Annotated in this window: 42 protein-coding genes, 1 tRNA gene and 6 pseudogenes (1 of these 49 cut by a window edge); 30 read left to right on the top strand and 19 right to left on the bottom strand. The window is 36.5% G+C overall.

What is annotated here, in order from left to right; all coding sequences use genetic code 11:
* The coding region (locus F960_RS22830; protein WP_004863524.1) for a hypothetical protein at nucleotides 1-605 on the top strand (605 nt) is incomplete at its 5' end.
* Nucleotides 596-2,287, top strand: a complete 1,692-nt coding sequence (locus F960_RS10035; protein WP_004863525.1) for a UvrD-helicase domain-containing protein — start codon at nucleotides 596-598, stop codon at nucleotides 2,285-2,287. The genes F960_RS22830 and F960_RS10035, both read left to right, overlap by 10 nt.
* A 41-nt stretch (nucleotides 2,288-2,328) precedes the next feature.
* On the opposite strand, the gene greB is transcribed toward F960_RS10035, so the two are convergent.
* Genes greB through gmtY form a run of 4 tightly spaced genes read right to left on the bottom strand, consistent with a single transcriptional unit; the run spans nucleotide 2,329 to nucleotide 7,475 of the window.
* Nucleotides 2,329-2,802: a transcription elongation factor GreB gene (gene greB, locus F960_RS10040; RefSeq protein WP_004863526.1), complete on the bottom strand. Its 474-nt coding sequence runs from the start codon at nucleotides 2,800-2,802 to the stop codon at nucleotides 2,329-2,331.
* On the bottom strand, nucleotides 2,799-3,410 hold the full coding sequence (gmtX, locus tag F960_RS10045) for a gamma-mobile-trio protein GmtX (RefSeq protein WP_004863528.1): 612 nt from the start codon (nucleotides 3,408-3,410) through the stop codon (nucleotides 2,799-2,801). Before gmtX ends, greB begins: the two co-directional genes overlap by 4 nt.
* Nucleotides 3,400-6,168 carry a gamma-mobile-trio integrase GmtZ gene (gene gmtZ / locus F960_RS10050; protein WP_004863530.1) on the bottom strand — a complete coding sequence of 923 codons (2,769 nt, stop codon included), beginning with the start codon at nucleotides 6,166-6,168 and terminating at the stop codon, nucleotides 3,400-3,402. The genes gmtX and gmtZ overlap by 11 nt, the downstream gene beginning before the upstream one ends.
* Entirely contained in the window at nucleotides 6,165-7,475 is a 1,311-nt protein-coding gene (gene gmtY, locus F960_RS10055) for a gamma-mobile-trio recombinase GmtY (RefSeq protein ID WP_004863533.1), read from the bottom strand. The genes gmtZ and gmtY overlap by 4 nt, the downstream gene beginning before the upstream one ends.
* A gap of 108 nt (nucleotides 7,476-7,583) precedes the next feature.
* Between gmtY and F960_RS10060 the strand changes: the two are divergent.
* The 3 genes and pseudogenes from F960_RS10060 to F960_RS21820 form a co-directional block, all read left to right on the top strand.
* A pseudogene (locus F960_RS10060) lies at nucleotides 7,584-7,937 on the top strand (GreA/GreB family elongation factor); the annotation flags it as partial.
* 90 nt (nucleotides 7,938-8,027) lie between these two features.
* Nucleotides 8,028-8,117, top strand: a tRNA-Ser gene (locus tag F960_RS10065).
* A 301-nt stretch (nucleotides 8,118-8,418) separates the two neighbouring features.
* A pseudogene (locus tag F960_RS21820) lies at nucleotides 8,419-9,586 on the top strand (IS3 family transposase).
* Nucleotides 9,587-9,892: 306 nt separating this feature from the next.
* Here F960_RS21820 and F960_RS10080 read toward each other — a convergent pair.
* Nucleotides 9,893-10,552, bottom strand: coding sequence for a hypothetical protein (locus tag F960_RS10080; RefSeq protein ID WP_004863540.1), 660 nt, complete (start codon nucleotides 10,550-10,552; stop codon nucleotides 9,893-9,895).
* Nucleotides 10,553-10,719: 167 nt separating this feature from the next.
* On the opposite strand from F960_RS10080, the gene F960_RS10085 reads away from it, so the two are divergent.
* From F960_RS10085 to F960_RS10105, 5 genes are all read left to right on the top strand, one after another.
* Nucleotides 10,720-12,288: a hypothetical protein gene (locus F960_RS10085; protein WP_154650750.1), complete on the top strand. Its 1,569-nt coding sequence runs from the start codon at nucleotides 10,720-10,722 to the stop codon at nucleotides 12,286-12,288.
* 312 nt (nucleotides 12,289-12,600) lie between these two features.
* On the top strand, nucleotides 12,601-13,584 hold the full coding sequence (locus tag F960_RS10090; RefSeq protein WP_004863547.1) for a YagK/YfjJ domain-containing protein: 984 nt from the start codon (nucleotides 12,601-12,603) through the stop codon (nucleotides 13,582-13,584).
* 70 nt (nucleotides 13,585-13,654) lie between these two features.
* Nucleotides 13,655-14,614, top strand: a complete 960-nt coding sequence (locus tag F960_RS10095) for a hypothetical protein (protein ID WP_004863549.1) — start codon at nucleotides 13,655-13,657, stop codon at nucleotides 14,612-14,614.
* A 148-nt stretch (nucleotides 14,615-14,762) separates the two neighbouring features.
* On the top strand, nucleotides 14,763-14,993 hold the full coding sequence (locus F960_RS10100) for a helix-turn-helix transcriptional regulator (protein ID WP_004863552.1): 231 nt from the start codon (nucleotides 14,763-14,765) through the stop codon (nucleotides 14,991-14,993).
* Nucleotides 14,994-15,477: 484 nt separating this feature from the next.
* Nucleotides 15,478-16,359 carry a YagK/YfjJ domain-containing protein gene (locus F960_RS10105; protein WP_004863556.1) on the top strand — a complete coding sequence of 294 codons (882 nt, stop codon included), beginning with the start codon at nucleotides 15,478-15,480 and terminating at the stop codon, nucleotides 16,357-16,359.
* Between the two features lie 77 nt (nucleotides 16,360-16,436).
* Here F960_RS10105 and F960_RS22970 read toward each other — a convergent pair.
* The 3 genes and pseudogenes from F960_RS22970 to F960_RS10115 all read right to left on the bottom strand — a co-directional run bounded on the left by F960_RS22970 (nucleotide 16,437) and on the right by F960_RS10115 (nucleotide 18,034).
* Nucleotides 16,437-16,636: pseudogene (locus tag F960_RS22970) on the bottom strand (hypothetical protein).
* Between the two features lie 172 nt (nucleotides 16,637-16,808).
* Nucleotides 16,809-17,654 carry a hypothetical protein gene (locus tag F960_RS10110; protein WP_004863559.1) on the bottom strand — a complete coding sequence of 282 codons (846 nt, stop codon included), beginning with the start codon at nucleotides 17,652-17,654 and terminating at the stop codon, nucleotides 16,809-16,811.
* Nucleotides 17,655-17,779: 125 nt separating this feature from the next.
* Nucleotides 17,780-18,034: a hypothetical protein gene (locus tag F960_RS10115; RefSeq protein WP_004863562.1), complete on the bottom strand. Its 255-nt coding sequence runs from the start codon at nucleotides 18,032-18,034 to the stop codon at nucleotides 17,780-17,782.
* Between the two features lie 286 nt (nucleotides 18,035-18,320).
* Here F960_RS10115 and F960_RS10120 point away from each other — a divergent pair, with 286 nt between their 5' ends.
* From F960_RS10120 to F960_RS10135, 4 genes are all read left to right on the top strand, one after another.
* The gene (locus tag F960_RS10120) at nucleotides 18,321-19,220 is read left to right on the top strand and encodes a helix-turn-helix transcriptional regulator (RefSeq protein WP_004863565.1); all 900 of its coding nucleotides are present in this window, start codon (nucleotides 18,321-18,323) and stop codon (nucleotides 19,218-19,220) included.
* A gap of 65 nt (nucleotides 19,221-19,285) precedes the next feature.
* Nucleotides 19,286-20,428 carry a GTPase gene (locus tag F960_RS10125; protein ID WP_004863567.1) on the top strand — a complete coding sequence of 381 codons (1,143 nt, stop codon included), beginning with the start codon at nucleotides 19,286-19,288 and terminating at the stop codon, nucleotides 20,426-20,428.
* Between the two features lie 221 nt (nucleotides 20,429-20,649).
* Complete coding sequence (locus tag F960_RS10130; protein WP_004863569.1) at nucleotides 20,650-23,025, top strand: GTPase; 2,376 nt, start codon at nucleotides 20,650-20,652, stop codon at nucleotides 23,023-23,025.
* A complete protein-coding gene (locus tag F960_RS10135) occupies nucleotides 23,026-24,729 on the top strand; it encodes a LeoA/HP0731 family dynamin-like GTPase (protein WP_004863573.1) in 1,704 nt (567 codons plus the stop codon). It abuts the gene before it with no gap.
* 420 nt (nucleotides 24,730-25,149) lie between these two features.
* Here the strand turns inward: F960_RS10135 and F960_RS10140 are convergent, their stop codons facing one another.
* Nucleotides 25,150-25,743, bottom strand: a complete 594-nt coding sequence (locus tag F960_RS10140; protein ID WP_004863577.1) for a DUF805 domain-containing protein — start codon at nucleotides 25,741-25,743, stop codon at nucleotides 25,150-25,152.
* A 249-nt stretch (nucleotides 25,744-25,992) separates the two neighbouring features.
* On the opposite strand from F960_RS10140, the gene F960_RS10145 reads away from it, so the two are divergent.
* The 4 genes from F960_RS10145 (at nucleotide 25,993) to F960_RS10160 (ending at nucleotide 29,666) form a co-directional block, all read left to right on the top strand.
* Entirely contained in the window at nucleotides 25,993-26,394 is a 402-nt protein-coding gene (locus tag F960_RS10145) for a hypothetical protein (RefSeq protein WP_004863582.1), read from the top strand.
* Nucleotides 26,395-26,409: 15 nt separating this feature from the next.
* On the top strand, nucleotides 26,410-27,456 hold the full coding sequence (locus F960_RS10150) for a DUF932 domain-containing protein (RefSeq protein ID WP_004863585.1): 1,047 nt from the start codon (nucleotides 26,410-26,412) through the stop codon (nucleotides 27,454-27,456).
* A gap of 141 nt (nucleotides 27,457-27,597) precedes the next feature.
* Nucleotides 27,598-28,641: a YqaJ viral recombinase family nuclease gene (locus F960_RS10155; RefSeq protein WP_004863587.1), complete on the top strand. Its 1,044-nt coding sequence runs from the start codon at nucleotides 27,598-27,600 to the stop codon at nucleotides 28,639-28,641.
* A 128-nt stretch (nucleotides 28,642-28,769) separates the two neighbouring features.
* Entirely contained in the window at nucleotides 28,770-29,666 is an 897-nt protein-coding gene (locus tag F960_RS10160; RefSeq protein ID WP_004863589.1) for a recombination directionality factor, read from the top strand.
* A gap of 99 nt (nucleotides 29,667-29,765) precedes the next feature.
* On the opposite strand, the gene F960_RS10165 is transcribed toward F960_RS10160, so the two are convergent.
* Together F960_RS10165 and F960_RS21830 are read right to left on the bottom strand one after the other, a co-directional pair.
* Entirely contained in the window at nucleotides 29,766-30,362 is a 597-nt protein-coding gene (locus tag F960_RS10165; protein WP_004863592.1) for a putative adenosine monophosphate-protein transferase Fic, read from the bottom strand.
* A gap of 12 nt (nucleotides 30,363-30,374) precedes the next feature.
* Nucleotides 30,375-30,542 carry a YhfG family protein gene (locus F960_RS21830; protein ID WP_004863595.1) on the bottom strand — a complete coding sequence of 56 codons (168 nt, stop codon included), beginning with the start codon at nucleotides 30,540-30,542 and terminating at the stop codon, nucleotides 30,375-30,377.
* A gap of 352 nt (nucleotides 30,543-30,894) precedes the next feature.
* On the opposite strand from F960_RS21830, the gene F960_RS10170 reads away from it, so the two are divergent.
* From F960_RS10170 to F960_RS10185, 4 genes are read left to right on the top strand one after another with little or no spacing between them, the layout of a single operon-like run.
* Complete coding sequence (locus F960_RS10170) at nucleotides 30,895-32,448, top strand: type I restriction-modification system subunit M (protein ID WP_004863599.1); 1,554 nt, start codon at nucleotides 30,895-30,897, stop codon at nucleotides 32,446-32,448.
* Nucleotides 32,445-33,785 carry a restriction endonuclease subunit S gene (locus F960_RS10175; protein ID WP_004863600.1) on the top strand — a complete coding sequence of 447 codons (1,341 nt, stop codon included), beginning with the start codon at nucleotides 32,445-32,447 and terminating at the stop codon, nucleotides 33,783-33,785. Before F960_RS10170 ends, F960_RS10175 begins: the two co-directional genes overlap by 4 nt.
* Nucleotides 33,786-33,811: 26 nt before the next feature.
* Nucleotides 33,812-34,372, top strand: a complete 561-nt coding sequence (locus F960_RS10180; protein ID WP_004863605.1) for a RelA/SpoT-related domain-containing protein — start codon at nucleotides 33,812-33,814, stop codon at nucleotides 34,370-34,372.
* Between the two features lie 57 nt (nucleotides 34,373-34,429).
* Entirely contained in the window at nucleotides 34,430-37,528 is a 3,099-nt protein-coding gene (locus F960_RS10185; protein ID WP_004863608.1) for an HsdR family type I site-specific deoxyribonuclease, read from the top strand.
* Between the two features lie 117 nt (nucleotides 37,529-37,645).
* Here F960_RS10185 and F960_RS10190 read toward each other — a convergent pair whose 3' ends face one another.
* Nucleotides 37,646-37,864 carry a hypothetical protein gene (locus tag F960_RS10190; protein WP_004863610.1) on the bottom strand — a complete coding sequence of 73 codons (219 nt, stop codon included), beginning with the start codon at nucleotides 37,862-37,864 and terminating at the stop codon, nucleotides 37,646-37,648.
* A 114-nt stretch (nucleotides 37,865-37,978) separates the two neighbouring features.
* On the opposite strand from F960_RS10190, the gene tnpA reads away from it, so the two are divergent.
* From tnpA to F960_RS10215, 5 genes and pseudogenes are all read left to right on the top strand, one after another.
* Nucleotides 37,979-38,362 carry an IS66-like element accessory protein TnpA gene (gene tnpA, locus F960_RS10195; RefSeq protein WP_004863613.1) on the top strand — a complete coding sequence of 128 codons (384 nt, stop codon included), beginning with the start codon at nucleotides 37,979-37,981 and terminating at the stop codon, nucleotides 38,360-38,362.
* Complete coding sequence (gene tnpB, locus F960_RS22360; protein ID WP_004863617.1) at nucleotides 38,359-38,694, top strand: IS66 family insertion sequence element accessory protein TnpB; 336 nt, start codon at nucleotides 38,359-38,361, stop codon at nucleotides 38,692-38,694. The genes tnpA and tnpB overlap by 4 nt, the downstream gene beginning before the upstream one ends.
* A 74-nt stretch (nucleotides 38,695-38,768) precedes the next feature.
* Nucleotides 38,769-38,951 (top strand): annotated as a pseudogene (locus F960_RS22365) (IS66 family transposase); the annotation flags it as partial.
* Nucleotides 38,952-38,985: 34 nt separating this feature from the next.
* The gene (locus F960_RS10210; protein ID WP_004863622.1) at nucleotides 38,986-39,918 is read left to right on the top strand and encodes an IS5 family transposase; all 933 of its coding nucleotides are present in this window, start codon (nucleotides 38,986-38,988) and stop codon (nucleotides 39,916-39,918) included.
* Nucleotides 39,919-40,165: 247 nt separating this feature from the next.
* Nucleotides 40,166-42,400: a TonB-dependent receptor gene (locus tag F960_RS10215; protein ID WP_004863624.1), complete on the top strand. Its 2,235-nt coding sequence runs from the start codon at nucleotides 40,166-40,168 to the stop codon at nucleotides 42,398-42,400.
* A 553-nt stretch (nucleotides 42,401-42,953) separates the two neighbouring features.
* Here the strand turns inward: F960_RS10215 and F960_RS10220 are convergent.
* The 3 genes and pseudogenes from F960_RS10220 to F960_RS21845 all read right to left on the bottom strand — a co-directional run bounded on the left by F960_RS10220 (nucleotide 42,954) and on the right by F960_RS21845 (nucleotide 47,178).
* A complete protein-coding gene (locus F960_RS10220) occupies nucleotides 42,954-44,573 on the bottom strand; it encodes an oleate hydratase (protein WP_004863627.1) in 1,620 nt (539 codons plus the stop codon).
* Nucleotides 44,574-45,464: 891 nt separating this feature from the next.
* Nucleotides 45,465-45,670 (bottom strand): annotated as a pseudogene (locus tag F960_RS23215) (transposase); the annotation flags it as partial.
* A gap of 299 nt (nucleotides 45,671-45,969) precedes the next feature.
* A pseudogene (locus F960_RS21845) lies at nucleotides 45,970-47,178 on the bottom strand (IS256 family transposase).
* Nucleotides 47,179-47,992: 814 nt separating this feature from the next.
* On the opposite strand from F960_RS21845, the gene F960_RS10235 reads away from it, so the two are divergent.
* On the top strand, nucleotides 47,993-48,211 hold the full coding sequence (locus tag F960_RS10235) for a hypothetical protein (protein ID WP_004863638.1): 219 nt from the start codon (nucleotides 47,993-47,995) through the stop codon (nucleotides 48,209-48,211).
* 1,329 nt (nucleotides 48,212-49,540) lie between these two features.
* On the opposite strand, the gene F960_RS10250 is transcribed toward F960_RS10235, so the two are convergent.
* Complete coding sequence (locus F960_RS10250) at nucleotides 49,541-50,833, bottom strand: tyrosine-type recombinase/integrase (protein WP_020846422.1); 1,293 nt, start codon at nucleotides 50,831-50,833, stop codon at nucleotides 49,541-49,543.
* A 696-nt stretch (nucleotides 50,834-51,529) separates the two neighbouring features.
* Here F960_RS10250 and F960_RS10255 point away from each other — a divergent pair.
* Both F960_RS10255 and F960_RS10260 read left to right on the top strand, forming a co-directional pair.
* Entirely contained in the window at nucleotides 51,530-52,447 is a 918-nt protein-coding gene (locus F960_RS10255) for an amidohydrolase family protein (protein WP_004863645.1), read from the top strand.
* A gap of 11 nt (nucleotides 52,448-52,458) precedes the next feature.
* Entirely contained in the window at nucleotides 52,459-53,691 is a 1,233-nt protein-coding gene (locus F960_RS10260; protein ID WP_004863647.1) for an MFS transporter, read from the top strand.
* A 157-nt stretch (nucleotides 53,692-53,848) separates the two neighbouring features.
* Here F960_RS10260 and F960_RS10265 read toward each other — a convergent pair whose 3' ends face one another.
* The 3 genes from F960_RS10265 to epsC form a co-directional block, all read right to left on the bottom strand.
* Nucleotides 53,849-55,789: a family 2A encapsulin nanocompartment cargo protein cysteine desulfurase gene (locus F960_RS10265; RefSeq protein WP_004863649.1), complete on the bottom strand. Its 1,941-nt coding sequence runs from the start codon at nucleotides 55,787-55,789 to the stop codon at nucleotides 53,849-53,851.
* On the bottom strand, nucleotides 55,764-56,696 hold the full coding sequence (locus F960_RS10270; RefSeq protein ID WP_004863651.1) for a family 2A encapsulin nanocompartment shell protein: 933 nt from the start codon (nucleotides 56,694-56,696) through the stop codon (nucleotides 55,764-55,766). The genes F960_RS10265 and F960_RS10270 overlap by 26 nt, the downstream gene beginning before the upstream one ends.
* 168 nt (nucleotides 56,697-56,864) lie before the next feature.
* Nucleotides 56,865-57,671: the 3' portion of a serine O-acetyltransferase EpsC gene (epsC, locus tag F960_RS10275; protein WP_004863654.1), read on the bottom strand. The gene runs 141 nt beyond the window's last position; 807 of the gene's 948 nt are visible here — the last part of the coding sequence; its start codon lies off the right edge, out of view; its stop codon occupies nucleotides 56,865-56,867.

Consider the following 57,671-nt stretch of genomic DNA (forward strand, 5'->3'; position numbering starts at 1 on the left):
ACACTGCTGACACTGCTGACACTGCTGACACTGCTGACACTGCTGACACTGCTGACACTGCTGACACTGCTGACACTGCTGAAAAATCTAGCTTTAAAGTATGCTATCCATTTGAATACGGATCTGATAATGATGAGTACGAATACGCTCAAAATACCTATCCAGATTATGAAGGTCATCCAAATATTTCATTTTTCAGCCCAGATAAAATATTTGGTAAAACATTAGAATATGAATTACTAAGAGTGAATCCTACTGCTGATTTTTTAATAACTGACTTTATGAAAAATCAAAAGCAAATTAAAAAATTAATGACCGCATATAGTGCAGATAAAAGTACTGAACAAATGCTGGCAATATTGAGTACCAGTAGGGAAAATGAAAGAATATCTAAGAGTATTCGTTCGAATACAACTTGGAATGAGAAAAGTAAAAATGAAGCTTTAATTGCTTCACGTTATCTGAATTCCGTAGGAAAAGGTGAGAATGCTTTAGAATTAGCACGAATATTAGAAGAAAATTTGGAAAAAAAAGGCACAGCAGATTTTAAAGATTTTATTGTCCCTACTTACATTAAGGAGGCGATTGAATTTTTATGTCAATAATACAGATAGATTCAAATACAAAGTTTCAGGATATTGAACATCACTTTAAAGTTAGTGCTGGTCCTGGAGCAGGTAAGACCCATTGGTTAGTTGAGCACATAAGAAATGTACTCCATTGCTCAAAACGACTTGGTAAAATACGAAAAATTGCCTGTATCACTTATACGAATATAGCGGTTGAAACTATTTTGACGAGGTTGGGTACTTCAGCAACACAAGTAGATGTTTCAACAATTCATAGTTTTCTTTATCGTCATATTGTTAAACCATACGTTTTTTTGATAGCAGATGAGTATGGGCTGAATTATTCTAAACTTGATGGGCATGATGAGTTAAATCACTCGTACAGTAAAATAAATAATTGGTTAGAATTAACTGGTCAAAAATATTTTATTAGTGAGCAAAATAAATTAATACAGGCTTTAGATTCTGTTCAATGGCAATTACAGAGTGATGGCGAAATATATTTGCAACTTCCTGCTACTAAAGCTTACTTAGGTAAAATTACTCACTTATATATTAAAAAAGCTAGTTATATTGATTATAGAAGACAGCATTGGTCATCAGGGAAAATTCATCATGATGATGTTTTATTTTTTAGTTATCAATTGATTATAAAATTCCCTTATATTTTAGAGGTGATTAGAGCTAAGTTTCCATACTTTTTCATTGATGAGTTTCAAGACTGTAATCCTATTCAGCTTGCTATAATAAAAAAAATTGCAGAGTCTGAGACTATAGTCGGAGTTATAGGTGACCCTGCACAATCTATTTATGAGTTTCAAGGGGCGGTATATGCCCAATTTAATTCTTTTAGATTGCCACAGATTGGTTTTTATGAAATGAATCAAAATAATAGAAGCACTTCTAAAATTATAAACTTATTAAATAGAGTTAGAGCGGATATTACCCAAATACCAGTGAGACAAATAGAATGTGATCTACCATATTTGATTGTCGGTAATCAAAATCAAACAATATATGCTATAAAAAACAATTACGGTATTGATGATTTCTGTAGCCTTTCTCGTTTGAATATCGATTCTAATGCACTTAAAATCGAACTAGATAAAACTTCATTAGTAAATAATCTATTTGACAGATTGGCAGAAGATAATAATCCAATAAGAAGAAAAATTTTAATATGCAGTGTTAAAGCAATTGAATTAGCCAGAGAGAAAAAATTTAAAGATTCTATTAAGGAGTTGTCAAAAGTTTTTCCTTTAAAAGAGTTTTCATTAAATATTTCTTTAGCTTATTTAGTGAATATTTTAAATGAATATAATGACTTTAAAGACAAAAGTTTAAGTGACTTTATTGAAATTTTAAGGAAGTACTCAGGATTAGAAATTCCCAAACTACGTAAAGGAAAAGCAAAAGATTTATATGATGCTCACCTGTATAATCAACTTAGTATATGCATAAATATTCCTGATGATATGAGTTTAAATAAAACAATTCATAAGTCAAAAGGAGATGAATTTGATAATGTAGTTTTGTTCCTAAAAAGCGAAAATGATCTTGAATTTATAAAAAATCCAAATTTAATGATAAATGAAGAGCATCGTATAAATTACGTTGCTATTAGTCGTGCTAAGAACAGGCTCTTTATTTCAGTACCGTCATTAGAAGTTACAAATGAGCCTAAATTTAGTGAGCACTTTGAGATTCTTAGATGTTAAAAATATTTTTTAATTAAACAGCTCTCATTAACTATAACCATTTATTGGTTATAGTTAATTTGGCAGATATACCAAGTTTTCTTTCCAGTAGGTGTATTTACTTGAATTTCATCGTCTACAGACTTACCTAAACAAGCCTTTGCTATAGGTGACTGGAGAGAAATATAGTCTTTGCGACCATAAATTTCTTCATCACCAACTATACGAAATTTGATGATTTCACCTACATCATTTTCTAATTCAACCCAAGCACCAAAATAGGCTTTACCATCTTGCTCAGGGCTATATTCAACTTTATGAGCAACTTCAAAAAGCTTAGTTAAGTATCTAATTCTACGATCAATTTCACGCAACTTTCTTTTATTATAGATGTAATCAGCGTTTTCCGACCGATCGCCGAGACTGGCTGCCCAAGACACAATTTTAGTAATTTCAGGGCGTTCTTTACGAACTAAATCATTTAACTCATCTTGTAAGCGTTGATAACCTTCAGCCGTTAATAATTTACGATTCAAGACAAATACTCCAAAGCCTTGCGTAAGGCATCCAATGTTGACACTTTAAAAACTGGCTTATTCGACTCATCTACAAGCTCACCATAATGTGTGGGCTTTAAATTCCATTTTTTTTGGAAATCTGTAGACAATAAATACTGTAATGCCCTTACTTCTTGATCAGAAAGCTTAAAAGATTCATTAGGTATCATATTCTTATGATCATAAATATCAATCCTTTGTTTCGGGGGGATGATTTCACGGATCATTTGTTGAGCTTCTTTTAACTCAGATGCCATAATACGTACAAGCAACTGATGTTTGGGGTTTTGAATTTCCTCAATCCACGCATTATCTGTTTGAGATGGTTTTGCAAATTTAGCCGTCTGCGATGAAGTATCTGCAAAGCATTGAATCAATGCTCTATATTTTTCACCTGTCTTATTTCTGATGCTTTGTGCTTTAGGAACTCCTCGATTAAATCCTAAATTAGCAATCGTACTGACAGAAAAATCCAGAATTCCACGTTCCTGTTGCTCAATACATACTTCATAGATTGCATCGAGTGACTGTTGGATTTTAAGTGATGATCCATGTTTTAATTTATTTAATAACTCTTCAGGATTCATGACTTGCCTCAATCAAAGTTGGTGAATTATGTAGAATGAGTTCAATCTCTGATTTTGAAATTTGTTCAGTTTCAGAAAGTTCTATTAGTTTAAGCTTTCCATCCATAACACTTTGCACTTTATCCCAAGATTTGAGGCGACTCATCAATAATTTAAAAATTTGGTTACCTGCTGAAAGTTGCTGTTCTTTAGATAACATGAACAAAGCAGGCATAATTTCATTAAACATTGCCATTTTATCAATGAGCTGAGTCCTAGGATAAATAGCTTGATCGGCATTACAAGATTTATAAATGACGGCATTTTCACAAACTTCTTGTAATTGCTGAAAGTGGCTAACTTCTTCCATTTCTAAAACTAACTCTGCATTTGAAGTCGTAATTAGCGATAATGTATCTGTATTTTCTAATAATACATTGTTATTAATGAGCTTATGGCATTTCGTAATATGACTATAAGCCGATTGGATATCGCATAAAAGCATATCCAATTTTTTAGCGGCTGTTTCATATTCTGATTCGAAATTTCTAAGTTCAGTCTCAAGCTTGGATCTGCTTGCTGCGCCTTCAAATTTTTCTTTTTTCAAATTGGCTATGTATTCTTCTTTTTCAATATTCTCTATATCTTGATTAATCTGATTGATTTTAAGTTGTAGTTTGGAACATATTTCAGATTGATCATTGGATTGGAGTAATATCTCATTGGTAATTGCCAATAAGCCTCCGATAAAGGCTGGTCCAGTAATAAAATGTCTACAACGTATACAATTCTGAGTTCCTAAATAACCTTGAGGTGTAGGAGTATAGAACGAACTGCTTTTTATTGACTCCCCACCATCCTCACACCTTGAAGCTGCAAAAGGGCAAATACCATAATCTCTAAAAATAAAATTACCTGCAGGAACCTCATTAGATAAAGCTTGCAGTAATTCTAAATTATTGCCAACCAATTGATTTTTAACACTTTCAATTTTATTTTGCTCAATTGTTCTTTGAATAGATTCTACTTCAGATTTTAAGGCTATTTTTTCACCTTCTTCTAGTCGTGTTCTAATGTCATGGTTAGTAACTTTGCAATAATAGATCGACATGATCACAGAACTATGTCCGACAATCTTCATCACGATTTCAATAGGCATACCCATTTCAAGTACATAAGCCGTAATGAGGCTTACACGCATGCTATGGGGCGTATATTTAGACTTATATGCACCTAGGACTGCTTTATTTCCTTCAAGTGTAGTTAAGCAAAGATTTGAGGGCTGTATATTATAAAGAGCAGCTGCTAATCTCGGGGTTAATGCATTTCCGACATTCGCCGCCTCAAAATCATTAAAGCGTCTAAAAAGAAAACAATTCAATCCTTTGGCTTTTCTTTGTACCTCATTTAAATTTGTTCTTTGACAATCAATCCAAGCACTCGGATATGAGATAGGATTATATTTTTGTTGCCATTTTCGTAGCTTAATTATCCAATATGCTAAGTCTTCGGGTATCCACGGAATTGTGTAGCCTTGTCCATTGTTATTTGTTTTATTTGTAGTGGTAAACATACCTGTTTGACCATCAGGCATTCTTTTTATGAATGATTGTTCTTTAGTCAACCCAGAAAGTGGGGAAATATTTTTTTTCCAAATAATTTTATTTTGTTGATCTAAATCAGCAATATACTCGTCAGCTTCGCCAGAATCATTATAGGCGATTTGCCGTCCTCTTAAAGGAACTTTGGTAAGTGCATAAGTATGAATCCAATCTGTTGGACACCATAAATATGGTTGATTATCAATGACACGGTAAACACAATCTAAATCATGTAAATCTAATTGATCAAAGCTTACTTTTACCCAATCTGCATCGAATTTATGAAGATGATCTAAATCTTGAAAGTTTTTTGCACTGGGTGGAATAACCCATTCCTGAGCTTTTTTGACAAAATGATATTGTAAGCATGGCTTTGTCGTTTCAGAACGAATTGAACTAGATGATATATTTTGCTGATTTAGTAAAAGGGAAAATGGATTACGAGCATTATCAACACGTACAATTTCACCCGTCTCCTCATCTTCAATCGTTAAATCATTGTCAATGATGTAATCTAAGAATTCATTAACATAAACAACTAGCTTTCTCCTCATGGGTTCAGATTCTATATTTTCGAGTAAATCACGAAATGGTTTTACATCGAATTTTTCTTGAATGAGAAAGGCGTGTGGAGATTTGCTTTTATCAAATTGTTCGATATAAAGACGGACGAAACGACATAACTGAGATTCTTTAGTCCCACCACCACGAGCTTTAGTCATGAACTCTTTGATTTTAATTGCCCAAGTTATATAACTTGGTGAAATAAAATCAGGTTTAAACGGTTCGGTTTTACCTAAAAATTTGTACCAATTTTCCCATTCATGTGGATAGACTCCTTGCGGATCAAGTGGAAAGCTAGGATCATTTAATTTTAAAATAAGACTTTTGTATTCTTTAGCATTTTTAAGATTTTTATCTTCTACTAAACTTTTTAATTCTGAATATGAAATAAAATCAATGATATCAAAAAAATCTTTATAGCTAATCCACTCATCATAAATTCTTTCAGGATGTGCAGGCAGTCCATATTCCTTGTAATTTTGTTTATATGACACAGAATTAAAAATACCAGCATTTTTACAAAATTGCTTTAATGAGTTCAAATCGGGAAAAGTCGAAAATTCTTTATTAAATCTCTTACTTTCGATTTGCCGAATTGCTTGAGGTTTTATCATTGAATCTCTCTCAATTTTTCTCGTACTTCTTCTAGTGTTGGCTTGATGTAAACAAGACATGATGTTGGACTTTTATGATGCATTGCTTTTTGAATTTCGACTTGATTTAAGCCAGCCTGTCGTGCTCGAAAACCATAAGCATGTCGATGTCCGTGCTCAGTTGTTCCATGATCTTTCTTACAAATGAGTCCAATACGTTCTACTGCACGTTTATGCAGTCGTTGGAAGTTTTTTATAGTTTCAGGTTCACCTAAACTATTTGTGAATGCAAAAGGATGAGGGTTACTTCTTAGTGGCTCTACACGTTGATATTTGAGATAGTTTGCCCAAATTAATAAGAATTCTTTAGCTTTTTCTGGTGGATTAAATACAACCTCAAAATAACCTTGTTTAGACGTAAGTAATGGGTTTTTCCATCCAGCATATAAACGTTCGGTAAATGAATAGTTATTTCTAGGTTTGAATGATGTTTTGGATAAAAGAAATTCGCGTCTATTTTTGAAATGAGGATCTGGAGCGATACCTAATTCAGGATGATAAACACGAACAAGAGCCTCTTGAGGGCGATTTGGATTTAATGTGATATCCGAAGTGTATATATGAAAAATTTCACTTTTCCTGAGCCCTCCATAATTCATCAACATCGTAATCGCTTGTGATTTGTAGTCGTATTGTCCATTTTTTTCAAACCCTAAGTAAATCAGCCTTTTGATTTGATCTTCAGGAAAACGGACTGCATATTCAAAATCAATCAGCTCTTCATTGAATGAGCCAACCAAACGAACTTGTTGTTGTGATAAATCTTTTTTAGTTAAATGATTCAGAAAGACATTTGCTTGTTTATGATAATAAGCACACCAATTTAAGCGTTCTTCATAACTGGTCGCTTTACGAAATGGATTTACTCGAATTGTTGGGTGTTCATCCTGCAACATCAGAAAATCAGTGTAATGCGTAATATGAAATAATAGATTATTGGTATCTCTGACTGTACGTGGTCGCCAATAAAGATAAAGAGCATCAGTACGAGTAGTTGGATCAATTGTGCCTGTAATTAGCGCTTCAGTGAAAGCTTTAAGTAATTTTGTTGCATTCTCAATTTGTGGAACAGCATTTATATACTTCAATAAAAGTTTGAGTGCATAACAAGATCTTTCTTTCCACGATTCGCTTTTTGAATTAAACCAAGCCAAATAACGTAAATGAGAAATAATGACTCCTTTCTCAGTCAAGATACAAGGTAAGACCAAGGTAGTTTGAGTAGAACAATCTTTGTAATTTACATAAATTTTCTTAATGTAAGCCATATACTATTTAGTATGAAGTATGAGGTGTTTTATAATTTAAACTATCATTATTTAATCAATTGTCAATATAGAATATTAGGAATAGTATGTTTTATAGTAGGGTTATAATACCAATATAACAAGCAACTTTTACGTAAAATTGATCGAAGAGTGCGCTATCTAGGTAAGCGTTTAGAAGAACTACGAATTGTGGATTTTTCACCTGAACAAGAAGGTAAAATTTATTTTGGTGCTTGGGTAGAAATCGAAAATGATGAGGGCGAACAAAAAACATTACGCATCGTCGGGGTGGATGAAATCTATGATCATCATCCGCAAAATATCTCGATAGATTCGCCTATGGCACGCGCTTTACTCTCAAAACAAGTCGATGATGAGGTAGAGGTGATCACGCCTTTAGGCAAAAAACTTTGGTACATAAACACTATTCGCTATGAAAAGCCTGAAAATTCAGCAAATTAATCAAATTTGATTTTATTTTGAACATTTGAAGCAAAAAAGTCATAAAAGTATTTGCCAAGACTCAATTTTATTTATATGATAGCCGCCATTGGAAGCGTGGCAGAGTGGTTTAATGCACCGGTCTTGAAAACCGACGAGGGTTCACGCCCTCCGTGAGTTCGAATCTCACCGCTTCCGCCAAATTTTGATTTAAGCCCTTGTATTTACAAGGGCTTTTTTCTTGCTTGTTCTTTTGTCCCACATTGTAACCCACATAAAATTTTGGATTGGAATATATCGGAATAGACTTTATTGGATAAAGATTGTAGGGAGTCTAATAAGTTTCTAACTAGAAAAGCTGAAAATAAACTGACAGACACAATAAAAAAATAGCTTGATCTGAAAAGCTCCCGTTTTTGTAGACACCTTTTAGTTAGATAATGGACTGCCACCACTTTCCTAGACAAATTTCGTCTATTCTTTTTGCATAGGAGAGAACATTATGAGTGGACAACGTTATGCCCCAGAATTTAAAGATGAAGCTGTTAAATTGATTATCGAACGTGGATATTCTGTCACAGATGTTGCAGAACGTTTAGGCGTATCACAGCACAGCATTTATAAATGGCTAAAAGCCATACAGCCTTTACGCCCACCCCTGGTGAACATGAATTGCTCGAGGCAAAGAAAGAGAACCTTCGCCTTAAAAGTCAGCTCAAACAAACTGATTAAAAGTCAGCTCAAACAAACTGAAGAGGAACGGGATATATTAAAATGAAAGCATTGCTTTCACGCCGCTTTGCAAGCCTGACTGAGTGAAGTATCAGTTTATCGTGGAATACAGCCATCAATTTAAGATTAAAACGATGTGTCGGGTTCTTAGGATTACTCGTGCTAGCTATTATGCTTGGCTACATGAACCCAAATCAGGCAGAACAATTGAAAATAAACTGTTTTTTCAACTAGTCCTCTCTTCTTATGATGCCAGTTATGGCATCTATGGTTATCGTCGTATTATGCTGGATCTAAAAGAGTTGGGTGAAAGCTGCGGGCCTAATTGTGTGCTGACGATCACGAAGAACAATGGTATTGCTGCTGTTCGAGGATATAAGAAGCATAAAAGCTATGGACGTGGTCGTCCTCAGATTGTGCGACCTAACCATTTAAATCGAGAGTTTGTTGTAAACACGCCTAATACTTCTTGGGTGACTGATATAACTTACATTCGTACATGGCAAGGCTGGTTATATCTGGCTGTAGTTCTTGATTTATATTCAAGGAAAGTTATTGGCTGGTCAATGAAACCTACGCTTGCCAAGGATATCTTTTGGATGCACTTCTCATGGCATTGTGGTGACGTAGGCCAAATGAGCCTGGATCATACATTCAGATCAAGGCTCACAATACAGCAGCGGAGATTGGCAAAGATTCTGTCAGAGGCATAACTTAATACCCAGCATGAGTCGTAGAGGAAACTGTTGGGATAATGCCGTTGCTTAATCCTTTCTTAGCAGCTTAAAGAAGGAAGAATTAAAAAGAGGATCTATAAAACACGAGAAATGGCGCGTGCAGATGTGTTTGATTATATCGAGATGTTTTACAATAGAATCAGGCGTCATTCGCATCTCGGCGGAATGAGTCCAGAAGCCTTTGAGGTAGCTTCAAAATGAGGTTGTTCTATGTCTAGGATACTGGGAGCAGTCCATACTCTAGACTATCTCATGTCTCTGAAACTAACATAAAACATCTTATGTGAAATGCATTTTGTTAATTTAATATGAAAGAAACAGCCTGTCTATGACAGGTTGTTTCTTATGCTGTTTTAATCTTTTTCAGTTCAAGGTATTCGATGATTTGGGTCTCAATGCTCAAAATACGGATATTTTACACAAACAATTTGCCTTCAATCCAAATGTTTATTAACCATTTAGGAAACTCCCAGATTTACTCACAGAGATCATTAACAAAGAAATTAGTTAAGATGGAGAGGTTTCTGTGAGTTGAGAATTTTCCCCATCAATACCATGTTCTTTGCACAGATTTTCATAATGTTCTTTTGCAGAGGTCTCTTTTGAAAGCTTTTGTTTTAATTCAAAAACTTCAGTTTTGAGTTGTTGGATTTCTAAAAGATTTTTATTGATTTCTTCATTAAGAACTTGAAGTTTGATTGTTTTTGTATCTACTTCTGCTTTGGATTTTTTATAAGTATTTAGATTGATATATGAATTAATCACATGTTCAATGACTGTTTCTTCTTTTGCCCAACCATTCTTTTTTTTTATATATTGAATTCGGTTTGATAGTTCTTTCTCGAAGTGATATTGCTTTTTGACTAAATGCCTTTTTGTCTTTTCCTTTTTATATTTTATAAATTGTTTTTTCAGCTGGTTAAAACATTCAAGTGAAACTTGAATACAAAGGCCATTTGCTAAGATTGCTTGTTGATAAGTGAACGTTACATCTTGGGGAGTTTTGGGGTTGAAAAATTTTAATTCACTAATAAGTGTTAACCCTTGCGGATTGTTTAAATATTTTATAAGACCATCTGGTTTTTTACATTCTTGATCTAAAAACTCAAATTTAAAGTCTATATCTGTATTACACCATTTGTTTAAATCTTGCTTAGGACGACCCATTTTCACTTTTCTCTACAAACCTATTGATTGGTTTTATTTAACTAATTGTTAAAATCAAATTTAACAAAATGAGGTTTAATTAAATAAAATTAGTTATTATTATATATAATTGACAATTAAAATAAATTAAACTTTTATTAGTGCGAATTATGATTTTAATGCGGTTAATGAACAAATATCAATTTTTATCATGCATATCTATGCTTTATCTCCAGCGACTCGAATTTACACTGTCTCCATTCGAGCGGATCGTTTTTTTTCGTCTATTTTTAACTTTTGGATATAAGCAATTTCGAAAAAAAGACATCAAGATAATCGCTCTAAAAATTGATATTCATCATTTAAAGTTAGAAGAAGCGTTCAGTGGACTAGTAAAAAAATTTATACTGGTTGCTGATGATAATGATCACATTGGAGTGAATAGGGGGTATTTGAAACAACTCAATCAGCAAAGAAAAATAAAGAGTAGAATTCAACGTCTTCGTGAGCATCCCAAAAGCGATTTTTTACTTCAATTGTTCGAAAAGCTATTTCAGATCAAAATCAGTCATAAACAAAAGAAGAGTCAACAATTATTGGCGATGGACTATAAGCAATGGCTGGTACTGGTTAACCTTGTTTTTCTGAGTGATCGAGATGGTGTTGTTTTGGGCGCCGGAACGCATGAATTAACTTACTTTACAGGTTTGAGCAGATTTGCACTATTGCGATGTATGACCTATTTGTTTAAAGAGGGAATCTTACGCTCAAAAATTAATGGAACGTTGAACAATGGCTATTTAAATTTTGTTTCCTCAATCTATTTCCTCAATCTTTCTCATCCGATTTGGGAAGAGAAGAGAATTTATGGAAGATACTTAATTTTCAATCATCCTCAACAGATACCAATGTTAAACAGGCTTCTAGAAGCTTTAAATACATGGAATCCCGATGAATCAACTATCAATTTTGAACAATTGGAGTTTATTCTCAATTTTTATAAAGAGTCAGATCTAGCAGCAAATGTTGGTTTTTTTCAGTCAGATGAATGTTCTATTCCACATTTGTTACAAGCTGCGCGTCACTGGAATACCGGATTTCACCAAGAATTTCATCTATCACGTGGATATGTTGCAAATAAAAAAAAGCTATCCCTTAATACAAATGAACTAAATTTCAAAAGACTGGATTATATCTTTCGCTATCTAGCATCTCATTATCCTAATATGGCTCCAGTCATCCATCCGCCTCAGAGTCAAATGGTTCCTGCTAACGTAAAATCTAAGATAAAAAAAATGTTTAAAAAAGTCGAAATTACAGAACAAGTAGAAAGAAAAGCTGCCACACATCAGATAAGGCTATCGGAAATCATGGAGGCACAAAACCAACTAAAGCAGGAAATTATGTCCTTACTTGTACAATATGCCTATCAAAGTGAGTTGCGACTTGTTTTCGATGTTTTGGTTGAGGTGATTGGTCTGAATAATTTCAGTAGGGTAGTACCATTAGGTTGTTCTGATGAGTTTGCGACTCATAAAATTTACTTTAACCCTGATCCTTACCTTAAAAAGGATGAGCTATATCTTATTGATTATGCTGAGACTATGTTTTCCGAGCTTAAAACGCCGATATCGTCGACATTTAAAATTGTTAAGGCCTATAAGTCAAGTATCAAGCAAATTGACTTCGATTTAAAGGAACAGCTAGAGTGGGGGTTGCTCAGCCAGCAATGTTTAGGACAGGATCAATTTGATTGAAGTCTTACGATAAAAGTTAATTTCTGACTTAACTCTCGTAAATGGATATATGGGTAAAAAAGCATGAATGCCGTGCCAAGAGGGGAGTATGCTACCTAGTAATAGGTTGGTTTTGTCACCTTTAGTCTGTAAATTAAGTCGGTAAATAATATTATTAATAAATAACCTAGATTAATTAAAGAACAACTTGGTATTAAGTTATATAACAAATAGCTGATATAAATCATAGATATCTACAATGCAGATTACGTATACATAATAAATAATTCTAGCTCCTTAGTTATGTACCAAACATAACTAAGGAATATCGACATGTTGCAATACGATCTCTCTCATCAAGCTGCTGTAATGACCGCAGTGAATGATTTTGTTGATTATCAATTGAATGATAGTTTTAACCAGACAGACTTCATTACTCATCTCTGTGTATTAATTCCTGCATTTAAAGTTTTTGACCAACAATGTACTGAATATTGTATTTTGGTTGGTGCATTTAAAGATATGGTGCAATCAGTTGAAGCTTGTCAAGGTGATTTAGGGATTGAAGAATACCTGACACAGTTATCATTTAGAGAAATATCAAATCTTCAGAATATGTTCCGAAGTTATAGGTCTCAGCACTTAGCTGGGATTCGTTTGTTTAAACAGCAAGAGGAAGAGAATCGAGACCGCTTTTTACCTTATGTGCAGATGATTCTTAACGATCATTATAAGGTATTGGTTGTGCGTGTTGATTTCGGATATTTAAAGGAGTCTATGCCGAATATTACTGTGCAAGAATTCTTTAGCCATATTGAGTCAATACGCAATCTATTGAAAGATAAGAATGGCTGTTTTAAGCATTTATTGGGTTATGGGCTAGCATTGGAGCATGGGGCGTCAAAAGGCTACCATGCGCATCTGATGCTGATCTACAACGGTTCTAAGCGTTGTCAGGATTGGTTCTTGGCTAATGAGGTGATCCTCAAGTGGCATGAGATAACTCAGAATATGGGATATGGCATAAGCAGTCATACCCCTGAAAAGAAAAAACAATACGCTGAACGAGGCTTATTGGGGATAGGCATGATTCATCGCAATCAGCCTTTAGAAATGCAGAATACTTTGAATGTAGCCAGTTATCTCACTCAGCCTAAAAAGTTCATGCAGAGGATGTTGATTAAGCCATTGGGTAAAAGAACTTTCTTTAAAGGCATTTACCACGAGCATGGGCGTAAGTATGAAAACAATCATCCAATATCAGCAGAAGCAGGAATTTGGTCTGAACAAGATGTAAATGATTTATTGGGTGAGTAAATCCTCAATTAACTGTAAATAAATATGGAATGAACAGTTCTATGAAAAATTTCACTTCATAGGACTCTCCATGAACATTACATACATTGAACACCAGATCGCACCACGTTTAGAGCAAGATATATACCGCTTTTTTACTCAAGTGCGATTTGGTTCACCAACTCCCCCCATGACTCATGATGAACATATCCAGAAAATCATTGAGCAAACGGCTCAAGTTTTACTGGCATATTTTCAGGACTGGAATTTCCTGATGTTTTCACATTTGGAGTCAGATTGTAGCTTTTGGATAACACAATTCAGAAATGCATATTTTGCCGTCTTACAACAAATCGATCCATGTAAGTATTATTTTATCCCTACTGCCAAACATAGTGCGAAATGGCTGACGGAGCATGTATTAAATAAACTGAAACAGTTCTTTGCAACGACGGGTTTTCATGAGGCTTTAAATAAAATTAATGGGCAATACGAGAAGAGAGTTGATCATTTGCGTGAGCTTTATTCAGAAGTCAGTAAATTGAGTGTAGATGCCCCTGATTTAAAATTTTATCTGAGTTATTCCTTGGGTACTGAACTTTTACAATCAGTCGATCAAGTGATTCAATCGTTTCGAGCATTTAAAAAGAAGCTAACGTCTTTGCCTTGGTTTCGTGCACAAGTCATATTTAGCTATTACCACTTAATTCGCGACAGTACTCGAAACTGTTACGTGATTAGATTCTACCTGACCTTTCAAAAAGTATTCTATTGCAAGGAGATTGACTATTCAGTTGATCTATTAAGACTGTGGCAGGATATCACTTATGGCATGGGTATTCTATTGCAAATTCCAAATGAAGAAACACAGCACTCAAATGGCAATCCATTCGGATTTGACCCAGATGGGCTTTTTAACTTTCCTGAGCCTAAAAACCCATTGGATGATCTTGGTGACTTGCCAGATAAGGTAACGAGTGTAAATGAGCAGATGAATAAGATTTGTATTACAACACGTGGCTTTAAAATCTTTAATGGGAAGAAATGGTGATTTAAACCCATTAGAGCAAATTGAAATGAATTGACCTCTGTATCCAATCGAATGGGTACAGGGGCTTTTGACGCGTACATATTTTTTTACGGTGATGGACATGATATGTGCAGAACGCACGCCTTCATACCACATCGGAGTTCATCAGATGAATGCGCTAAATTCACAAACATTTCAGATCAACCAAATTCTAAACATCAAACAATTGATTGAAATCACAGGGTTGAGTCGTGCCACCATTTATTCACTACTAGATCCTAAATCAAAATATTACGATGCTAGTTTTCCTCAGCAGATCAATTTAACTAGCAATCGAGTCGGCTGGGTCGCACAAGAAATCAATTATTGGATTGACAGCAAAATAGCCCAACGAACTTAGAACATTAAATGGTACACCTGTACTCACTTAGGTGGGTGCAGGGAATTATGTTGTCAATATTAAATTTAGCTTTTCATGCAGAGGTATTTTTAGTGAATTTGCTTGAATAATAGTAGATGGATGATTTGACAAAAGCCTAAAAAAATCAAATTACTATAGCAGGTATATTAGATATTCTATGAGATACATATATTTAATAAGTATAGAACTACTGTCTAAATATACACGAGTATTACATCAGTAGTTTATTTGTAGTATGAATTTTTAGTTATTGTATAGATGAAGACGTAGTAGAGAATAATCGGTATCGCTATATATGCCGCAATAGGATCTTGTTTCAACATCTAATCAGTGATCATGATAAGTATTGAAGTAAGCTGATCAGATTGAATGAATCACAGCATGCCATGGTTTTGGTATTCTAAGAAATAAAAAATAATTGAAATCACTCACCTATGAATCAATCAACCACATAGGTGAAAACGTGTTAAATCAAACCCAAATTTTACTTGCAATCGAAAGCTTCATTGAGCGTATTCAGCATGATCAAATTGATGATGGGCAGATTTTGCGAAGTTTACAGGAACTCATCCCAGCATTCGAGCAACAGCATGTGATAGGTACTCATTATGGACGACATGTTGATATCTTTATTATTCTCATGAAACAAGTTCAATCTTATCTACAAAGGCAGTGCTATGCTGAACTAGATACACTTTTGTGCCAGCAGGTGGATGTCTTACGTGCTTTAGTACATCAGAGTTATCCATGGGTCGGAACTGAACGTTGTGCATTCCAGATGCAGGAAATGAGAAACCAACAATCACTACAGAACTACATTGCACAGGTGTTACAGCAAAAGTCGCGTTCATTGGTGGTACGTGTAGATTTAAAATATCCCCTGAATTGCCAAGAACAAATTACAGCTCAATTATTTGATCAGCATATGAAAATCTTACGTAATCGGATTTCTAATGGTGATCGATGTTTTGCGGACTTGGAAGGTTTCGTATGGGCAATGGAGCAAGGAGGGAAGTCTACTGGATACCATTGTCACTTATTGTTGATCTATGATGGTCATAAGCACCAAAATGATTATGGCATAGCGATGGCAGTCGGTGCATGCTGGAGAGAAATTACTCAATGTTTAGGAAATTTTAGTACATCGCATGAGCCTGAAATGAAACAACGTTTTGAGCAAGAAGGCACCTTAGCCATTGGGCGAATAGAACGAAAAAATTTGCAACAGATTCAAAATGTACTTAATTATGTAAAGTATTTCACCAAGCCTGAGAAATACGATCAGCGATTGCGTGCTAAAGCAAGTTCACGTTCAAGAACCTTCGGTACAGGGCAATTAAAATAACAGAAGTTGAATTAGTAAAAGCCTAAGTTCATCTCACCAAAATAAAGGTGGGGTGAATTTATGGGGAAAGATTTATATTACTCTTGTTGTATGAGCTGTAGTGCAAGATGATAAGCAAAACGAGGAGACATTGCTTCTGCCACAAAGAATTCTTGAGGTGGGGTAAAGTCGATCGTTTGTTTACCGGTTTGCTTGTCATGAAGTTGAATTTATTGTGTGGATGATGAGAATATTCTTGTCCATACAACGGGCTACCAAGATACTTTAACCGCAGCACTGAATCATCCTTTAATTTATTGTTGTGAGATTATAAGGCAGTTCACTCAAAAATTATTATTCGGATTTGGGATAAGTTGAGATAAGAAATGGGGCTGATTTGGTTGGGATGAAATAATGGTTTAAGAGAAAGCCATAAGACTCTTGGGAGATAGTCTTATGGCAAGTATGACTTAGATCGCATCTAAATTTTCTTCACCCGGTGCAAAACAAGGCATAAACTCTTCATAGATAACTTTATTTGTTTGAATGTCAGCAATGGCTTGATACCATGTGCATTGATAGCGTGCGGAGTGTACAACTGTTCGATAAAGTACTTTATTGTCGGATAAATCTAACCAACCCTCCAATAATATTGCAACATCCGTGACATTAGGTCGTCCAAATGCCTGATTAACAAATGCAGGACCATGAGTATTCATAAATACTGAGATTGATTTTATACTTGGTGGTGCTAAAGATATTGGGTTTAATCCATAGTTGATCGGGTCATGACTTAAATTCATACCTACATGGTATTCATTATCAATCTGTTGTAGTAGTTCTGGATCAGTAAATTTTCGGTAAGTTGGAGCAGAGAAATCTGGAAAACTTAATTCTGGAGTAACAGCACCATCCATAGGTTTTTGCACATTTGATGGTTCCAAATCTGATAAAGGTGGTACTTCATCTTGTGATGCTGTTTCGCTTTCGGCACTCGACCACAGTAACTTACCATTAAGTGCATAATGTTCGGTCGCACCACTTAAACGATGAGCAACATAATACTCCTGTTGCTCTGTTTCGATCTTTTCGTAAGTCTCACCTTGTTGTAGTTGAAATGGCAGTTTACTGCGTTGGTATTCATCCCATTTGGCTTCGATGGTAGATGACCACATTTTAATAGAAAAATGATTAGCAGCTTTGATGGCTATTTCAGCTAGTGTCTCGGTGAGGTTAGCAGGTGGTTTGCATCCTGATAATGTAGTTGTAAAGATACACCCGAAAATAATAAAAAATCGATATAACTGTTTTTGCATATTCTTCTATTCCACTGGATATGAACGAAGAATAAATAATGGTGAGGACAGGAGATGTCGTGAAAAAATATTTAATTTAAGACATAACCTGTCTAGTAGGTTGAGTAAATTAGGAGGAAATCATTTTAGGAGTGTGTGAGTGACGTACCTTTTATAACTAAATCTAGTCCTGTTTGAGGGTTGATTCCTAAGGCAGAGCAATACCAGACATATTCAACCAAATCTAGGCGACGGTCACCTTCTTCGACCCGTTGTACAAACAAATGTGGTCTTTCCATGCGCTCAGCTAAAGTGCGCATAGTTATTTTTTGTGCTTTACGCTGGTTTTTTAGCCAGTTTCTGAGCGCGATCATTTCATCTGTGTGGATGCTTTTAGTCATTGTATCTATTTATGATACATTGACTAAATTACTCAAATTGAGTACAAAGGTGAGGCGGATAAATTGATGCTGTTTTTTTTATGTAATAACAGTTATTTGATTTGAAAAAATAGTAAAAAAACGAGGGGGGAATGACACCAGCTGTCAAAGTAATACGTAAAAATCGTACATGTTAGATACTTTTATATAAAAGATGACATTAGTAACTTTCTAATATTCAAAATGATTGAATGTCATCCCAAAAATTTCTAACAAAGTGCAAGGGTAGAAATATATCGGGGTAAATATGGAAACAGGTTCAACACATGAAAGATTGGCAGAACGGATAGTCAAGATAATTGTGAAATTAAATTCGGGGAAAAAACTGAGTGTGCAGGAATTAGCTCAAGAATTTAAAACGCATCCACGGACTATACAGCGTGATTTTGAACGTTTGGAAATTGCCAGTTTACCAATTGTGCGTGATGAAGAAACCAAACGGATTTATTTAAACCCGATGACTATTGGAAATTATGGTGTACAGGATATTGTTCATTTCGCTCAATTATCTGGTGTACAGCATTTATATCCTAAATTGAATGTTCCTTTTTTACGGGGGCTTTTGAATCAACAGATGCCTCAGACGTATGCAGCAAAGGGCTATACATTTGAAGATACAGCACTTTTTACCGAGCATTTTAAAAAGCTAAATGATGCCATACAACAAAGAAAGCAAATTAAATTTCTTTATAAAGATTCAATAAGAAATGTTCAACCATACAGAGTAATTCATCATCATGGAAGCTGGTATTTGGCCGCTGTAGAGCAAGGTGAACTCAAAACTTATCGATTAAGTCGTATCAGCAATATTAGTTTTTGTCAGGACTCTTTTTTTGAGCATGATGCAGATGTACTAAAGCATTTGGACAATGAGGACAGTATTTGGTTTGGGTTAGAGAAAACTGAAGTAATTTTAACTGTTCATCCCGAAGTTACTATGCACTTTTTGCAACGAGCATTATTGCCAGAGCAGCAAGTGATTAAAAAGTTAGAAGATGGTGGTTTATTGGTTTCTAGTCAGATTACCCATTATCAACAAATTCTACCGTTGGTTCGTTATTGGATTCCGCACGTAAAAATTGTGAATCCTGTGGAATTGCAGGAGGCGTTGGAAGGGGAATTGAAAGTTTATTTGAATTTTAGTTAAGAATTTATTTGGTTTTTAATCAACTAAATCAAGATGAAATAAATTAATTACATGTAAGGTGATATATGAACGCTAACATAAGTTTTAATTCTGATGATGTAGAAGCAGAAACGCAAAAGAAATTAGAAGATATTGAACAAAACTTAGCTAAAAAGGTAACTGTTGCTGTTGTTGGTAATGTCAGTGCTGGTAAAAGTTCTTTATTAAATGCATTGTTCCATAAAACTAGAAAAGAAGTTTTGGCATCGGTCGGTGCTATCTCCGGTGTAACAACGAAAGTTAAAAGATTTGCATTAAGTAAAAATGTCGAAATTATGGATTCCCCTGGATTAGGCGATATCCTTGATGAAAATAGTGCTGAAACCCGTCAGGCAATGCTTGATATTGATATCGGAATTCTAGTTGTTTCTGGCTCGGCAGATACCGCACAAAAACAACATTTTGATTTGTTAAAAGAGCACTCTAAACAGGTGTTTGTCGTTCTCAATAAAATTGATATATATGACCGCCAAAAATCGTCTATTCCGAAAGTTGTTGCTCAGTGGCAAGAAGCTTTAGGCTTAACTGAAAATGAAGAAATTTTCCAAACTTGTACTTTCGGTTATGACCCTGATAGTGATGAGGATACTGAGCTCGATATTCGTGGTGTAGATGGTTTAAGAGAAAAAATTTTAGACTTCTTGAAACAATATGGGAAAGACTTGATTCTCGCTCGTGAAATGGAACATAAGTCTGTTTTGGCAAGACGAATTATCTATGGTGCCTTGGCAGCTGTTGGCGTTGAAGCCTTTATTCCTGGTAGTGCTTTATATATTACAGGGACACAAGCGGCAGCGATTATGTCTATTCACTATGTCTATACAGGTGAAGTACTTAGTAAAAAATCGGCTGTGGCAATCATTCCACTTTTTGCAAGTCAAAGTATTGGTTCCAGCATATTCCTAATAGCGAAATCATTCTTACCTCCAACGGGTATCCTAGATGTTGCTGCGGCCGGTGTTGCCATAGTTGTGACTTTAGCCATGCTTAGTGCGGTGAATTGGGTTTATGAAAATGGCTACAACTTGGATGACAAATCAGAGTTGAAAGAACAATTTAATAAGTTCAAAAAACTACTCGATCATATTGGTGCCAAAGAAATTGCTAGAATTATTTTAAGTCGGGATGCGACTGCGATTATGGATTTGATTAAAAAATTCGTGAAATAACGCAATCTTAAACTATTTTAATCACATATTTCTAAGGTGATCAAAGTCTAGGGTAATCTAAATCATTAGGCGATCATTTATCGAGAGTAGACTTTTATGGCTAATCCATCGCATGAGAAAAATCAATTCTTTTAGGTGGTGGGTTTGTCAAGGCTGCTTTTGATTCAGCATATTACAAATACAATTGGTAATTATTAATTGTACAATAGAGAGAATAGTGGGTGAGTAGTCATATTAATTTAAATCATCCTGAAAATATTTATGATGATTTAAAAGGGAAAATATCAGATTTGATTGCGGCAATTGTCAAAAATGAGCAGGTTTTAGATACTAATTTAGTGGGAGAAAAGCTAAAAGAATCTAAACAAATTTTAAGCTTTCAGCAAAAAGAAGTTGAAAGAAAGATAGATGAACTGAAACGTAATTCCGAATGGGATTACTTTACAATAGCCTTTTTTGGTGAAACTAATGCGGGTAAATCGACACTTATCGAGGTGTTACGTCTATTGTTTGCTGAAAAAACTAAAAATGAAATACAAGAAAAATTCAAAGCGCTTAAAGATGAATTTTCATTAGATGAAGAAGCATACGGACAGTTAAGAAACGCAGATAATGAAATTAGTCATAAAATTTTAGAAAATAATCAAAAATTAAAGGAGATTGATCAAACATATACTCAAAAATTAGAGGATTATCAAAAAATACTTAATGCTCTTAAATATGAGTATGATGAGCAGATTGCCAATCAATCTTTATTAAATGACGAAAAGCTTGAAATTTTTAATACTCAGATTGTGTCTTTAAAAGAGACAGTTCAATATAAAAAACAAAATATGTCATGGTGGTTAAAAATTATTTATATTTTTAAACGCCTAGAAGAGGAAAAAAAAATTGGTTTAATTGAATTAGAGTTAATTAAACAAAAAGCACTATTAGATTCTGAGCTGAAAGTATTAACGCAAAAAATTGAAAAAGAATATGCGTTGAAAAAATCGCATCTTACAATGATACAGGATGAATTTGATTCAACCAAAAAACCAATCAACTCTATTACTTTGCAATTAGAAAATGAAAAGAAAGCAGTTGAACAGCAGTTACAGCAATTTGAAAAAATGTTGGAGAAGCTAAGAGAGTTTGAAGATGGTCAAATTATGGGAGATGGCCGCAGTGACTTCACTCGACAGAGTAAAGAGTTTTTATTTGATATTAATGGCACACAGGTCAAATTAATCGATGTACCAGGAATTGAGGGTGATGAAAAACTAGTTGAGAACGAAATTTCTAAAGCCGTTAAAAAAGCACATGCTATTTTCTATGTCACAAGTAAAGATGCAGCTCCAAATGAAGGCACACTTCAAAAAATAAAAACGCACCTAGCAGATCAGACAGAAGTTTGGACTGTTTACAATAAACCAGTTACATCGCCTAGATCATTAAAAAATGGACTGATCAGCAATGATGATGAAAGAGGTGCGTTAAATGATCTGAATAAACAGATGGAATCAGCATTAGATAAACATTATAAGAATTATACTGTGGTGGCTGGACTTGCTGCATTTTATGCAGTAGCCAATAGCTTGGTGCCATTTGGTGAAAAATATCGTAATCAGGCCAAGTTTTTAAATAATTCTGATCGAGATGAGTTAAAGGAAAAGTCAGGACTGAGCGCATTTCAAAACCACTTAACTCAAACTGTCATTGGAGACGTACCTTATAAAATTAAGGCGAGTAACTTCAATAAAGCGAATTATGTTCTAAAACAAACAGTAGAGAAGTTAAATAATATTCATAATGGCTTTAGTGATCTAAAGCTGAATATTGATAAGCAAGTGGCTGTCACTAAGCAAGAAATTGATAGTGAATATTTGGACCTAGTGCAAAGCCTTAAAACGATGATTAAAAAAATTATTCAAGATTTTGAGCGTAAGACTCGTCAAGAAGTCTATAAGCGGATTGAAAGTGATATTAGTAATGATGAGTTTAAAGGTATTCTGAAGCGACAGATTGATAACAATCTTGAATTAGTGAGCAAAGATCTAATTACTGGTTTTAAAAAAGAAACTGTGCAGTTTGATGAAAATTTAAAGGAAAAATTACAGAAACTTTCTTCACGGTTAGCCAGTATTCAAAATAACTTTAAAGCTGATGATGTGACAGGCTTGAATAGTAATGTTTCATTGAAATTTGATATCAATAATGGTATCAACAAAATGGGACTGCTTGGTGTTGGTATTGGTGTAGGTGCTGCAATGTCGTGGAATCCAGTCGGCTGGGTTGCAATATCATTAACGGCTGCGGGGTTGTTATTTAGTTTTGCAAAAGCAATTTGGAGCTTTTTCGATTCAGACTTTAAAAAATCTGAGCAAAAGAAAAGTGTTGATAAAAATTTATCAAACATTGTAAAAGAGCTTAAAAAAGTTGCTAAAGAAAACTTGAGTGATGTGGAAGAAAAAATTGAGCCATCGTTATTGGATTTAAAGAAAAAGCTGAATGAACCAAGTGATCAAATCACAGGGCTTGTAGAAGATATGCATCAATCAATCAAAATGTTTAAAACGTTATCAAATAATATTAGCAGTGCTTACGAGGTCAAATAAATGTCTGAAACTTTAAAAAATCATCAAGATAATCAAGCTAAAGTTATCAACTTATTGAGTAGATTAGAAGGTTTTATTATACAAGGTCAAGAGTTTGGTTTAGATGTATCAACAGATATTAAAGCTAAGTTAAAGAACTCATTGAATACTTTGCAAGGAGATAAACTTAAAATTGCACTTATAGGTGGATTCTCTGAAGGAAAGACCTCAATTGCTGCTGCATGGTTAGGTAAAATTGACCCAGCAACCATGAATATTAGTGCTTCTGAATCATCAAATGCAGTTAAAATTTATGACATTGATGAAGAGTATCAACTCATTGATACACCAGGATTATATGGTTATAAAGAGCAAGTGAACACCGATGCCCAAGAGATTGAAAAATATAAAGACATCACAAAAAAATATGTAAGTGAAGCACATATTGTTCTTTATGTCATGAACTCTAAAAATCCGATCAAAGAAAGTCATATTGAAGATTTAAAATGGTTGTTTAAAGATCTGAACTTACTTCCACGAACAGTATTTGTTCTTAGCCGTTTTGATGAAGTTGCAGATGTAGAGGATGAATTAGACTACCAAGATAAATTTAAAATTAAAGAGCAAAATGTTAAAGAAAGATTAAGTTCGATCTTATCTCTTTCTATGCAGGAAACCCATAACTTAAAAATAGTGGCAGTTTCAGCAAATCCATTTGATGAAGGTGTTAATTATTGGATGGAAAATCGAGATGAGTTTGAACAATTGTCTCATATCAAATTGTTGCAAAATGCAACTAGTGAAATTGTGAAAAAAAGTGGTGGTTATACTGGTTTAATTGAAGAAACGAGAAAGTCCATTATTAGTGATATTTTGATTAAGAAATTACCTGAAATTGAAGAACAACAATCCCTGCTATCAAAGGAAATGGAAAAACTTAATCAAGTTTATGAAATTGAAACTGGTGCACTGAATGTAATTTCCAAAAAAATTGCCAATGCAAAAACAAATTTAAAATCTAGTTTTAATGGATATTTCCAAGACTTAGTAATGCAGGTCCAAGGTACGAGTCTAGAAACAATTGGTGAATTCGTAGTGAGGGAAGTTGGTGATAAGGGATCAATTATCTCAAGTAAGATTAATGAATATTTTCAAAATGAAACCAATCAAATCAATATTGCATTAAATACACAAGCAGTTAATTTTAACGCAGAAATTGATAATATTGACACCGCTGTTGGGTCCTTGACTAAAAAAGGCCTTAATCATTTAGCGAAAAATATTAAATTGGATAATACAACTATTTTAGCTGCACGTGATGGTTTAGTTAAAGGGGGGAAGTCTGTTGGCTTAAATTTAAAGGATACATTAAAGTTTAACCCCTATGGTGCAATTAATCTTGCCAATAATATTAATACATTATTACCATTTATTGGTATTGCTGTAGAAGCTTGGGATACTTGGAATCAGGCGAAGAAACAAGAAGAGTTTCAGTTGGCAAGAAAGAGTTTAGTAGCGAATTTACAAAACCAGCAAAGAGAGATTTTAGAGTTAATTGATAAAGATGAATTTATTTTAAAATTTTTCCCTATTTACAAAGAACTTAAAGATAAAGTTGAAGAGATAAAATTGATGCATATGGATCATGAATCAAAGACTAAATCTTTTGTGTCTTGGAGAAAAGAGGGGGGGGTTATTGAAGGTGAGTTTAGAAGCATCTCATAGACTTTATCTTTGCTAATTACCTTAAAAATAATGCTGTGTTATTTAGAATCTCCTTCTAATTTAAAAGGAGATTCTACTATTTTTAATAGGCTTTGTTGCATAAAGCTGTTCTTAAGGGCTTCCTCCACAATATAATTTCCAAATGAAGAAGCCTGCATCTTAAATCTATCGTACAACGAATTGGTCGACCTACAATAAGGCTTTAATTCAGCGAGCAAATATTTCAATTTGGTTCGATCCGCAGACCCAATAGTATGCTTGTTAGCGGCAGTGTAAAAATGACCCCCTTGGTGAGCTAGGTCGACCCCATACCCAAGTTGTCACTAATAGGCTAGGTTTAACTTTTAAGTCTTTGCGTAACAAAGCCTTGTCTGTGGTAAAGGTGATCATAGATTTAAAAGTTCTATGATCATGAGCTATTTATTTTGGAGATTCACCATACATATTGTTGTGTTGATCTCCTTCTTTTGCTAACCAGATAATGAGTAAAATAATACCAAAAATTGGAATTAATGTGATTAGATACCACCAACCAGATTTGTTAATATCATGCAAACGACGTACAGAAACTGCTAGATCTGGAATGAATGTAGCTAATATAAATAGTCCAATAAATAAAATTTCAGTTTCTAAAATGGCGTCAATAAATGATGCGGAAATAGAAATTATAAGCATACTCAAGCGAAAAAACCAATATTCTTTTCGTCTAGCACGTCCGTTGAAATTTGCATAATTCTTTATGCATTTAATAAACCAGTCAAAGAGATTATACACATCTTCATTTTTAGATGATGGCTCGGTATTGTATTGAGTGGGGGTAAAAGTTGTTTTGAGCTCAAAGTAAATTGCAATTGCCTGTCCTTGTTCATTAATGTCGTAGTCGACTATTTGACCACGTTGTGGTGATGTGGCTTCTTTCCATTCTGAACCAATGAACTGGTAACGCTTAGCATCTTCTCCAGAGATAATCCCTGTATTAGTTTGCACTGAAAAATCAAGAATTGTACCTTTCATATATACCCTATCGTGATGATGTTTTAATCATTATTGAATGTCTTGTGTGGAGTTTATGAGAGGTGAATGACAGGTGATGTCATGTTATAAGAAATTGTTTTTAAACAGTAAGTAAAAAACAAATAAAAAAAATTCAAATACATATTACCTAGATGAGAACAATCTTGTAATCATTATATTAAATTCAGTACGAATGGAGCTTGCATATTTGCAAGCTCTTTTTTATGCCGAAAAAACTAGGAGAACGCCATGTCAAGAATCTGTTGCCCCATGTGTGGCAGTGATGAAATTGAAACCATACAACAAGAAGCATCATTTACCCCTCCACCGAATAGTACTTTTCCTAAACCACCAATGCATAACTTGATGCAGTACGTTGTGAATTATGCCGCGATGGGCGCATCTGGTGTTCGTCTAATCCGAGGGCAAAAGCCAGTGATCTATGTGATTGGTGCATTGGTCGGTGGTGCTATAGGTTGTGCTGCTTGCTTTCTCAATCACATGCAGGAACAGATCGCAGAGCCAACCCTAAAAGAGTCCTCTCGTCCACATACCCTCTATGAATGTTTGGAATGTGAGTACCGCTTTGCCATGAAATTTGAGCAAGGTGAACAACGATTTAATGCACAGCAACATAGCTACTTTAAATAAACTGGAGAAACAATAATGGCACATCAAGTAGAAACAATGGCTTATGTCGGTCAAACCCCTTGGCATGGCTTAGGTAACCAACTGACCCAAAATCAGCCTATTGATGTTTGGGCACAGCAGGCCGGTATGGATTGGCGTATCGAATCTTCAGATGTCAGCTATATGGCTAAAAATGATCGTGGACAAAGCATCATCATGCCTTATGAAGAACAGAGAGTACTTTATCGTTCTGATACGCATGCTCCGTTGTCCGTGGTCAGTCAACGTTATCAAGAAGTACAACCTATAGAGATATTGGAGTTTTATCGTGATTTGACTGAACAATCAGGCTTTGAGTTGGAAACCGCAGGTGTACTGAAAGGCGGCAAAAAATTCTGGGCTTTAGCTAGAACAGGGCAGACTTCTACTTTAAAAGGCAAAGATGTCAGTAATGGTTATATTCTCTTGGCTACCGCGTGTGATGGGACTCTAGCGACTACAGCACAATTCACCAGTATTCGAGTAGTATGTAACAATACCTTAGCGATTGCTTTAAAAGGACAGAACAGCAGCGCAGGTGTGGTCAAAGTTCCACACAGTACCAAATTTGATGCGCAAAAGATCAAACAGCAACTGGGGATTTCAGTCCGTGCATGGGAGGAACACATGTATGAAATGAAACAACTCAGTCAACGTAAAGTGACCCAACAAGAAGCAGCAGCCTATTTCGATGCAGTGTTTAATAACACTAGCCTAAGCATGGCGGAACAGGATGAGGGTATTATTCAGTTCTATCGTAATGTCGCTACCCAAGCTAATCAAGTAGCTAAAGCTGACAATAAGACTGAACCCAATGGGCGTGCAATGTCCAAAGTTATGACCATGTTTAACGGTCATGGACGTGGGGCAGAACTCAGTTCAGCGAAAGATACCGCATATGGCTTACTGTGTTCTATTACTGAATTTTGTGATCATGAACGTCGTGCCATGAGTCAGGACCATCGTCTCGATTCTGCATGGTTTGGTGCAGGTGCAGGGCTTAAGCAACGTGGGCTCGAACAAGCATTACGCTTGATTGTTTAAGTTTAGATTCAGATTTGGGATCTAAGGTAACCTATCAGATCAATACGATCCTAAAATCTCCTTGAATCCAAATACCTCTTTGCCACATCTCCAGATGTGGCTTTTTTTATGTCCAAAATTTAACAATTACAGGAAATCGTTATGAACTCAGCAGTGATTCACTCAAACAATGTACCACCACATATCCATGCCGGCCGTCCAAAGCTGTTTACCGCAAAACGCTTCGTAGAGACTAAAAATATGACTCAAGCCGAATGGCTGGAAGTCAGACGCAAGGGCATTGGTAGCAGTGACTGTGCTGCTGCTTGTGGACTCAATCCCTATATGTCGATGCTGGAACTATGGATGATTAAGACAGGTCGGATTCAACAAAACATTGAAGATGACAGCGAAGGCCATGCACCTCTGTATTGGGGTAAGCAATTAGAACCCTTGGTAGCGGAATACTACAGTATGCATACTAATTACAAAGTGCGTCGGGTCAATGCAGTATTACAGCATCCTGATCCAGACAAGCATTTCATGTTGGCTAATTTGGATTACTCCGTGGTCGGTGATGCCGATGTACAGATTTTGGAGTGTAAAACCGCAGGGGAATATGGGGCTAAGCTATGGCGAGATGGTGTGCCGTTATACGTGTTGTGTCAGGTACAACATCAATTGGCAGTCACAGGAAAAAAGGCAGCGCACATTTGTGTGCTGATCTGTGGACATGAAACCCGTATTTTTAAAGTCACCCGCAGTGAATCGGTGATACAGCATATCGTCAATGCCGAATGCTACTTTTGGGAATGCGTAGAAAAGGATACCCCACCTGAAGCCGATGCCAGTGAATCGGCAGCCAAAGCTTTGCAACTGCTTTATCCGGAACATGTGCCACTCAGTACCGCAGACTTATCAGGGGATGAGCAAGCCAATCAACAGTTTGAACAATTGATTCAAGCACGTCATCAAATTGACAAGCATCAGGAGCAGTTTGATCTGCTGAAACATCAATTGCAAGCTAAGATGCAGAAGGCTGAACGGGCAACCTTTAAAGCAGGCTCCGTCACGTGGAAAAAGTCAAAAGACTCAATCAGTTTAGATAGCAAGGCCTTACTGAAACAGTACCCTGAATATCTAAATCAATTTCCACAAAGTAAAATAGGTTCACGGCGTTTCAACATCTATAGCAATGACGATTGAAACAAGTTTAGCCTAAGCAAAACGTTTAACCACTTAATATTAAAACATCAAACAAACTTAAAAATCCCATGCCTCTGCGCATGGGATTTTTTATGCCCTTTTTATTTTACTCAAAAGAGGAAAGCATCATGATCAAAGGTTTAGCCATTACACCGCCAATACTTGGACGTATCAGTATTGGTAAAGTGGTCGAAAAGAACGGTAAACGTCTGCCCGAAAAGGATGACCAATTCACCATCACTAGTCAGATTCAAAACAAGGATGGCTGGGTTAAACATCCACTGGATGAGCAGCTTCGAGCCAACTCGCAGAATCAGAAACTCAGAACGATTCCAGTACGGATGATCTTCAATGATCCTGAGCTTAATTTACGTGCTGAATATAGCTTATTTGATCGCCAAACTGGACGTCCCGTATGTGTTGGCAATGGGGAAACTTGTCAACGCTTGACCAACCAAGGGGTTGAACATCATCCCTGTCCATCCCCTGATTTATGCCCATTGGCACAAGGTGGGTTATGTAAGCCTTATGGTCGGCTGTACGTGAATCTCGATGAGTCAGATGAGTTTGGTACTTTTGTTTTTAGAACGACAGGCTTTAACAGCATTCGTACCTTGGCGGCAAGACTTAGTTACTACCATGCAGCATCGAATGGATTGCTGTCATGTTTACCTTTGCAATTAACCCTTCGAGGAAAGTCTACGACACAGAGCTATCGAACCCCTGTCTATTACGTGGACTTAACACTCCGTGAGGGCATTCATTTGCAAGAGGCAATTCAAATAGCTAAGGAGATTGATCAGAAAAGTAAGCTGTCTGGTTTTAATCAACATGCTTTAGATCAAGTGGCTTTACAGGGTTATGTAAATGCGCAATTTGAATTGAATGCTGAGGAGGGTCTGGATGTAGTGGAAGAGTTTTATGCAGAGAATACCGAACAGCGAAGCCAGAAACAAATGCATGACCTCAGCCATGCACATGAGATACAGCAAGGCTTACAGCAAAGTGTTAGGGCTGTAAATTAATCGAATTTAGATGATCTGATCCGCTTGGGAAATCATTTAATGGATTGAGGTTAAGTTGGAAAGTCAATAGTTGATGGGAGCTTTTGGCTCCCTTATTTTTTAGTCGGGCATGATGATGCATGAGTCAAATATTTGAATTAATGGCTGTAAATTACCATAAAAACCTTCAATATTTGCTTGTACCCAGTATTCTTTGGAATTAATTTTAGACCAATCAATGCCGTAACCACAGTAGGCTATGAGGTGTTCAAAGAAAATACGTTGGGTACGTCCATTCCCTTCTCTGAAAGGATGGATGACATTGAGTTCGCAGTATAAATCAGCAAGTTTAGGTATAAAATATTTCGACTCTAGATATTGAAAGTAATTTTGCTGTTGAAGTGAATTGAGCAGTTTTTTTGTTTCAATCTCAATACGGGAAAATGTACAAAAGCGAGTATCACCTTTAGAAATATCAATTTGTCGAAGTTGTCCTGCCCATTCATACAAGTCACCAAAAAGCTGGGTATGGATGGCTTGTAAGTATTGTAGGTTATATGGTGGTTCTGCATAGTCAATTAAGCTACTAGATAAACCTGATAGTTCAAGTTCGGCTTGCTCTAAGATGTGCTCATCATGGATATTGAGTTTATTTTTTAAAATACTTGTACCAGAGTAGCAATATAGGCTGTCCCCCAGTTCCCCATATTTATCCATAGTGCTATCCGATTAGCTGTCAGTTTGCGAATACTTTTTATATTTTTGCAAAATTTGTGCTTTGCTAAGTTGGGTTGGGTTCCCTAGTGTGGTCATCCCTTCGAGTTTGAGACTAGCTTGGTAGTTTTGCAAACGCGTCTCTTGAATATATTTTTTTTTCTGTTCGGTGGTCTTAAGCATTTTGAGACTCCATCAATTTAACAACTAAAATAAGTATAGCAGAGAATCCAGCCATACATCAGTGCGACAAATCATGTCTTTTTAACACCGAAGTTCGCTAAAAAACTTTATTTTTTGCTAAACTCCTTCTGCTTATCGATTTTAGACTTTATTGCATTGTTTATGCGCAACACGAAAGAGATTGAATAGCGCATATGCAGCTCGAATCTACAGCTTTTTAACATATGAACAATCTCTCATACTCTTTTAAGTTGTTTTACTTAGGAAAGTGCATTAGGGGATTAAGCTGAGCTGTAAAGTTTTAAAACCCACGAGCTAGACTTTCTTAACAACGATTTTTTAGGATGTTTCTATGACCAGTACCCAACAGCGCGCAGCACTGCAACGCCAAATTTGGCAGATTGCCAACGATGTCCGTGGCGCAGTGGACGGTTGGGACTTTAAACAATATGTATTGGGTACGCTGTTTTATCGCTTTATTAGTGAAAACTTTTCCAGTTATATAGAAGGCGGTGACGACAGCATTCAATATGCTGAACTTTCTGATCAAGTCATTACGGCAGAGATCAAAGATGATGCGATTAAAACTAAGGGGTATTTCATCTACCCAAGCCAATTATTTAGCAATATTGCCAAAGGTGCTAATACGAACGAAAGTCTGAATACCGATTTAGCTGCCATTTTCGCTAGTATTGAAAGTTCAGCCAATGGCTATCCGTCGGAGCAGGATATAAAAGGGTTATTTGCTGACTTTGACACCACCAGCAACCGTTTGGGCAATACCGTTAAAGATAAAAATATCCGTTTGGCTGCTGTGCTCAAGGGCGTAGCTGGGCTGGATTTTGGTGACTTTAATACCAGTCATATTGACCTGTTTGGTGATGCGTATGAGTTTCTAATTTCTAACTATGCTGCCAATGCAGGTAAATCAGGTGGTGAGTTCTTTACGCCACAGCATGTATCTAAATTAATTGCTCAGTTAGCCATGCATAAACAAACAACGGTCAATAAAATTTATGACCCTGCTTGCGGTTCAGGTTCTTTGCTTTTACAAGCCAAAAAACACTTTGATGCCCATACTATTGAAGATGGTTTTTGGGGACAAGAGCTGAATCATACCACCTACAACCTTGCACGTATGAACATGTTTTTGCATAACATTAACTACGACAAGTTTAATATCCAGTTAGGTGACACATTAAGAGAACCACACTTTGGTGATGACAAGCCATTTGATGCGATTGTGTCTAATCCACCGTATTCGGTGAAATGGATTGGTTTGGATGACCCCACTTTAATCAATGATGAACGCTTTGCTCCCGCAGGCGTACTTGCACCCAAGTCTAAAGCTGATTTTGCTTTTGTGTTGCATGCATTAAGTTATTTGTCTGCTAAAGGTCGTGCGGCGATTGTTTGCTTCCCAGGGATTTTTTACCGTGGTGGTGCTGAGCAGAAAATTCGTCAATATTTGGTCGATAACAACTATGTTGAAACGGTCATTTCACTTGCATCGAACTTATTTTACGGCACGACCATTGCTGTAAATATTTTGGTGCTGTCTAAGCATAAAACCGAAAATACAACTCAGTTTATTGATGCCAGTGGCTTATTTAAAAAAGAAACCAATAACAATATTTTGACTGATGCACACATTGAAAAAATTATGCAGGTGTTTGATAGCAAAGCCAATATCGAACATTTTGCTCAATCTGTCTCATTCGATGCGATTCAATCTAACGATTACAATCTATCTGTTAGTAGTTATGTGGAAGCTAAAGACACCCGTGAAAAGGTGGATATTGTCCAACTGAATGCTGAGCTAAAAACGACGGTGGCTAAAATTGACCAACTTCGTAAAGAGATTGATGCGATAGTGGCGGAGATTGAAGGTGAGGACATGGCATGAACAATACAGATTTTATGCAAAAGCTACTTAATGGAGCACAGGTTGAATGGAAAGCAGTTTCAGAAATATTTCATTTGAAAAATGGCTATACACCATCGACATCAAAAAAAGAATTTTGGGAAAACGGTTCTGTTCCGTGGTTTAGGATGGATGACATCCGTGAGAATGGTCAAATCCTTGGAGACTCATTACAAAAAATTTCGGAAACAGCCGTAAAAGGAGGGAAATTATTTCCCGCTAATTCCATCATAATTTCAACATCGGCTACGATTGGCGAACACGCATTAATTACTGTTCCATATTTAGCAAATCAAAGGTTTACCAATTTAAGTTTGAAAGATAGTTATGTAAAAGTTTTTGATATGAAGTTTATTTTTTACTACTGTTTTTTATTGGCAGAATGGTGTAAAAAAAATACAACGATGTCAAGTTTTGCCTCTGTAGATATGGATGGTTTTAGAAAATTTCAAATCCCCATCCCATGCCCAGATAACCCAAAAAAATCCCTTGAAATTCAAGCTGAAATTGTACGAATCTTGGATGCATTTACCGCTATGACTGCGGAGCTGACTGCGGAGCTGACTGCGGAGCTTAAACTAAGAAATCAACAATATCAATATTTTAGAGATAAGTTGTTGACATTTGATATGAGCGAAGCACAATCGTCTTCGGACGAGATCGGACGAGATCGGACGAGATCGGACGAGATCGGACGGCGGATAGAGGTTGAGTGGAAGACATTGGGGAATATTGGTGAATTTACCTACGGCTATGCAGCGAAAGCTCAAGATTCTGGAGATGCCCGCTTCGTGAGAATTACAGACATAAATGCAAATGGTAAACTGATACAAGAAGAACCAAAGTATGTGAATATTTCTGACGAAAATGAAAAATATTTTCTAAAGAAAAATGATTTACTCATGGCTAGAACAGGTGCAACTTTCGGCAAAACAATGATTTTTGAGGAGGAGTATCCTGCAGTTTATGCAGGATTTTTAATTAAATTAAGCTTTGATGAGAAAATCGTTAATCCAAAATATTATTGGCATTTTGCACAAAGTGACTTATTTTGGGATCAAGCTAATAAATTAGTTTCAGGCGGAGGGCAGCCACAATTTAATGCCAATGCCCTTAAACAAGTTAAATTACCTATTCCACATCCTGACGATGCTAATAAATCTTTAGCCGAGCAACAGCGTATAGTATCTATTCTTGATAATTTTGATGCTTTGGCTAACTCTCTTACCGAAGGTTTACCGCGTGAAATTGAACTGCGTCAAAAGCAGTACGAGTATTATCGTGATTTACTGTTAAGTTTTCCTCAATCATCAGCCTAAGTGCATTGACATCTGCGGAGTAAAACATGGATAAAATTAGTCAAGTTAAACAACTCATCGGTGAAATTAATCGCTTGCATCATCATTTTTCCAAGGATTATTTTGAACAAGGAAAAATTGAGAAAATTAACTTGTCTAAAACCATTCGACATGTGCCTGTTTCGCATATTTATAAATATCGCTTAACTTTGCATGAGAGCATCAATGATTATCTGATGACCGCGGATATAGACATCAAATATTTTTATCGTGTCAAAACCCGTGAAAGTATTGATGACAAAATCCAGCGCTATTCTGCTCGTGAAGACCAATACCCTGTAAACAATTGGCTAAATGATATTTTTGGTGCACGTATTATTTTAACGACTGAAGAAATCAACAGCGTGATGGATTTGCTAGATGACTGGCAAGATGAACTAAACCTTAAAAACTGGTATTTGCGGGACAAAGAAGGCTATCGAGGTTTACATATTTACTTTAAAAACAGAAGTAATTTTTATTTTCCTTGGGAATTGCAAATCTGGAATCATGATGATATTCAAAGCAATATTGAAAATCATGAAAAATTTAAACGCAACTTTATCTAAAAACTAACAATTACTTTGAACTATTTTACTTGATAAAAAATCTGTGGAATCAAAACCATGATCAACTATAAACCGATTGCTGAAACCAATAATTTTATTGTCTTAGACAAATATTGCAAAGAATGGCAAGCGGTGGACAGCTACCAAAGCGAAGGGGATTTAGAGCGAGAGCTGATTCAAGACTTGGTTAATCAAGGTTATGAATATCTACCTGCTTTAAACAATGCTCAAGCAATGCTAGTCAATGTACGTGAGCAACTGCAAGTATTGAATGGCGTACAGTTTTTAGATGGTGAATGGTTGCGTTTTGTTGAAACTTATTTGGATAGACCAAGCGACAGTATTATAGATAAAACCCGCAAAATTCATGATGATTATATTCATGATTTTGTCTTTGACGATGGACGTATTCAAAACATCTATCTGCTAGATAAAAAGAACATAGCTCGTAATAAAGTGCAGGTGATTAAACAGTTTGAACAAAAAGGCAGTCATGCAAACCGTTACGATGTCACCATTTTGGTCAATGGCTTACCATTGGTGCAGATCGAACTCAAAAAACGGGGCATTGCCATTCGTGAAGCCTTTAATCAGGTACACCGTTATAGTAAGGAAAGCTTTAATAGTGAAAACTCCTTGTATAAGTACCTACAGTTGTTTGTGATTTCCAATGGCACCGATAGCCGTTATTTTGCCAATACTACAGCACGTAATAAAAACACATTTGATTTCACCATGAACTGGGCGAAAGCAGATAACAGTTTGATTAAAGATTTAAAAGATTTTACTGCGACTTTCTTTCAAAAAAATACTTTACTGAATGTGCTGTTGCATTACTCAGTGTTTGATGTCAGTGATACTTTATTGGTGATGCGCCCTTACCAAATTGCTGCAACTGAACGCATTTTGTGGAAAGTCAAAAGTTCGTATCAGGCGAAAAGCTGGAGCAAAACGGAAAGTGGCGGTTTTATTTGGCATACCACAGGCTCAGGTAAAACTTTAACAAGCTTCAAAGCCGCACGTTTGGCAACTGAGCTAGATTTTATTGAGAAGGTTTTTTTTGTGGTGGATCGTAAAGATCTCGATTATCAGACCATGAAAGAATACCAACGTTTTTCGCCTGATAGCGTCAATGGTTCGGACAGTACCGCAGGTTTAAAAGCAAATCTGTATAAAGATGATAATAAAATTATTGTCACTACCATCCAAAAGCTAAACAATCTGATGAAAAGTGAAGCTGACTTGCCAATTTATAATAAGCAAGTGGTATTTATTTTTGATGAATGTCACCGTAGCCAGTTTGGTGAAGCGCAGAAGAATCTGAAAAAGAAGTTTAAAAAGTACTATCAGTTTGGTTTTACAGGCACGCCCATTTTTCCGCAAAATGCGCTGAGTGCCGAAACCACGGCGAGCGTGTTTGGTCGTGAACTACATGCTTATGTTATCACTGATGCAATCCGTGATGAAAAAGTGCTGAAGTTTAAAGTGGATTACAACGATGTACGTCCACAATTTAAAGCGATTGAAACTGAACAGGATGAGAAAAAGCTCACAGCAGCGGAAAACAAACAAGCCTTATTGCATCCTGATCGTATTCGTCAGATTAGCCAGTACATCCTGAATAATTTCCGCCAGAAAACTCACCGCCTGCAAGCAAGCAGTAAAGGTTTTAATGCGATGTTTGCCGTTAGCAGTGTAGAGGCAGCAAAGCTGTATTATGAATCGTTGAATGACTTACAGAAAAATAATGATAAACCGTTAAAAATTGCCACGATATTTTCCTTTGCAGCCAATGAAGAACAAGATGCTGTAGGTGATATTCAAGATGAAAGTTTTGATGTCTCAGCCATGAACAGCAGCGCAAAAGAGTTTTTAAATGCGGCAATTGTTGACTATAACAGTTTGTTTAAAACTAACTTTAGTGTGGATAGTAAGGGTTTTCAAAATTATTATCGTGATTTAGCCAAACAAGTAAAAGCTAAAGAAATAGACTTGCTCATTGTGGTCGGTATGTTTTTAACTGGTTTTGATGCACCAACATTGAATACATTGTTTGTTGATAAAAACTTACGTTATCACGGTTTGATGCAGGCTTATTCACGTACCAACCGTATTTATAATGCGACTAAAACCTTTGGCAATATCGTTACCTTCCGTGATTTAGAGCAAGCAACCATTGATGCGATTACCTTGTTTGGTGATACAAATACTAAAAACGTGGTGCTCGAAAAAAGTTACACGGAATACATGCAAGGCTTTACAGATGTTGTTACAGGTGAAGCACGTCGGGGCTTTGTAGATGTGGTAACAGAATTAGAGCAGCGCTTTCCAAATCCTGATGCAATTTTCAAAGAATCAGACAAGAAAGCTTTTGCGAAACTCTTTGGTGAATATTTGCGTGTCGAAAATGTGCTGCAAAACTATGATGAATATGCCAGTTTAAAAGAACTACAAACCGTGGATATGAATGACTCTGAGGCAGTGGAAGCATTCAAGAATAAGTATTACTTAAGTGATGAGAGCCTGACTGCGCTACAAAGCATCCAAATGCCTGCTGAGCGGAAAATTCAAGATTACCGATCTACTTATAACGATATCCGTGACTGGATACGTCGGGAGAAGTCGGCAGAACAAAAAGAAAAATCAAGCATTGATTGGAATGATGTGGTTTTTGAAGTGGACTTGCTCAAATCACAAGAAATCAATTTAGATTACATTCTAGAGCTAATTTTTGAGAACAATAAAAAAGTGAAGGATAAAGCCTCACTGGTTGAAGATGTACGTCGCGTGATTCGTGCCAGCATTGGCAATCGTGCCAAAGAAAGTTTGTTGGTCGATTTTATTAATCAAACTGATTTAGATCAGATTGGTGATAAGGCCAGTGTGATAGATGCTTTTTTTACTTTTGCTCAAGTAGAGCAACAGCGTGAAGTAAAAGAGTTGATCGATGATGAGAAGTTGAATGAAGATGCAGCGAGACGTTATATTGCGACCTCGCTGAAACGGGAATTTGCCAGTGATAATGGCACTGAGCTCAATGCTATTCTGCCTAAAATGAGTCCATTAAACCCACAATACTTAACCAAAAAGCAGAGCATTTTTCAAAAAATAGCAGCGCTGGTTGAAAAGTTTAAAGGGGTTGGAGGGAGTATTTAACATGATATATCAAGAGCTTAAAATTTCTAATTTATCAGTTGTTTATATGGGGAATATATAAAAATTCTCGCTACCTTTTATGGATAAAATACCCCCCTGATTTAACAGGGGGGATTTTTAGTTTCGTGAGAATTTAATGATCTCCGAAGATTTGCTTGATTGCGTTGAACTTTCAAGTTGATTCAATTTGATGGTTGTGGGCTTCATATTAATTATTTGACCAAAATCATCATCTAGGAAGCCTTTAGGTAATCCCGCTAACTGTTCTAAATGTTTTTTTAGACCAAATTTATCAATAATATTAGCTTTATCGAATCCTCCTTGTTCAAGCAACATCTTGATCGTATTTTTAAGTAGATTAGGCGTAAGCGTCCGCTGAACACACCTTATGAATTCATCCTATAAGCCTTAATTTAGTCCCCACTTAGAAACAAGTGGGGACTTAAATTTATGACTACAAATAATCAGACATCCATCGCATCTCTTGCGAAAAAACGAAGAACATACAGTCCTGAATTTAAACAGCAGATCGTTCAGGCTTGTAAAGCACCGGACGTTTCAATTGCTTCAGTCGCGTTGCAACATGGATTGAATACAAATCTTGTATCCAAATGGATTCGCTTAATTGATGCTAAGCCAGGGAGTGATCGCTCACCACTACCGAATAAACCTGCATTTATTGCCTTATCTTGCTCTGCACCATTAGATCCTACTCCTACTGACATGTTAAAAGTTCAAATTACTTTACCCAACTCAAAAGCAGAAATTGGCTTGAAATGGCAAGTATCAGAAATATCTGCTTTAGCAGAATTACTCAAGGCACTTGCAACATGATCCGCATTGATGAAATCTGGTTGTCTACTCAGCCCATGGACATGCGTGCAGGAATGGATACTGCCATGGCTCAGGTGGTGAGAGCCTTTGGCTACATCAAACCGCATTGTGCTTACCTGTTCTGTAATAAACGTGGCCATCGCATGAAAGTGCTGGTACATGATGGACTGGGCATCTGGCTGTGTGCCCGGCGGCTGGAACAGGGTAAATTTCACAGGGCTCAGATTCACCAGGGTGAAAGCGTAGCCCTCAGTCCAGAACAGTTACAGGCACTCATTCAGGGTTTGCCCTGGCAGAGCATTGGACGACAGCAAGTGGTCACAATGCTCTAAACTAGGCTGCTACATTCTACTATTCTCCAAACGTTCTATTTCCTCTGCGTCATGACCTCAGGCATACTGCGGTCATGAATACACTGCCTGACTTAAGCCAACTGACCCATGAACAACTGCTGGAATTTACCCTGCAGTTGGCGATGCAGCATCAGTCTCTGGCACAATCAAATCAAGAATTAGAAAAATCAAACCAGCAATTGGATGCCAAAGTTCAGCATCTTTCTATTCTCAATCGGCTTTGTTGCACAAAGCTATTCTTGAAGGCTTCTTCAGTAATATAATTTCCAGATGAAGAAGCCTACACCTAAAATCTATCGTACAACCAATTGGTCCTCGTATAACCAAGCTTTAATCAAGCGAGGAAATATTTCAATCTGGTTTGATCCTAAGACGCAATGGTATGCACAACCACAAGGCAAGCAAGGACGAAATCAAACTTATTCCGATACAGCGATTCAATGCTGTTTAATGATCAAATCTCTATTCCGTCTTTCTTTACGTATGGTTACTGGCTTTGTTCAAAGCCTGATTAAACTCTGTGGCTTGAATTGGACAGCACCAGATTACTCCACCCTTTGTAGACGACAAAAGCATATTGATATTTCGATTTGCTATCAAAGAAGTAGTGGTGGACTCCATCTACTGATTGACTCTACTGGTTTGAAATTCTTAGGTGAAGGTGAGTGGAAACGTAAGAAACATCAGCCTGAATATCGTCGACAATGGCGTAAATTACATATTGGTATCGATGCTGAAACCCTGCAAATACGTGCTGTTCAGCTTACTACAAACAACGTCAGTGATTCTCAGGTACTCGGTGATTTACTTAATCAGATTCCACCAGATGAACCAATCGATTCCGTTTATACTGATGGAGCTTATGATACGAAACAATGTCGAGAAGTGATTTCCGATCGGCAAGCTCATACAGTAATCCCACCCAGAAAAAATGCTAAACCTGGGAAAGATACAAAGATTAGCTCGCTGGAACGCAATGAACTGCTTCGAACAGTTAAACATTTGGGCAGGGCTATATGGAAAAACTGGTCTGGCTATCATCACCGAAGTTTGGTCGAAACTAAGATGCATTGCATCAAATTATTAGGCGATAAACTCAGTGCTAGGAACTTTCAAAGCCAAGTCAATGAGGTACATGCCCGTATAGCTATTTTAAATAAATTTACAGAATTAGGCCGACCTCATACTCAAGTTGTCACTTAAATTTGAGGCGCCTAGGAGAACTTTGCCTTTAAATCCTTTATGCAACAAAGCCGTGTAGTGAAGAAACGTGAGTTTGGAAGTCATATTCCAACTTTAGTCGATATTTTTGTGATTATTGAAGTGGATGAAAATTGATTCCACTTCAACCCTATAATGCAAATAGCCTTTAAAATAAAATGTTTTACATCCTTAATTCAAATGATTATGATTCACATTAATATTTACATATACAATAATGAGGATAAAAATGCGTCTGTCAAAACTCAGTCTGTGCCTAATGACAACCATGATGAATGGCTATTTGTATGCAGATGACAGCACATCAAGTATAGATTCTCGATCAAAGTCAGATAACAATGTTGTTCAACTTCCCGCTATCGTGGGAACCGCAACTCGAACACCAAAAAGTATTGCTGAAATTGCAGGAACTGTGCAAACCATTAGTGGACAAGAAGTCGCGCAACAATCTGGAGCAGGAAGAAAAGTTTCAGATATTTTAGCACAATTGGTTCCATCACTAGCGCCAAGTAGCGGAAATACCAGTAATTATGGTCAAACTATGCGTGGACGTAATGTCTTGGTCATGATTGATGGTGTATCACAAACGGGTTCGCGTGATGTTGCACGGCAGCTGAACAGTATTAGTCCAGATATGATTGACCATATTGAAGTTGTGTCTGGTGCGACCAGTATTTATGGTTCTGGAGCAACGGGTGGGATTATCAATATCATTACTAAACGAGCGGATAAATCAAAACCGTTAAGTTTTCAAAGTAAAGTTGGGATCACGTCTGCAAATAATTTTCGTGGTGATGGTTTAGCTTATCAATTGGGGCAAGCAGCTTCATTTGCGACAGATAAAGTAGATGGCTTTTTAGGTGTGGATTATACAAATACTGGGTCCCAGTTTGATGGAAATGATGATCGTATTTCGTTAAGTCCATGGCAAGGTAGTACCATGGATACTGAAACCATTGATATTAATGGGCGTTTAAATTTTAATTTGACCGATACGCAAAGTTTGAGCTTTGGGGCACAGTATTATAAAGATAAACAAGATACAGATTATGGACCTGATTATTCTTATTTAAAAACAGGTGGTTTTCCATCATATAAAGCAATAAAAGGTTGGAGTGTGCCAAATCAACCTTTTACTGAGCGTTATCTATTTAATACTCAATACCAAAATCAGGATTTTTTAGGTCAAACATTGAATGTTGATGCTTATTATCGAAATGAAAAATCTCGTTTTATACCATACGGATACTCAAAAGATGGAACTGATTTAAAGCAAAGTCAGTCAAATGTAGATTATGCAGGCATTCGTTCAACGATGCAGTCTGATTTGAAAGTGGCTGCGCGTGATTTGAAACTGACTTATGGTATTGATTATGATTGGGAAAAAGATCATCAATGGGCTGATTTATTAAAACCAAGTCAAAATGGTTTAGTGTATACGCCTACGGGTAAAACTCAGGGGCAGGGACCAAATACTCAAATTCAAAATATCGGAGCTTTCCTACAAGGCGATTACACTTTAACTGACCGTTTAAATGTTCAGGCAGGTATGCGTTATCAATATGTTCAAGCGGATACAGATAGTTATTTGACTGCGCGTAATCCAGTGACATTGATGTCATCAGATTCGACTGATTCAGATAAATTTTTGTTTAATTTAGGCGCTGTATACAAACTAACAGATGCACAGCAAATTTATGCAAATTTCTCACAAGGCTTTAGTTATCCTGATGTGCAACGTGTTTTGCGTGATGTTGCTGCCTATACTTTAACAACATCAGGAATTGAACCCATTACAGTCAATAGTTATGAACTTGGATGGCGTTTAAATCCTGAAAATGGTCTAAATCTAGGTTTAACTGGTTTCTATAATACTTCTGATAAAGTTGTCCAATTTAACTCAGACCGCTCTGTCAATATTGTGGATACAGACCAACGTATTTATGGTGCTGAAGCAACGGCAAGCTATCCATTTATGAAGCATTATAAAGTGGGTGGAACATTGGCATATACCCGTGGGCAATATAAAGATGCTGCAAATAGTTGGCACGAGTTGAATGCATTCACCATCTCTCCAATGAAAGGCACACTTTTCGCAGAATGGGACAACAATGAGGGTTACGGTATTCGAGTTCAGGCTCAAGCTGTAGGAGGTACAGATAAAGCCTATAAAGATGATCAAAAATTGGCTGCACTTGCGAAAACAAATAATAATCCAGCACTTGTGACAGCGATTAAAAATGACAGTAATAGTGCTGCAAACATCAAAGGTTACGCAACGATGGATGTGTTAGCACATTTCCCATTGGCAAAAGGACGGGTTGATTTTGGTGTTTATAACCTTTGGGCAAGCCAATATAAAACCGTATTTGCCCAGCAAGCAAGTGTAACAAATGCAAATCCATTACTGTCTATTCCTGCACAAGGACGGACATTTGCAGTGAGTTATACGAGAAATTATTAAGTGAAAGATCAGTTGTTTAGAATTAGAAATAGTTGGTGATTTAAAACTTTAATATCTGAGTATTATGTTTACATTTTTAGTGATAAGCATAATACTCATTGATTTGAATTCATATTGTTATTATCAGCCTCTATGCTTAATTGTCTCACTAAAATTTGATAACTGCTATATTGTTTTATTTTTAAATTAAATTAATATTCAATTATTTATCTTGAAGTATTGTCTGATTTGATAAAACGAAAAATAAATTAGGGATTGCCATATTATTGATACAAGTTATAAAAAGATTAAATTCTTTTTTACATTTATTTAATTGAGAAATGCGATGATTTATTAGAGAGCATATGAGAGTGCTAGATTTACTCGAAATTACAAAAAACTTAGTAGATTTTTATTATATAATGTCAATAAGCATTGAAAATTGACCACTAAAATAGCGTGAAAATTTGATCAGTTATTTTGCTTCTTTTTACTCTGTTTATAGCACCAAGAGTCATTACCAGTTTAGTAATAAGAGCACAGAAGCGTGCTTTTATTACTATATATTAAAAACTTAGTGGAATACTGTTTCCAAAGCTTTCAAACCAACTTTTGGGTCAAGTAGACCATTGTAAATTTCAGGGATTTCACGTTCCACCCCAAAGAATTCATAAATGGTAAGCATCGCCCCACGAACTGAATATTCCACAGTAAAGACCACGTCATCTTCAATTTCCACAAACTGTCCAAGGAAAGCAAAGTTTTGCGAGCCTTGCGGAATCACTTGCGGACGATCTCCCGGTTTACGGCAGGCAAACAGGGCAGAAGCATAAGGCATCATGGCAGTGGTAACATCAGTCGTTGCCAAAACATGATCTAAAATGTCGTCAAAACCGAGTTGTTTAATCAGCTCTGATAGAATTTCATGTCCTGTAGCTTCAGACATTGGTTTCTTGATGTAATTACCTATATGGTCAATTTGGAAACCGTAGCCCCACAAGGTATATAAACCTTCAGGTAAGTCGGCAAAGTGTGGCTGTGCGGGAACTACGATGGATAAATGCCAACCCGACTCGTACCAAGTCATCAGTGCGCCTGTACCCGGTTCATTGCCTGTATAGTCAATAATACGTTTAAGTAGCACGTCATCTTTCATGGTCAGAGTAAATGACTCCCATTTATGTTCATCAACATTGCCATAAAAAGTCATTGGACGGCCAAAGTCTGGGGCTTTTTGTGCCAGAGTTTCCCAAAGCGTCCAGCCATGATCTTCTCGATTGCGAATGAGGGCAGGTACGTCATGATTACCACCATAACGTGAGTCTGCGGTAATAGAGCCTAAAGTGAAAATGGCTAAATCATTGGCTTTCAGATTAATTTGATCTGTGCCTTCAGGCAATTGTACATATAGGCGCGAGGCATGGCGCTCTTGGGTTTCAGCATTGGTAATGAAGTCTGCATCTGTGACATAGTGTCCAAAACGCACATCGACACCTTGTGCGACTAGCCAATGCTGTAGAGGTAGAATCATTGAATCATATTGGTTGTACTTGGTGCGTTTCACACCTGCTAAAGTATGAATGCGCGGTAGTTCTTGAATAAAACGTAAGAAATAGCGTCTTAACTCTGCTGCACTGTGCCATTTTTGAAAAGCGAAGGTCGTGCGCCACATGCGCCAGAAATTGGTTTCAAAAAAAGCCTCATCAAAAAACTCATCAATGCGACGACTACCAATTTTCTCTTCTTTTGAAGCCAATAAGCGGAGCATTTGTGCACGATGTAGCGTATTCAGCCCAAGCTTTGCTGCATCGGTAATGACATGTTGGGCGTCAATTAAACGCGCGTTGGCATGGGTTTTCACCTTTTCATTAAACTCATGACACTCTTCACGCACCGAAATGTCTGGGTTTTCCAAAGATGGAATGCTGGAAAATAAATCCCATAGGCATAGATACGTTTCATCGGTGAGCATCCGTCCGCCACGTGTCACCCAAGCTTGTGCGGCATGCGGGGTATGTCCACCGTCCATCGAGCCACCTGAAATATCGAGTTCTTCTAAAATATGGATATTTTTGGCAGGAACTTTGGCATCACGGATTGCAAATGCAGCAGCAGCCATACCTGCGATACCACCACCAATAATCCAAAGATGAGACTGTTGTGCGTCTAATGGGGTACGTTTCTTCTTTTGCATGGTTCACCTTTAATAATGATGTTAAAAACTATGAAGTAAAAATTGTGATTTAGTAAAACCTTAAAAATAGTATGTCTTTTTATATATGAAAAATGTATGAAATGGAAAGCAATTTACTCATTATATTTTATAATCAAAAAAATATAAGTAATGGTTATTTTTAATACACATTTGTATTTTTATTAAAACAAAGTATAATTTAAATTATTGATTATATTGTTTTTATAGAGTAATCACTCTATTTCAATCATATTTTTTGTATATAAAGAATGTGCTTTAAAATAAGCTTTCTTTTGTCATTTAAAAGATATAAATATATGGTCCATATATTGAAATATAAACGTGAAAATTACTTAATAAAGTGAATATCGTAGCAACCTTGTTTTGCATAAAATCTTTACTGATCAGATATTTTTAAACCACAAAGCGCAAAAGATGTAAATAATATGCTTCTAAGTCCAATTCTAGGAAAACTATGAAATTGGAATTAAAGGTAATATTTCGATCAAAGGCTTATTGCAGGAATCACTTTATTTAGAATTGAACAAAATAATGTTGCTGAAGATACAGGATTAATCAATTAAGTGGGAAATCCTATTTATGAAGGGCTTTGTAGCACAAACATCTCAAAGGTACATTTCACTTAATCCTACCAAACTCAAGGTCCAACTTGAGTTTTTTTGTGGGGGCAAATTCCGTAAATTAATTTAAAATAGGCTCTCGTGCATGGATTTCATTAACTTACCTTGAAAGTTTCTTGAACTAAGCCTATCACCTAATAATTTTATGCAATGCATCTTGGTTTCTAGCAAACTTTGACGATGATTGCCTGACCAGTTTTTCCAAAGATAAATGGTACTTTGAACAAAGTCATTGATCAGACCGTCAATACAATCGAAATATAGATTTAATCATTAAAACAGCATTGAACAGGCGTATCAGAATATGTTTGATTTCGACCATGCTTGCCTTGTGGCTGAGCATACCATTGAGTCTCAGGATCAAACCAAATTAAGATATTTCCTCGATTTATTAATGCTCGATTATAAGAGGACCAATTGGTTGTACGATATTTTTTTAGTTGTAGACTTATTCATCTGAGAATTATATTGCTGAATAAGCCCTTAGTGTATATTCCCTCGAAATGCACCACTCATTCTTATTAAGCAAGTTACACTAGATGCAATGAAATGTTCCACTTCAAATACTTTGCTTTAGTTAAATTCAAGATAGTGAGCAAAAATATGCTTCGTATTTGTTGAAGAATTACGAAGCAGCTTGTTTTAAAACTTCTACTTCTACTTCTACTTCTACTTCTACTTCTACTCTTGGGCTTTTTGACTAAAAAGTATGGAATTTATAGAGCCTGTAAATTATTTAGTGTAAGTTCCATTTTTTATAAATGATCTTTTAATCGATCATCGAACTGAATCGTAAACCAATTCATCGCTAAACGCCAATTTTGAATTGGCATTGTCCATTTCTTGGCAGCATTGGTTGTTGCTAAGTAAATGACTTTCTTGACTGAATCATCAGAAGAGAAGATCTTTCGTTTCTTGGTTAAATGGCGGATCACGCTATTCAACGATTCAATCGCATTCGTTGTATAAATCGCATGGCGTATTTCAGCTGGATAGCTAAATATTGTACGGATATTTTCCCAATTGGTTCTCCAGGATTCTCCAATTTTCGGATATTGATGATTCCATTGATCACAGAAGATATCTAGAGATTTTAAGGCATTTTCTTCTGTACTTGCCTGATAGATCGCTTTAAGACCAGCTGTAACAGCCTTGTAGTCTTTCCAGCTTACAAATCTCAGACTATTGCGTACAACATGCACGATACACAGCTGAATGTCCGTGTGAAGATAAACAGAGGCAATCGCGTCAGGAAAGCCTTTTAACCCATCTACACAGGCAACAAGAATGTCCTGTACCCCTCGATTTTTGAGTTCTGTCATGACGGATAGCCAGAATTTGGCACCTTCTGTCTGGGCAATCCACATACCGAGTAATTCTTTTTGCCCATCCATATTGATGCCCAAAGCAAGGTATACAAACTTGTTAATTACATTGGAGTGTTGACGGACTTTTACAACGATACAGTTGAGATAGACGACTGGATACAGACTATCTAATGCTCTATTTTGCCACTCAGTCACTTACTCAATCACAGCATCGGTAACTTTGCTTATGAGTGATGCTGAGACATCTGCATCGTACATTTCTTTGAAGAATGCGACAATTTCTCTATTGGTCATTCCTTTTGCATACAGTGAAAGGATTTGGTCATCCATACTGGTAATGCGCGTTTGATGCTTCTTGATAATTTGTGGCTCAAATGAACCGTCTCGATCACGGGGAATATCTAAAGCCAGTTGCCCATCTTGAGTTGAAACGGTTTTAGAGCTAAAACCATTTCGGCTGTTTGAGCCTTTCTTGGGCTGATGCTTTTCGTAACCAAGATGATCTGAAAGCTCTGTATTGAGTGCAGTTTCAATCATGAACTTTTTAAATATGGCTGTCATTTGGTTTAAGTCTTCTGGTGTTTTTAAACCCTTAGCCAATTCAGCAGCCATACTTTTGATTGTTGCTTCATCCATGTGAAGTACCTTTTGTAATTATCCTTTTCAGGATAAATGAAAATTAAGTACTTACACAAAATTTAGAACAGTCCCCATTTTAAAATTGATAAATTTATAGAAATCAAAGATTCTGAAGATAACAACTCTTGACTGTATATACATGGTATGGCATATTTGTGATAGATTGGCCATTTATGTATTCAACCGCCTCAAAACAGTTTCAATTTCCTACCCACCGACTCCAATACGTGGGTATTTTTTATTATCAGTTTCAATACTTACTTTAAGCTAAGATTGGGTAAGTATCTTTTTATTCAGTTTATATACCCACAATTACCCCATATTATGGGTATTTTTTTGCATAAAGAAGTTGAAAATATTAATTTTTTAGGTCAATATGAGAAACTTTCTCAGTTGAGGTTTAATTGTGAATTTGTTGACGGCTCGGAAAGACGAGTAGAAGCTCACAGAAATGTGGGCTTTTTGCATTAATAGTAAGCGAATGTATATTATCCAACACAAAATCAGAATTTGTGGTAAGGTGACTTTGATCGAATCCGTATGCAAAACGGTGGTGTTTGAATTGTTATTTGGAATAGCGTATTCCCTTCAAAAAGATTTAAATTCAAACAGATGACGCTTAGCATGATTTTGCAACATGCCGATCAGGGAGCCCACAATGAACTTTGTAGGGTTCTCTAATATTAATAGTATGCTGATGTAAAATGTAAATTGTAGGCGAGAGCCTCTTCCTATCAGATTAATTCCTCTCTCTAAGTCTTAATAGTTAGTTATTACCTTGTTTTACAAAAGCTCAATCAAATGAGTGAAAATGAATATTTTAAATGGCTGGATGACAGCTATCGCTACAAATGGCGAAAAGATCCGAGTGAAAATCTCACCTTTAAATCGTAAACAGAACAATTTAGATGGCGTAACTTGGGTTGAAGTGGGTAAGCAAATTCAAGTTGAATCAGGTGAATTTTTTCAGTTTAACTTGGATGGAAAGTCCTTTTATGCAGGTCAAAATAATTTGTATAGATTAATTTGATTATTTAAAAAAAACTCATCTCAGATGAGTTTTTTTGATCAAATATTATCCTGTGAAAATCTTGACATGAGCAATTTTTTGAAGAAAATATATTTTAAATTAATTCGATTGGCAGCTCGGAAAGACGGGCACAAATTCAAGTTTGTATACCTACAGTGGATGTAGGTATTTTTTATCTAAATTATGATTTAACTTTATACATATTATCAATAAATATAATGACTAATGTGGTTTAAAGAGCATATACTTAAAAAAAATAGGTAGGTGCCTGGTATGCTTTTAAAATTCACATTTAAATTTTTAAGTATCTTTATTTCTGTATTAATCTTAGGTGCAATTTTTATCAAAGCATTTTTTAATAATGCACCAATTGAATACTGGATATTATTAATACCAATATGTTTTGGTTTACCAATAATTGCATCAGTACTTCTAACGAGGAATGAAATTTTAGAATTAGAATAAAAATTTTAGAGGTATTATGGGTAATAGTTGGATTAATTTAATATTCTAATGCTGATTTAGTATTAAGCTCATCAATCTTTTAAAGCTCACGTTCAGTGGGCTTTTTTGATAAGTGTGAAAAAGTGAATAATGAAAATAAATAACGACTAGGTGGACAATAAGAAAAATTAAGAATTTTCGAGATTTATACGTAATGAGCTGGCATGAAATTTATGAAGCAGTGATTAAGATTTGGGACAATATTCAGTATTTCTTACGGGCTTACTGGGAGCTTCTGTTGTGACTAACTGCTTCTGTTAATATAGCCATGATCTGGCTGTCAGTAAATTTAGATGTTTTGGTAATCAGCCTTTAGATATAGGTTTGAGCAACAATGTCATTGGTTGAACAAAAATGCAGAAAATAATTCGTTTAGAAGATATTCAAATTGCCAATAGTTATAGTGGTATTTTAAATTAAATAAAGGACTTATTAATACATGATGTAGACTTAACTAGAACTGAAAAGGGGAGTACGTCTAGCTTTTATTTCGATTTATCCTGATGTAGAGAAATTTTTCGACTACGATTGGCGTAATAAATACAACTCTGAATTTACGGAAGAGCTTACTAAACGTGAAAAAAATTTATTACGAAGATTGATGCAAAGAAAAAATGTTGGTGAACTCATAATTGAGCAGAGGGACTCAAAAAAATACTTTTTTAAATTTCATGGTGGTCCATACTTTTCCTCTACAAAAGGTCGTTCAAAGATAAAAGGAATCGGTCTAAATCGTTTTATTGGATCACAAAAAATTAGAAGTCAGGAATAGGCACAAAAATAGTAACTTAATTTAGAACAGTCCCATTTTTTCTAGTTTCCTTTTTAACGAATGCTGTCTAGTAAAAAGTGAGTACTACAAAACTCAGCCCAGTCTGCCATAAGTGCTTTACGTTTTTCAAGATAGGCTCCACGTAAATAGGCGGCTTCAACTTCATCAGGTAATTTATGGGCAAGTACATGCTCACAAACTTCTCTAGGGTAATCCGTCTTATCGGCTGACCAATCACGAAAAGTAGAGCGGAAACCATGTGTTGTAATTACTCGGTTTTGTTTAGGATCAATATAGCCTAAGCCATTTTCTTTAAGTTTTTGTTCATGCATACGTTTAATTAATGCTGTTAGTGACATATCAGAAAGCATGCCACCACCACGCGGAGCTGGGAAGATAAAATCCTGAGGTTGGGTATAGGATTTAATGGATTTAAGCAAGGTGATGGCTTCTTGGGATAAGGGAACACGATGTTCCTTATCCGCTTTCATACGCTCTTTAGGTATAGTCCAAACTTTAGATTCAAAATCAATTTCTTGCCATTTAGCACCAAAGATTTCACCAGAGCGACATGCCGTTAAAATTGCAAATTCTAAAGCTTTGGGTGAAATGCTATCTTTCTGACGCAGATGCTGAACAAATTCTGCTACCTGATCATAGGGTAAAGAAGGGTGAGGGCGTGATATCTGTTTTAAATTACCTAGAATAGGTTCAAGATTACCTTTCCATTCAGCAGGGTTATCACCGACAAAATACTCCATAGCCTTTGCATAATCAAAAATAGTCTCAATACGACCACGAATACGTTTAGCTGTTTCGTTCTTCTCAGCCCAAATGGGTTCCAAAACTTTGGCAATATCTACTTTATTAATAGAGCCAATCACACGGTCACCTAAAATAGGGTAGATATAAGTTTCTAACGTGGTCGACCATTGAGCAATATGTTTCTGATTTTTCAACTCACGTGATTTATTGGCAATTACAATCTGAGCACATTCACGGAAAGTACGATTACGAAGTTTTTGAATACGTAAAGCTTGAAGTTGATCTTGTTTTTGTTTGATAGGGTCATTCCCATTTCGGATTTGGGCTTTCATTTCATGAGCTTTAGCCCTTGCTTCGGCTAGTGACACTTCTGGGTAAGAGCCCAATCCAATATCACGGCGATGAAGTTGCTGTTTGCCATTTTCATCAAAGCGCTGACCTACAACAACACGTAGAACCCAAGCACGAGAGTCGTTGACAATACGCAGGTGCAAACCATTGACACCGCCTACAGCATGCCTTCCATTTCCTTTGATTTTTGCTACACTGAGCGCAGAGAGTTCTTTGGCTTTCTTAGGCATAGGCTTGTTCTTGTCCCACATAAAAACCCACATAGAATACTGGAAATGATTGGGTTTGGCAAGACGTGGTTAGATTAACATTTACATAAGTTATTGAAAAATAGATTTATGTTGGATTGGGTTGGACGGCATAATACAGGTGTTATACGGACACCGCTTCCGCCATATTCTTAAAAAAGCCCTTGTTTTTACAAGGGCTTTTTTATTATTTAAGCATCAACAGTATAAGTTGATCATTATGTATAATAAAAACGTGTATTTTCAAACAAAGCTAAACATGTATATATCATCATCACCTTAGCTTTAAAGCTTATGCCCGATTAGGATTTATGAAGTAATATTTGATTCAATAATATAGAAATACTCTGTCAAATTATGCGGTAGAAAATAAAACAAAATAATGCCTAAAACCCTGAGAATGAAACCTAGGTGTGTGGAGTTGTATTCACTTGCTTTGCTAAATTAGCTATATATCTTCAAAGAGTTATCAGTATTTTTATTTTCAAAGCCAAATTTTTATTTGGCTTTTTTTGTCTGATTAAAATAAAAGATTGTTTATTGCATGCAACATGCTAGTATAATTATTAAGCAAATATACATAACGAAGTTTCGAGTTTATTTCATTTGGGATCAAGCTTTTTATATGAAATGAACATCTCATGTAAGGGAAAAAGAAATCAGATCAAAAGGGAAGATATGAATAAATACGACAGTTCTCATCATAGACTTATCAGTTCGGAACATCTTGAATATTGTTTAGCACCATTAAAGCAATTTCAGGACATTGCTTTTACTGTTCCAGATGGTGCTTGTGATACACATGCACATGTTGTCGCTAATGATATGAAAAGCTATCCAATGGTCGAAAATCGCAGTTATACGCCACATCCTGCAACTGAGTCAGATTATTTGAATATGCTTGATCAAACTCAAATGACACGTGGCGTATTGGTTCAAATTAGTGTGTACGGTACAGACAATCGTTACATGCTTGAAGTGCTATCCCGCCATCCCGATCGTTTGCGTGGCATCGCCGTGGTTGATGCTGATATTTCTGAAAATGAGTTATTGAAAATGCATGAATTGGGCGTAAGAGGATTGCGGATCAATGTGCTATTTGGTGGTGGAATTGGCTTTGATGCGATGGAGCGATTGGCAGCTAAAATCAAACCTTTGGGATGGCATATGCAGTTTTTGATGAATGCTGCTGATATTCCTGAATTGATGCCTCGTTTAAAAAAATTACCTGTGATTGGTGTTGTTGATCATATGGGGCATACACCTGTTGCATCTGGACTAGAAAGTCCTGCTATGCAGGGATTGACTCATTTAATGCAGGAAAATGGTTGGTGGGTCAAATTATCTGGTGCTTATCGTATCAGTGAACATTTCCCTGATTTTCAAGATGTAAATGCTTGGGCAAAAAAGCTGTATATGACTGCACCGAAACAATGTGTTTGGGGGAGTGATTGGCCTCATGTGTCTTTAACTCAAATGCCTGATACTGGTGCCTTGCTCAATCAATTTCCAAACTGGCTCGTCCATCCCCAAGATATCGAGCAGGTTTTGGTTAAAAATCCACAACAACTCTATGGGTTTGCTGAACTTTACTAAGGAGAATAATGATGCGTTGGTATAAGGATTTGAACGCGACAGAAAAGAAAACCTTTGTAGGTGCATTTGGCGGTTGGGCAATTGATGCACTCGATTTTATGGTTTTTACCTTTGTTATTTCGACATTGATTACACTTTGGGGAATCGAAAAAAGCCAAGCAGGGATGCTTGGTACGGTGACCCTTTTATTTTCTGCGTTGGGTGGTTGGATTGCGGGAATTTTGGCTGATAAATATGGACGAGTACGTATTTTACAATACACCATTTTATGGTTTTCGGTATGTACTGTACTCATAGGATTCGCGCAAAATTTCGAGCAGTTATTTATACTTAGAGCATTGCAAGGCTTAGGCTTTGGTGGTGAATGGGCGGTTGGTTCTGTATTGATGGGAGAAATCGTTCGTTCAGAACATCGTGGAAAAGCAGTCGGTACTGTGCAAAGTGGTTGGGCAATTGGTTGGGGGATGGCTGCACTGTTGTATACCATTGCGTTTTCAGTATTACCGCCCGAAATCGCTTGGCGTTCAATGTTCTGGATTTGTGTACTTCCGGCATTTTTGGTGCTTTATATCCGTAAGCATGTTCCCGAGCCTGAGATTTTTAAACAAACCAAAGAAAAGGCAACGACAAAAGTAAGTTTTTGGGAAATATTTTCACCAAAACTTATTAAAAATACTGTACTTACTGCGATATTGTGTACTGGTGTTCAAGGCGGATACTATGCGATTACTACATGGTTACCGACTTATTTGAAGACGGAAAAAGGTTTATCCGTACTCAATACAGGTGGTTATCTTGGGGTGATTATTTTAGGTTCGTTCATTGGCTATATCACAGGTGCCTATATGACGGACCGCTTTGGGCGTAAAGCAAATTTATTGATTTTTTCAGTACTTTGTTGCCTCAGTGTTTATTTTTATACTCAATTCCAGCTCACCAATGAATTGATGCTGATTTTAGGTTTTCCGCTTGGTTTTGCAGCCTCTGGTATTTTTAGTGGATTAGGTGCGTATTTAACCGAGCTATTTCCAAATGAGCTTCGTGCCAATGGACAAGGTTTTGCATATAATTTTGGTCGAGGAATTGGGGCATTATTTCCAACATTAGTCGGCTTTTTAGCGCAAAAAAATGGTTTGGGGTGGGCTATCGGGGTTTTCGCTGGTGGGGCATATCTGGTGGTGATCGTGATTACTTTATTTTTACCAGAAACCAAAGGTCGGGATTTATTTGAAAATAATTCATAGCAGATGTTTAGTCGTGGATGAAATATTCTATGTCTAAGGCTTGCTAAACAAGGATAGATTATAGATAGAAGCTATTTATTAGATCTCATAAACATTTGTTGGACTGAGTGGATATTGTGATCCACCAGTCCAACGATTGACACGCTGCTTTTAAAAACTATTGAAAAGAATGTTTATTCCTTGCTAGCTGATGCAATACTGAAACCAATAAATCAATTTCTTCAGTGGTATTGTAGAAAGCTAGAGAAGGGCGAACAGTTTGCTCTACACCAAAACGCCTTAAAATGGGCTGCGCGCAGTGATGCCCTGAACGAACCGCTATACCATGTTGATTTAACGCTTGCCCAACTTGTTCAGTGCTATAACCTTTCAAAACAAAAGACATGACACTGGCTTTGTTTTTGGCTGTACCAATTGGACGTAGATGAGGCACACTTGCCAAAGCATTTTGACCATATTCAAGCAAATCATGTTCATAACGAGCAATATTATGAATACCGACTTGCTCAACATATTCGAGTGCAGCACCTAAACCAACAGCATCCGCAATATTTCCAGTGCCAGCTTCAAATTTGTTTGGAGCAGGTTGGTAGACCACTTGTTCAAATGTGACATCTTGAATCATATTGCCGCCACCTTCCCAAACAGGCATGCTGTCTAAGATTTCAGATTTGGCATAGACTGCACCAATCCCTGTAGGACCAAACACTTTATGTCCTGAAAATACAAAAAAATCAGCATCGATTGCTTGTACATCGGTTGGCATATGCGAAACAGACTGTGCGCCATCGACCAAGACTTTAACTCCTTTGGCATGGGCAATTTGAATCACTTCAGCCACAGGGGTAACTGTTCCCAATGCATTGGAAACTTGGGTAATGGATACCAATTTTGTTCGCTCATTAATCAGTTTAGGTACTTCTTCTAAAATGATTTGTCCCGTGTCGTCTACAGGAATGACACGCAATTTTGCCCCTGTTTTTTTGGTTAATTGAAACCATGGAACGATGTTGGCATGGTGCTCTAGATGCGATACTAAAATCTCATCTCCCTCAGTGATATTTTGCTCGCCCCAAGTTTTTGCGATTAGGTTGATCCCTTCGGTTGTACCACGCACAAAAATAATATTTTTAGACGAAGGCGCACCGATAAATCGAGCCACTACATTGCGTGCATGTTCATAAGCATCAGTAGCACGAGCTGCCAATTCATGTGCCGCTCGGTGAATATTTGAATTTTCATGCTGATAAAAATAAGCAATCCGATCAATCACGCTTTGCGGTTTTTGCGTAGTTGCTGCATTATCAAACCATACCAAAGGTCGCCCATTGACACGTTCTTGCAATATCGGAAAATCACGACGAATACGCTGAATATCTAAGGGTTGAGCTGTACTAGAGGGAATAATCAACGTAGATTGATCCACTTTTTTATTTTCTAGCTGTGGCAAATCAAGAAAATAAAAAGACTGTTCTGGATGTGCATATTTTCGATCATTTTCAAGCAATGGTTTGAGACCATCGCCATGCGGCAGCTTAAATGATTCAGCGATAGCATAATTATCCGATACAGGATTTGATGGCGTCACTTCAGGCTTAGAAAAATCATTTAAAAAATAAAATCCCGAATTCGCATCATTTTTTGGTAAAGCATTTTCAATCTGAGGAATGTTTGCAGGATTTTTCAATACTTCTGGAGCATGCGGTTCAAAAGGTGGCTTTGGAATGTTGGCTCCACCAATGACAGGTGCAGAAGCAATCGCCCGGCGTTCAGGATAATCTGGATAATTGGGAATATGATCCGGAAGTTCTGGATTGATACTTTTCTGATAGGCAATATTGGGCGCACGTGCACTCAAAGCTGCGATCGGTTCAGCAGGTTGAGGGGGATGAGGTGGCGGTGCAAAATTGGGCAGATCCAAATTTAATCCAGACGAGTTTCCTGTATTTGGCAAATTTGAAAAGAATTCGTTTGCCAATTTTTGCAAGGTCGCTTCATCAGGAAAATTTGAGGGTGGTGTGATGCCAACGGGCGTCACACTTCCCAAATCTGACACACCTGCACTACTCAAATTATTTGTAGTTAACTGGGTAGTCATGATATTTATCAACCTCTACATCGTCTAAAACGGCTAGTGCATCTGGAGTAAGAACAGCCAATGAGCAATAAAGTGAAATTAAATATGATGCAATTGCATTGCGATTAATTCCCATAAAACGAACAGATAGCCCTGGAGATTGTTCGCCTGCCAGTCCGGGTTGGAATAACCCCACGATACCTTGGCGTTTTTCTCCAACACGTAGCAAGATAATTTTGGTTTTTCCATCCTCAATAGCGATTTTATTTGATGGAATAAGAGGAACACCGCGCCAAGTAATAAACTGAGAACCAAATAAACTTACCGTTGGCGGTGGTACGCCACGACGAGTACATTCACGGCCAAAAGCTGCAATGGCATCTGGATGAGCGAGGAAAAAGCCCGGTTCTTTCCATACTTTACGTAACAAATCATCTAAATCATCAGGGGTAGGTGGACCATTCAATGTAGAAATACGCTGATCATCTGAAACGCTTGCCAGCAAGCCATACTCTGGGTTGTTGATCAGTTCACTTTCTTGACGTTCTTTAATACTTTCAATGGTTAAGCGAAGTTGTTCTTTGATTTGATCGTGTGGGCTACTATATAAATCAGCCACACGAGTATGAATGTCTAAAACTGTCGATACGCCATTTAAAAAATATTCACGTGGCGCAGCATCATAATCCACAAAGGTTTGCGGCAATGTTGCTTGATCGCGTTGAGTACAGGCAACTTGAATATCATCGGTATTACTGACTTGGTTTACTCGGTAAATACCTGCTTCAACAGGGACCCATTGCAGTAAATGTGTCAACCAACGTGGTGTTATGCTTGACAGTTGTGGTGCGGTTTTCGTGGCATTGGCAAGTTGCCTTGCTGCATGGTCACCCAGTGCAAGCTGAACTTTATCTGCATTTTTAGACATGAAAATACTATCCTCATCTTTATATGTGGTGTTAAAAGTGTGTTAAACGCGTTGTTTTAAAATGATTAAAGCTTTGTTTTTACAGTAATAATGAATTATTTTTAAACTGCATTTTTACTATAAATAAGATTGATTAATATGTTTTTTTCTCCTTGATTTAGTCATTCATTAGGCATCTGATTTATTATGCTTTTCGATAGGGGATTGATAAATTTGACTACCCGCAGGCACGCTATGGGTTAACCAAACATTTCCGCCGATACTTGATCCTTGACCAATGACAATACGTCCTAAAATAGTTGCGCCAGCATAGATCACAACATCATCTTCGACAGTAGGATGGCGGGTATAGTCTTTTTTGAGCGCGCCCTGTTCATCGAGTTCAAAGCGTTTTGCACCTAAGGTGACGGCTTGATAAATTCGAACACGTTCACCTATGACACATGTTTCACCAATGACAACACCAGTGCCATGATCAATAAAAAAGCCTGCGCCAATTTTTGCTCCGGGATGGATATCAATGCCTGTAGCAGAATGAGCAAGCTCTGAAATTACCCGAGAAAGAAGGGGAACACTGGCATAAAGTTGGTGTGCAATGCGATGGTAAATAATGGCAAAAATGCCCGGATAGCAAAGCAGAACCTCATCCACACTATGTGCAGCAGGATCGCCGTGATATGCAGCAGAAACATCTGCATCCAAGAGGCGACGAATATCAGCTAATGTATTTGCAAAATCCTGTACGATAATTTTGGCTAAGGTATCTTGTTGATCATAAATAGGGTGTTCTAAGGGTTCTGCTATATTTACATTTTTACGGTTAAATTCACGCTTTTTTTCATATTTTAGAGTGAGTTTAACTTGGCTGAAAAGTGCAGTTAAAACATGATCTAAAGTATAAGAAATATAATAATCTTCAGTTTCTTGACGAAGATCAGCAGGACCAAGACGCATTGGAAAAAGAATCCCGCATAG

The sequence above is a fragment of the Acinetobacter gerneri DSM 14967 = CIP 107464 = MTCC 9824 genome (assembly GCF_000368565.1).
GTDB lineage: Bacteria > Pseudomonadota > Gammaproteobacteria > Pseudomonadales > Moraxellaceae > Acinetobacter > Acinetobacter gerneri.

What these genes read in the sequence shown, in the direction of transcription:
- F960_RS10125 (WP_004863567.1), top strand. Translation starts at nt 19,286, where the DNA reads ATGAACGCTAACATAAGTTTTAATTCTGATGATGTAGAAGCAGAAACG.
- F960_RS10260 (WP_004863647.1), top strand. Translation starts at nt 52,459, where the DNA reads ATGCGTTGGTATAAGGATTTGAACGCGACAGAAAAGAAAACCTTTGTA.
- F960_RS10180 (WP_004863605.1), top strand. Translation starts at nt 33,812, where the DNA reads ATGGATAAAATTAGTCAAGTTAAACAACTCATCGGTGAAATTAATCGC.
- F960_RS10210 (WP_004863622.1), top strand. Translation starts at nt 38,986, where the DNA reads ATGAAGAAGCCTACACCTAAAATCTATCGTACAACCAATTGGTCCTCG.
- gmtZ (WP_004863530.1), bottom strand. Translation starts at nt 6,168, where the DNA reads ATGATAAAACCTCAAGCAATTCGGCAAATCGAAAGTAAGAGATTTAAT.
- F960_RS10165 (WP_004863592.1), bottom strand. Translation starts at nt 30,362, where the DNA reads ATGGATAAATATGGGGAACTGGGGGACAGCCTATATTGCTACTCTGGT.
- F960_RS10090 (WP_004863547.1), top strand. Translation starts at nt 12,601, where the DNA reads ATGTTGCAATACGATCTCTCTCATCAAGCTGCTGTAATGACCGCAGTG.
- F960_RS10160 (WP_004863589.1), top strand. Translation starts at nt 28,770, where the DNA reads ATGATCAAAGGTTTAGCCATTACACCGCCAATACTTGGACGTATCAGT.
- F960_RS10155 (WP_004863587.1), top strand. Translation starts at nt 27,598, where the DNA reads ATGAACTCAGCAGTGATTCACTCAAACAATGTACCACCACATATCCAT.
- F960_RS21830 (WP_004863595.1), bottom strand. Translation starts at nt 30,542, where the DNA reads ATGCTTAAGACCACCGAACAGAAAAAAAAATATATTCAAGAGACGCGT.
- F960_RS10185 (WP_004863608.1), top strand. Translation starts at nt 34,430, where the DNA reads ATGATCAACTATAAACCGATTGCTGAAACCAATAATTTTATTGTCTTA.
- F960_RS10140 (WP_004863577.1), bottom strand. Translation starts at nt 25,743, where the DNA reads ATGAAAGGTACAATTCTTGATTTTTCAGTGCAAACTAATACAGGGATT.
- F960_RS10080 (WP_004863540.1), bottom strand. Translation starts at nt 10,552, where the DNA reads ATGGGTCGTCCTAAGCAAGATTTAAACAAATGGTGTAATACAGATATA.
- F960_RS10265 (WP_004863649.1), bottom strand. Translation starts at nt 55,789, where the DNA reads ATGACTACCCAGTTAACTACAAATAATTTGAGTAGTGCAGGTGTGTCA.
- F960_RS10035 (WP_004863525.1), top strand. Translation starts at nt 596, where the DNA reads ATGTCAATAATACAGATAGATTCAAATACAAAGTTTCAGGATATTGAA.
- F960_RS10120 (WP_004863565.1), top strand. Translation starts at nt 18,321, where the DNA reads ATGGAAACAGGTTCAACACATGAAAGATTGGCAGAACGGATAGTCAAG.
- tnpA (WP_004863613.1), top strand. Translation starts at nt 37,979, where the DNA reads ATGACTACAAATAATCAGACATCCATCGCATCTCTTGCGAAAAAACGA.
- gmtY (WP_004863533.1), bottom strand. Translation starts at nt 7,475, where the DNA reads ATGGCTTACATTAAGAAAATTTATGTAAATTACAAAGATTGTTCTACT.
- gmtX (WP_004863528.1), bottom strand. Translation starts at nt 3,410, where the DNA reads ATGAATCCTGAAGAGTTATTAAATAAATTAAAACATGGATCATCACTT.
- F960_RS10085 (WP_154650750.1), top strand. Translation starts at nt 10,720, where the DNA reads ATGAACAAATATCAATTTTTATCATGCATATCTATGCTTTATCTCCAG.
- F960_RS10270 (WP_004863651.1), bottom strand. Translation starts at nt 56,696, where the DNA reads ATGTCTAAAAATGCAGATAAAGTTCAGCTTGCACTGGGTGACCATGCA.
- F960_RS10250 (WP_020846422.1), bottom strand. Translation starts at nt 50,833, where the DNA reads ATGCCTAAGAAAGCCAAAGAACTCTCTGCGCTCAGTGTAGCAAAAATC.
- F960_RS10215 (WP_004863624.1), top strand. Translation starts at nt 40,166, where the DNA reads ATGCGTCTGTCAAAACTCAGTCTGTGCCTAATGACAACCATGATGAAT.
- tnpB (WP_004863617.1), top strand. Translation starts at nt 38,359, where the DNA reads ATGATCCGCATTGATGAAATCTGGTTGTCTACTCAGCCCATGGACATG.
- F960_RS10235 (WP_004863638.1), top strand. Translation starts at nt 47,993, where the DNA reads ATGAATATTTTAAATGGCTGGATGACAGCTATCGCTACAAATGGCGAA.
- F960_RS10175 (WP_004863600.1), top strand. Translation starts at nt 32,445, where the DNA reads ATGAACAATACAGATTTTATGCAAAAGCTACTTAATGGAGCACAGGTT.
- F960_RS10150 (WP_004863585.1), top strand. Translation starts at nt 26,410, where the DNA reads ATGGCACATCAAGTAGAAACAATGGCTTATGTCGGTCAAACCCCTTGG.
- F960_RS10110 (WP_004863559.1), bottom strand. Translation starts at nt 17,654, where the DNA reads ATGCAAAAACAGTTATATCGATTTTTTATTATTTTCGGGTGTATCTTT.
- F960_RS10100 (WP_004863552.1), top strand. Translation starts at nt 14,763, where the DNA reads ATGAATGCGCTAAATTCACAAACATTTCAGATCAACCAAATTCTAAAC.
- F960_RS10115 (WP_004863562.1), bottom strand. Translation starts at nt 18,034, where the DNA reads ATGACTAAAAGCATCCACACAGATGAAATGATCGCGCTCAGAAACTGG.
- F960_RS10170 (WP_004863599.1), top strand. Translation starts at nt 30,895, where the DNA reads ATGACCAGTACCCAACAGCGCGCAGCACTGCAACGCCAAATTTGGCAG.
- F960_RS10095 (WP_004863549.1), top strand. Translation starts at nt 13,655, where the DNA reads ATGAACATTACATACATTGAACACCAGATCGCACCACGTTTAGAGCAA.
- F960_RS10220 (WP_004863627.1), bottom strand. Translation starts at nt 44,573, where the DNA reads ATGCAAAAGAAGAAACGTACCCCATTAGACGCACAACAGTCTCATCTT.
- F960_RS10190 (WP_004863610.1), bottom strand. Translation starts at nt 37,864, where the DNA reads ATGTTGCTTGAACAAGGAGGATTCGATAAAGCTAATATTATTGATAAA.
- F960_RS10255 (WP_004863645.1), top strand. Translation starts at nt 51,530, where the DNA reads ATGAATAAATACGACAGTTCTCATCATAGACTTATCAGTTCGGAACAT.
- F960_RS10135 (WP_004863573.1), top strand. Translation starts at nt 23,026, where the DNA reads ATGTCTGAAACTTTAAAAAATCATCAAGATAATCAAGCTAAAGTTATC.
- F960_RS10145 (WP_004863582.1), top strand. Translation starts at nt 25,993, where the DNA reads ATGTCAAGAATCTGTTGCCCCATGTGTGGCAGTGATGAAATTGAAACC.